Genomic DNA, 57,671 nt, shown 5'->3' with positions numbered 1-57,671 from the left:
GACGGTATAAACGTGCAGCTGCTCTCCGGCGTGAGGCCGGGAGAGCGTGTGGTCACGAAGGGGGCTTACCAGATCAAATTATCCTCGGCATCGGGTGAAGTGCCGGCCCACGGACACGAACATTAACCACGAGGGTGAGCGTTTTTACGAGTCCTGCCCATTCGTTTCAAAAGAGAAAAAATGTTAAATAATATCATAAAATTTTCGCTGCATAACCGGCTGCTGGTTATCGTAGCCTCCTCGCTGCTGCTTGTCTTCGGCGGTATCACGGCCTCCCGCATGGAGGTGGACGTGTTCCCTGACCTGACCGCCCCGACGGTGGTTGTGCTGACCGAGGCTCACGGCATGGCGCCGGAGGAAGCCGAGCGCCTGGTGACCTTTCCCATTGAAACAGCCGTGAACGGGGCCACCGACGTGCGCCGGGTGCGCTCTTCCTCCTCTGCCGGAATTTCCATCGTGTGGGTGGAGTTTGAGTGGGGCACCGATATTTACAAGGCCCGCCAGATTGTGACCGAGAAAGTGGCCACCGTGGCCGAGCGCCTGCCGCAGGGTGTGGGTACTCCCACGCTGGCCCCGCAGTCCTCTATCATGGGCGAAATCATGCTCATCAGCGTGACCGGCGACAGCACCAGTATGATGGAGCTGCGCACGCTTGCCGACTGGAGCATACGTCCGCGGCTATTGGCAACTGGCGGCGTGTCGCAGGTGGTGGTGATTGGGGGAGAGTACAAGCAGTACCAGGTGCTGGCTTCCCCGCAAAAGCTAAAGTACTACAATGTGTCGCTGCATGAGTTGCTGCAGGCCGCCGAGGAGGCCAACCAGAATGCCTCAGGCGGCTTTATGCAGGAGTACGGCAACGAGTACATCGTGCGCGGCATCGGGCGTACCAGCGATCTGGGGGAGCTCGCCAACACGGTGATCAAGGTGAACGGCAATGCGCCCGTTCGGATCGGGGATGTGGCCGACATTAAAGTGGGTGCTGCCGTGAAGATCGGTGACGGTTCGCTGAAAGGCGAGCCAGCCGTGATCATGACCGTGATGAAGCAGCCTAACACCAATACCCTGGAGCTGACCGAAGAGATAGACGCGGCCATGGCCGACCTGAGCCAGAACCTGCCGGAGGACGTGAAGATCAACACGAAAATTTTCCGGCAGGCAGACTTCATCAACGCCTCCATCAATAACATACAGAAGGTGCTGCTGGAAGGCGCTGTGTTTGTGGTGGTGGTCCTGATCCTGTTTTTGATGAACATCCGGGCCACTGTCATCTCTCTGCTCGCTATACCCATCTCGCTCATGGCGGCTATACTTACCTTAAAGTGGCTTGGCTTTTCCATCAATACCATGAGCCTGGGCGGTATGGCCATCGCCATCGGCGACCTGGTGGACGACGCCATCATCGACGTGGAGAATGTGTTTCGTAGGTTGAAGGAGAATGCGCGCAAGCCCGTGGAGGAGCAGCTGAACAAGCTGAAGGTTATCTACGATGCTTCGGTGGAGATACGCTCCTCTGTAATCAACGCCACCTTTATCATCATTGCCGCCTTTGTGCCGCTTTTCTTCCTGTCCGGTATGGAGGGAAGGCTGCTGGCACCGCTGGGCATCGCCTTTATCGTGTCGCTATTCGCTTCCCTGATCGTGGCCATTACCCTGACGCCAGTGCTATGCAGTTACATGCTTACCCGCGATAAAATGCTGCTGAAGCAGCACCGTGAAAGCTGGCTGGTGCACCGCCTGAACATTTTTTACGAACGCACGCTGCGTAGCGCCATGCGGCATAAGAAGGCGATTCTGGGTGCCGCTGCCCTGCTGTTGGTGGTGGCTTTGCTTGCCATGACAACGCTGGGGCGAAGCTTCCTGCCGGAGTTCAACGAGGGTTCCCTGGTGATCAGCACCGTCAGCAAGCCGGGCATCTCGCTGGAGGAAAGCAACAAGGTCGGCAGGCAGGTGGAGAAAGCGCTGCTAACCGTGCCGGAGATACAAATAACGACCCGCAGGACGGGCAGGGCCGAGCTGGACGAGCACGCGCAAGGGGTGAATGCCTCGGAGATCGACGCACCATTTGTGCTGGAGGATCGCAGCCGCGAGGAGTTCATGGCCGAGGTAAGGGAAAAGCTGGCGGGCATTACCGGTGCCAACATCACCATCGGGCAGCCCATCGGCCACCGCATCGACCACATGCTATCGGGCACCCGGGCCAACATCGCCATCAAGATATTTGGGCCCGAGCTATCGAAAATGTTCTCCATCTCCAAGCAGGTGGAGCAGCAGGCCAACGCTGTTGAGGGGCTAGTCGATGTTAGCGTGGAGCAGCAGATTGAGATTCCGCAGATACAGATCAGGGCCAGGCGCGACATGCTGGCTAAGTACGGCATCACCACCGGCGAGTTTGCTGAGTACGTGGACGTGGCCTTTGCAGGGGAGAAAGTGTCGGAAGTATACGAAGGGGCACGTAGCTTCGACCTGGTGGTGCGCTATGACGAAAGCAGCCGCGGGGAGTTCGAGAAGATGAAGAACGCCCTGATCGACACCCATGACGGGCAGAAGATCCCGCTGCACTATGTGGCGGACTTCGTCTCGACCAGCGGACCGAATACCATCAACCGGGAGAACGTGCAGCGCAAAACGGTCGTGTCGGCCAACGTGGTCGGTCGCGACCAGCGCAGTGCCGTGGAGGAGCTACGAGAGAAAATACAAGCGAATGTGGACCTGCCGGAAGGATACCGCATCGAGTACGGTGGCCAGTTTGAGGCGGAGGAGGAAGCGTCCAGCACACTGCTGTTCGCCTCGCTGCTTTCGTTACTGGCCATTTACCTGATACTTTTCCATGAGTTCAAGTCCCTTAAACTGTCGAGCATCATTTTACTAAACCTGCCGCTGGCCCTGATTGGTGGCGTGGGGAGCATCTTCTTCACTTCAGGCATCATCAGCATACCGGCCATCATCGGCTTTATCACGCTTTTTGGTATCGCTACGCGAAACGGTATACTGCTGGTGTCGCATTACCAGTTGCTGTTGCAGCAGGGGCACAGCTTGTATGAGAGCGTGATCCTGGGCTCCAGGGACAGGCTCAGCCCTATCCTGATGACGGCGCTCACGGCAGGACTGGCGCTTATTCCGCTGGCACTGGCCGGCGATCTTCCGGGCAACGAGATCCAGAGCCCGATGGCCCAGGTGATCCTGGGCGGTCTGCTCAGCTCGACCTTGCTGAACCTGTTCATTGTGCCGGCGGTGTTCCTGATGTCCAATCAAAATGAGAAAGACAATGTATAGATATATGATAACCATCCTTTGCCTTTGCCTGCTTGTGGCGGTGCAGGCAAAGGCACAGCAATCCGTTGCCGATGTGCTGCAGCAGGTGGCGGCCAACAACAAAACCCTGCAGGCGGCGGCGCAGTACCGTGAGGCCCGGAAGCTGGAGTATAAAACTGGCCTAAATCCGGAGGACCCTCTTGTAGAGTATGACTACTTTAACGGACAGCCCGCAGAAGCCGGAAACCAGAAGGAGTTTGCCGTGACGCAGCGCATCGACTTCCCGACGGCCTACGGCAGGAAAAGGCGCGTGGCCAACCTGCAGGAGGCTCAGGCGGATTACCAGTATGCCCAGCAGCGGCAGGACATTTTGCTGGAGGCCCAGCAGGCCGCACTCCAACTGATCTACCTGAACAAGCAGGCAAGGGAGTTGGAGAAGCGCTATGAGGATGTGGAGGCGCTGTACCGCAGGTTCCAGAAAAGCACGCGTGCCGGAGAGGGCAACGTGCTGGACGAGAACAAGGCGCGCGTCCGGCTGCTGGACATCCGCACCACGTTACAGGCAAACAAGGCCAGGCGCAGAGTGCTGCAGGAAAAGCTCACGGAGCTAAACGGCGGCAATCCCGTTGCGCTATCCGACACAGCCTTTACCGCCATGCCGGCAGTTCCTGCTTTTGAGGTGCTGGATAGCTTGATCGAAGTATCAGACCCCCGCTTGAAAACGCTGGAGCAGCAAGCAAGGGTGCAGGAGGAGAAAGTGAAAGTGGCCAAGGCACTGGCCCTTCCTAAACTGGAGGGCGGCTACCGCTATCAGAGTATACTTGGGCAGACGTTCCAGGGAGTACACGCCGGCATTTCCATTCCGTTGTGGGAGAGACGCAACACCGTCAGCACACAGCAGGCATATAGCCAATACGCGCAGGCGCAGCTGGAGGCTGAACGGGTTGCGCACCGGCAGGAGGTAAGGCAGGCTTATGAGGAGTACCGGGTGCTGCAGGAGTCGCTGCGCGATTACCAGGAACTGATGGCCAGGCCTGAAAACCTGCGTCTGCTGGAGAAGGCCTTGCGTTTTGGCGAGATCTCGGCCGCCGAGTACTTCATGGAGCTCAGCTTTTACTATGATACGTATGACAAATACCTGGAACTGGAGGCTGAGGCGCAGCAGAAGGCAGCCGAGCTGCTGCGCTATACGCTGTAGCCCTTGAGGATAAAGTATTAGTAACCGGTTTTTACTTTAGGAGGTATAATGATAAAAGAAGGCAAGGGTAATTCCTTGTCTTCTTTGTTTTAGAACAATTTGAACAGTAATGTGTAAGGCAACAGCAGTATGCTTTATCAGTAGTATCTAATGCTTCATCACGTCACGTTTGCCATGCCTGCCCAGCTCATCGAGCGCCGCCCGAAACCCCTGGGCCAGCTGCGGGGCAGGTCCTTGCCCGTAATAGTGCAGAAAGACCATGCGCGGGTCATCGCCCAGCATGTGGTTGTGCACCGCCACCACCTCCAGGTTGTTCTGTCGCAGCGCTTTGATGACGGAATTCACCTCCTGCTCCAGCATCGCGATGTCTCCGGCTATGTGCGCCTTATCCTGTGTCCCTGCGAAAGAGCCCCACGAGTTCAGGCCCATGGCGGTAGTCAACTCAGCACCCATGGCCTTCACGTTTAGATCGTCCCGGCCCACGGTGTACTTGTAGGTTGGGCCGTTTACCGCGCCCTGGTGCTTGAGGATGGCATCCAGTTTGGGTATATCGAACAGCTCTTTCCCTGTTTTCTGCGAGGCACCGTTTGCCTTGGGTTGGTTGGCGGGAAATAGCTTTGTGTCTTTGATGGCCGCGGCGTATCGCTGCGCCAGTTCAGCGGGCTCTCCCATGCCGTGCACGTGCATGTAGAAGATGCGGGGTTCCTCATAAAAGAAGTGGTTATGGATGGCGCTCACCTCCAGTCCGTTGGCATGGACAGCCGAGATCAAGGGGTTGACCTCTTCCTGCAGCAGCACCGTGTCGCTCATAAGCACAGCCGACTTGCCGTCGGTGGTTTTCTTGATGGCTACCCAGCCGCCAAAGCCGAACGGTATAGGCACAGGCTCTCCCTTTACCGTTACCTTCAGGTCGTTGCGGGGAAGGGAGGTGTTGTGCACTTCCTGCTCCTGTATGTAGCTTCCCTTTTTGCCTAAGGCGGCCTCAATGGAAGCTATCTCCTGGGCGCTCAAAGGAGGCGTTTGGCCTTGTGGTCTGGGGGAGGCAAATAGCTGCCTGTAGTCCAGGAGACTGGCGGTGCCTACCAGGGCAGTAGCATAAAGTGCCTGCCTGCGGTTAAGTTTTGCTATGTTCATACCTAATGCGTTTTATGGCTGTACATGAAACGTGTGTTGAGAGAAATACGGATTAGTGCGATTGTTGTCCATGTTCGAAGGCCACTTCGTTTTAGCCAATCATGTACCGGGACAATCCGATCAACCCGGCGCCCAATATCACGAACACCACCGTAAACTTTGATTTGATGCGGTAGAGCACCAGCATGGACAAGGCAAACACCGACAGGGTGAACCAGTCCGTGATGGTTGCTCTGAAGAGCTGCACCGCGGTCATGGCGATCAGCCCTATCACGCCGGCCGTCACGCCGTCCAGGAAGCTGTGCAGGGACTTGTTATCGATCACTTTTTCCATCAGGCTGTGGCCAGCGAGCGTAAAGGAGAAGGCTGGCAGGAAGATGGCAAAGGTCATGATAAGGGTGCCGGGCCATCCGGCCCCGAAGTATCCCACAAACGTGGAGAAGATGATAAGCGGAGCGGGAAGTATACCGGAAAGTGCAATTCCGTCCAGGAACTGCCTGTTGGTGAGCCAGCCGTTGTTGATGACCGCATCCTGCTGGATGAAGGGGATGACTGTATAGGCACCGCCGAACGTTAGCAGCCCGGCTTTCAGCCCTGACCAGAAAACTGCAAGTGGCGACTGGTTGCCAGCGTTTGCGGGTGAATAGGCTTCCGGGGCTACAGCGGTATTTTGGAGCTGCAGCACCTCCGGGTTGAACAGTAGCACACAGGCCGCGGCGAGGGCAGCCGCGCAAAGGGCTAAGTAGGCTGTTTTCCCCTTTATCCAGAACACGTAAGCCAGCCCGGCAAGGGGCAGGACAACAAAAAAGCCGACTCCGCAGAAGTAGGCAACAAAGGCAGCTGCTGCAATTGCAAACAGTCTTTTGTTTACCAGTGCGTGTTTCCCGATCCGGTGGACAGCCGCGAAGATAAGCGCAATAACAGCGGCCTGGAACCCGATGAAAATAGCTTTGAGCGCCGGAGTGTCCATCCCTATGGTGGTGTAAAGCCACGTGAGCAGCAGCATCAGGATAAAGCCGGGAAGCATGAACCCGAGGCCCGCCAGGAAGCCGCCCAGCCTTCCGCCCGCGACCATGCCGAAATACACACACAACTCATGCGCCTCGGGGCCAGGTAGCACCTGGTAAACGGCCAGCACCCGGTTGAACCGCTCTTTGGACACCCACGCTTCCTCTTCCACCAGCTCCCGCCTAAGCATGGCGATCTGGGCCACCGGACCTCCCCAGGCAAGGAAGCCGAACCTCAGGAAACGGAGGAAGATTTGCGTCTTTGTTTGACGCAGGGCTGTAGTTCCTGATGATTCATGCATTTTCTTAGATTAAATTAATGGAGAGGCAAGGCGAGAGCTATGCCAATGCTAATACGGCACTGTTATGAATGTGATACAGTAGAAGTTGTATAACTTTTATAATATCGCATTGAACTTTATGTCACCCCTCATTTTTATAACCGTATATAATGTGTCTAATCCTGCTATAGCCTGTATCATAATTCCCCAATTTTACGGGACAGCCCATCAATAGGCAGGAGCTCGCGCTGGGTCACTATTGCGTTGCGAAACGTTGCTTTTTGTTGGCAACGTATCAGCTGAGCAATGGCGCACGACACGGAGTGAGGCATACAGATTAACACACATGCTTTCCGACAGCCTGAGGCGTTTCCGGGCTGTCTTGAGGTAGCCAGCATTCTGGCTGCCGGAACTTTGCGCGGCGGTTCGGGACACGGCCAGTGTCGGTCTGTCCCACGGTGGCGAAGCGTTGCTTTCTGTTGCCGGTATTTGTTGCTCCCATGCTCCTCTGTCGAATGCCAGAAACAGAGCCGTCCCGCTACAGCGGAGGCTGCCTTCAGGCGTTTCAGCAAATTGGGGAATGCCGAGACAGAATCTTGCAGAATCAAAGAAAGCAAGAAAGGCTGAGGATGCTATATATTTCCTTATATTGAGTAGGGCAAACTCTGAATCAGGCACCATGAAATTCAGCGCATTGCTGGAAATGAGGGTCTGTGTGTCTCGCGCATCATTAAATCAGCGGGATTCAGGCTTAACCCTTGCTGCTCCTCGGATTTCTGAACCACGCGGTCTCTATGACTGCTAAATGCAACATCATGGGAACAAAACTGCTTGTAGTAATCATACTGCTTTTCACATCGGCCCTGGGCCCCGCGCAGGAACCGGAATGGAAGAGGATCTTTAACGGGAAGAACCTAAAGGGCTGGGTGGAGCCGGAAAACAACATCTGGTGGCGTGCCGGCAAGGGCGTGCTCTCGGTAAAAAGCGGCCCCGCTAAAAAGGGCTCTATTCTTTGGACAGAGAAAGAATACCGCGATTTCACCCTGCAGGCAGACTTTAGAATGGGGGCGGGCACGGTAGATTCGGGCATCTTCTTGCGAAACGAAAAGGAGCAGATTCAGATCGGTATATCCGGATCGCTGAAGCGAGACATGACCGGCTCTCCGTACATCCCCGGGAAAGGCTATCCGGTAGAGGCGGAAGGCGTTGAGGGCCTGCTGAGAGGCGATGATTGGAACACCATGAGGATACAGGCCCAGGGCAAGGAGTATGTCGTGTGGCTCAACGGGCAAGAGGTGATGACCTACACTTCAGAACATGTCCCCGATAAAGGGCCGATCGGCCTGCAACTGCATCCCGGCAATGAGATGAGCATTGACTTCCGCAACATCATGGTGGCAGAGCTATAGTAAAGGCGCTCTCCCTGTCACCTGACCCAGGAAATCAAAACCATCCTCAAGAATGGCAAAGCATGAGCCGAGCCGGCAACGCCTACGACAATGCCTTCATGGAGTCCTGCTTCAGTAGGTTTAAAGCAGAGCTGCTGGAGGGAGGGGCCTTTGAAAACAGGCAGGATGCCCAGACGGAAATCTTCGAGTACATCGAGATGTACCACAACACCAGAAGAAGGCATTCCGCTTTAGGCTACCTGAGCCCGATGAACTATGAAAAGAACAGTTAACTTTACAACCACTAAGCAAGTTTACTGTCCGTCAGTTTCGACACACCTCAAGGGCCTATAATGTCAGATGAATAGTTGAAAACGGTGCTTGTGTCGGCTCAGAAGAAGCCAACTCTTAACCTTTCCATAAACTGCCAGTAACCCGGGCTTAACTTCTTGAGAGTAGCTTTGCAGAGAACAAAAAGCAAAGCTTATGTACTCTACATTTACGAAAGATACTGGCAAATATGTGGCAGCAACTCTTGTCTGGCTATTATGTTGCTACAGCGCATTTGCGCAGTCGAACGCCGTGCAGGGCACAGTGACTGATAGCGGGGGGGCACCTCTGCCAGGTGTCACGGTGCTTCTGAAAGGCACCACCCTCGGCACATCCACCAACGTCGACGGGACATACAGCTTTACTTCACCAAAAGCACTGACGCCACAGGATGTGCTGGTCTTCCGATTTATAGGCTTCAAGCCAACAGAAGTGCCGTACAGCGGCAACTCAACGATTGATGTGGAGCTGCAGGAGGATGACAAAATGCTGCAGGAGGTGGTGGTCACGGCCCTGGGGATTGAGCGGGAGCAGAAGGCCCTCGGCTATGCCACCCAAACCGTTTCCGGAGAGAGCCTGAACAGGGCCCGCTCCAACAACTTTGTGCAGGCCCTGTCGGGCAAGGTGGCCGGCCTGAGCCTTGTCTCGCCTGGCTCCGGTCCGATAAACTCGACAAGGGTTTCGCTCCGGGGCGATAACTCCCTAAACCCTGATGGAAACAACGCGCTGATCGTGCTGGACGGCGTGCCTATGAACAGCGACATGACCAGCTCGGGCGTAGGCAGCGCTTATGGAGCAGGCACCGGAAACGATGTACCGATAGACTTCGGGAACGGTATTGCCGACATCAACCCCGATGACATTGAAAGCATCACTGTGCTAAAGGGACCAGGCGCGGCTGCCCTCTACGGGAGCCGTGCCGCCAACGGTGCCTTGATTATCACCACGAAGTCAGGCGCGCGCAAGACGAAAGGAATTGGTGTAACTGTGAACACCAGCATCAGCTTCAACGATGTGCTGAAGTGGCCTGATTTCCAGCATGAGTACGGACAGGGCACTGAGAACAAAAACAAGGCAGGAGAACCTTATTACTCTTACAGGGCCTCAGAAGACGGCGGTAACACAGGCAGTACCAGTAGTGCCTATGGCCCCAAGTTCGAAGGCCAGTACTACCACCAGTACGACCCGGCCCTCGAAGGCCAATCAGCAGAGCGGCGTCTGTGGAGGCCTTATAAAGATAATGTGAAAGGCTTCTTCAGAACCGGCTCCACCATCACCAATAATGTAGCCGTGGAAGGAGGGAACGAAAAGGGTTCCGCCCGTGCCTCTGTCACCCACTCTAAAAACGAGTGGATCATGCCCAACACCGGCTACGAGCGTATCACGGCTGCACTCAGCCTGAACTATACAGCTTCGGATAAGCTCCGGCTCAACTCAAAAGTAAACTTCACCAACAAGAAAAGCGACAACCTGCCGGCTACAGGTTACAACAACCAGTCGATCTCTTACTTTATGATCTTCCAGAACCCTAACGTGGATCTGGCCTGGTACGAGCCAAGGTGGAAAGCAGGGCAGGAGCAAATTGACCAGATACACCCGTTCAGCTCCTACATCGATAACCCTTATGTCATCGCTTATGAAATGACAAACGCGCTGAACAGCTACGCGACCGTCGGTAACCTCTCGGCAACGTATGAGTTTTCCCCAAAGCTGGACCTGATGGTGCGCTCAGGAATAGACCTGAGCAGCGAAGACAGGGAGCAGCGCCGCCCGTTCAGTACCGCTAACTTCCAATACGGATACTACAAGGAGCAAGGCATTTTCGATTTCGAAACGAACACGGACGCCCTGCTGACCTACCGGGATAAAATCGGAAGTAAGGTAGACGTGAGGGCCTCGGTTGGAGGTAACAGGATGAGCCGCAAGTACAGGGGCACCAACGGTGTGATAGATGGTCTGGTGATTCCTGGAGTATACAAGCTCTCGAACGGTATCAGCAACCCCATGATGACCACCCGACACAGCAACAAGAGAGTCAACAGCCTGTATGCTTTAGCGTCCTTCTCTTACGAAGACAAAATCTTTGTTGACCTGACTGGCCGTAACGACTGGTCGAGTACGCTACCGGCGCAGAATAACGCTTTCTTCTATCCCTCTATCAGCTCGAGTTTCATCCTGACAGACCTGATAAAATTGCCGCGGCAAATCTCTTTTGCTAAGCTAAGGCTGTCGGCAGCGCAGGTGGGTAACGACACAGACCCCTACAAGACCAGGAAATACTACGGGCAGAGTGAGTTCGCAGGTTCCGGCTCGGTGCCCACCACCTTGCACAACGTCGACTTTAAGCCGGAGATTACCACCAGCTACGAGGCAGGGCTGGAGTACATGCTCTCCAAGGGCCGAATCGGGATGGATGTAACGCTGTACAGGAGCTTTACCCGCAACCAGATACTGGACGTGCCGCTTGACCAGACCACGGGGTACAGCAGGGCTGTGCTGAACGCTGGGGAGGTCCGCAACCAGGGCGTTGAGCTGGTGCTCAATGCCAGACCTATCGATAACACAAACTTTAGGTGGAGCACTACTCTAACTTGGGCCAAGAATGACAACGAGGTACTGGAGCTGGCAGGAGGCATAGAGGACGAGCAGGTAATTGCCTCCGGCGGCCAGGCAACCATTATAGCCAAAGTCGGCGGCACGACAGGCGATATATACGGCTATGGCTTTGTCAGGAGCCCTGACGGCCAGATTGTGTACGACAAGAGCGGCCTTCCTGCCTACCCTGATGAGGTACAGTACATCGGCAATGCCTATGCCGACTGGAAAGGCGGGCTCTCGAATGCGTTCACCTACAAAAACATCCGGTTCAGCTTTCTGGTAGACGGTCAGTACGGGGGTATCGTGTACTCGCAGACCCACCACAAAATGTCGGAGCAGGGCAAGCTGAAGCACACGCTGGAAGGCCGTGAAGAAGGATATATCGTGGGTGGGGGTGTCGTAGAAAACAGTGATGGCACCTACTCCCCCAACACCACCCAGGTAAGCCCGCTCCAATACTACAGGCGCTACTACCGCCGCGCCAACGTGGAGTCTAACTCTTTCGACGCCTCTTTCATGAAGCTGAGGGAAGTGCGCCTGGAGTATAGCCTTCCTGCATCGCTGCTGTCGAGGGCCAACTTCCTGAACGGTGCAAGTGTCGCGCTTTACGGGCGTGACCTGGCTATGCTCACCAATTTCCCGATGTTCGACCCGGAGACAGCAGCGCTGAACGGCTCTTCCATTATGCCTGGTGTCGAGATTGGCCAGATGCCTTCCACCAGAACCTATGGGGTAAACGTGACTCTGAAACTTTAACTTAACCAGCACCAGGTAACAGCCATCCTTTACAGGGCTGCCAGTAGCGGAGTTCTTTTACTGGCGGTTCCTTCTAACAGAAAGATCATGATGAACATAAAGAAAACATTCGTTTTATTTTTAGCGCTTAGCTGCGCCGGCGTTTCGTGTACCGACGACTTTGAAAAGATTAACTTAGATCCGAACAGGATTGAGAAAATCAGCCCCGGTACGCTGCTCAATCCCATCATCTATGAAATGGCCAGCTTCAACACCTCCAGGAGCGCTGCGTTTACCTTCGAGATCATGCAGGTGTCGCTTCCCTTCCCAAGCCCGTCAGGGGGGGAGCACCGCTACGACATCGGCGACAATGCCGGCAGTTCTACCTGGAGCACCTACTACCGCTGGCTCACCAACATCAGGGAGATGCGTGCCGCGGCAGTTGAGGCCCAGGACCCCAACTACGAGGCGATTGCACTGACCCTGAACGCCTGGGTTTACTCCCTGCTGACCGACAGCTTCGGAGATGTGCCGATGGTGGAGGCAGGCCGAGGGGATGAGGGAATTTTCTACCCGGCCTTCGACACGCAACAGGAAATCTACATGACCATCCTCAGCGACTTGGAAACCGCCAATGGCTTGTTTGACACCTCCAGGGATATGATTTACGGCACGGATATCCTGTACGGGAACAAGGTGGAGAACTGGCAGCGCTTCTGTAATTCGCTGCGCCTGAGGTTGCTGCTAAGGGTCTCGAAACGTGAAGAGATGGATTCTTTTAACAAAATGGCGCAGATTATTAATAACCCGGCAGAATACCCCGTGTTCACCAAAAACGAAGAGGCCGCGATACTGCAGGTTTCTGGCGTTCCGCCGCTTGTGTCGCCATGGGGCCGCGCCGTCGACTTCCGGACAGGGCGAGCCGCAGCTGCGTTCTTCCTGGATAACCTGAATGACTTGAGCGACCCCCGCCGGGAAAGATTTGTAGGAGAGGCCAGGATGACAGACGGCGTGACTTCCATCGGCTACAAGGGTATTCCGAGCGGTTACGCCGGGAACGATGCGCAGTTTGATTTTATCCCGTCCGACCTTAACATCGAGCTGGTGACGGCTCCTATGATTGCTGTGATAATGGGTTATGCAGAGGTCGAGTTCATCAAGGCCGAGCTGGCGCAGAAAAGCATTCTCAGCGCAGATGCGCAGACGCATTATGAGAATGGGGTGAAGGCGGCTATCAGGCAGTGGGGTATTGAGGTGCCTGCTGATTACTTTGAGAACCCTGCGGCGGCCTATGATGGTACCCTGGAGCGCATCATGCTGCAGAAATACTATGCCCTCTACTTTACCGATTACCAGCAGTGGTTTGAGTACCGCCGCACAGGCTTGCCTGTTTTACCGAAAACAGAGGCAATGCTGAATGACAAGATGGTGCCCGTGCGCTTCAAATACCCGTCTTCAGTGCAGGTTAGCAACAGCGCCAATTACCGGAAAGCAGTGGAAGCCATGGGTGGAGACGCCATCAACACAAAAGTGTGGTGGGAAAAGTAGACCTGCTATTCATTTAATAATGAAAGCATCGCAAGGCCTTCCAAAGCCTTGCGATGCTGCTTCAGAATCAAAGTCCTTTCAAACATATCACTATGTCACAGAAAAGAAGAACTTTCCTGAAATCGCTGGGGCTTGCGGGCATGGCAGGCTTGACGTTTGATGTCAGCGCCCTGCAGGCGGCTCCTACGGTGCCTGCTAAAGGCAAAGACCTCTCTGTTATAAGCCTCTCTGGAAAAGTGCTGGCCCAGGGCAAAGGCGTTTCGGGTGTTGCCGTAACCGACGGCACCAACGTCACGCTGACAGACGCAAAAGGTAATTACGAGCTGGCAAGCAACGCCAGCGCAGATTTTGTGTACCTCTCCGTGCCACGGGGATATGAGTTTGCGAACGAAAATGGCGTGGCCCGTTTTTACAAGCGTATAGCGCCTGCACGGGGCCGCTTTAAGGCAGATTTTGAACTGAAGAAACTTGGGCAGGAGGATGCGAAGCACAACTTTGTCGTGTGGGCCGATCCGCAGATGATCTCCAAGGCCGATGCGGAAGTGTTTAAGGCTACCTCTGCCCCGGATACCCGGAAGTTAATAGACAGCTACGGCAAGAATGCCCTGTTCCATGGTATCGGCTGCGGTGATTTGGTGTGGGATAAATTCGAATTGTTTGATGATTACAAAGCAGGTGTTGCTGCGACGGGTGTTCCTTTTTTTCAGGTAATCGGCAACCACGACATGGACCTTGATGCCCGCACCGATGACTTGTCCACAGAGACGTTTAAAAGCCTGTTCGGCCCTACCTATTACTCTTTTAACCGTGGCCAGGTGCACTATGTCGTGCTGGACGATGTGTTCTTCATCGGCACAGCTAAAAAATACATCGGCTACATCACAGAGCGCCAGCTGGCGTGGCTGGAGCAGGACCTTGCGCATGTAAAGCCGGGTGCCACCGTGGTGGTGAGCCTGCACATTCCGGCCTATGCGCAGCAGCATGTACGTAACCAGGAGAAGGAGGAGCCAATAGGAGGCGTGGTGTCCAACCGCCGCGAGTTATACCGCCTGCTACAGCCTTACAAAGCGCACATTATGTCGGGGCACACGCACTTCAATGAGAAGCTCATAACCGGGGAAAATCTTGTGGAGCACGTGCACGGAACGGTGTGCGGCGCCTGGTGGACGGGCCCTATTTGTTTCGACGGCACTCCGAGCGGCTATGGCGTGTATGAGGTGAATGGGAGTGACCTGCAGTGGTACTACAAAACAGTGGGCAAGGAGAAAACACACCAGATGCGTGTTTATCCGGTGGGTGCCGTGAAAGAAAAACCAGAGCACCTGGCGGTTAACATATGGAACTGGGACCCGGAGTGGAAAGTGGAGTGGCTGGAGGACGGCAAGCCAATGGGAGAAATGCAGCGCGAAACGGCCCTGGACCCGCTGTCGGTGAAGCTACACTTAGGCATGGACAAGCCAGCCAAGCACAAGTGGGTAGAGCCGCAGCTTACAGACCATATGTTCTTCGCCAAATTATCAGACGCTGTCCAGCGTGTGACGGTGCAGGCGACGGACAGGTTTAAGAATGTGTACAGGGAAGAGGTGGATGTAAAAGAGCTTAGCCGCTCTTAGAAAGCGACCCGTTGTGGCAAGACAAGGTCTTTAGAACCCGCGTCGAAGCCGGAATCACCATTTGAATGAAGTGCCTGTTTTATCAGGAGGGAGGCTGTAAGATAAACTGTGTCAAAGGGATTCGAGTACTACCTTTAACGCAGCTAAAATGGAAAACAAAACCCAACTGGATCTGGAGAAGATCAAGCGCCGGTTCCTGGAAGAGTTCCGGAGCGGCAAACCCACCTTCGGCAAAGACGGCGCCCTGGGGCCCCTGCTGAAACACTTCCTGGAGGCCGCCCTGGACGCGGAGATGGAAGTCCATCTGGACGCTGAGCAGCGGGCCAAAGGCAACCGCCGCAACGGCAAAGTCATCAAACAGGTGCGTACCTCAGACGGCGTGATCGAGGTGGAGTCATCCCGCGACCGCTCCGCTGGCTTCGAGCCGCAGATCATCCGAAAGCGGGAGACGGTGCTGGCCGAGAACCTGGAGCCCCGCATTTTGAGCATGTACGGGCTGGGCATGAGCCTGCGGGACATCTCCTCGCACCTCAAGGAGATGTACGACATGGACATCTCGCACGACACGCTCTCGGCCCTAACAGAGAAGATCGTGCCCCAGGTGAAGGAGTGGCAGGCACGGCCGCTGGACGCGCTCTACTGCATCGTCTGGCTGGACGCCATGCACTACAAGGTGCGCCAGGAGGGGGGCGTGGTCAGCCGGGCCGTCTATAACATCCTGGGCATCGACCGCCACGGCCACAAGGAGCTCTTGGGCGTGTACGTCTCCGAGAGCGAGGGGGCTGCCTTCTGGCTCTCAGTCTTGACAGACTTGCAGCAACGGGGCGTTCGGGACATGCTCATTGCCTGCATCGATAACCTGAAGGGCTTTGCTGAGGCCATTGCCACAGTCTTTCCCCAAGCCGAGGTGCAGAGCTGCATTGTCCACCAGATTCGTAACAGCCTCAAGTACGTGGCCTCCAAAGACCAGAAGGAGTTCGTCCGGGATCTAAAGCCCGTGTACCGGGCAGAGACAAAGGAACTGGCCGAGCTAAGGTTGTTGGAGCTGGAAGAGAAGTGGGGCAGAAAGTACCCGAAGGTCATCGAGAGCTGGCAACGGAACTGGGACAAGCTGAGCACGTACTTTAAGTATACTGAGCCGATACGAAGGTTGATCTATACCACCAACACCATCGAGGGCTTTCACCGTCAGGTCCGTAAGGTGACCAAGACAAAGGGGGCTTTCCCCTCGGACATGGCCCTGCTGAAGCTCATTTACCTGGCCCACCAGAACATCAGCCGAAAGTGGGTCATGCCGCTTGCCAACTGGAGCCAGACGGCCCAGCAACTGGCCATCTGGTTCGGGGAGCGCATGCAGCTGGACTTGAAGTGAGACGCGCTTCAAAAGTTTGGCCCTTTTGCTGTAAGGACTCACGCCAGAACAGCAAAAGGGCCAGTAAATTGAAATATGGAGGTGACACAGTTTAATTTACACTCCCTCAGGAGGAGCTTTTCAATCTAATCCGCCCATTCTGCGAGGGGGTGGCCTGCTTGAGACGGCCAGGGTAAAATCGAAAGACTCCATGATATGTAGAAACCTGGTAACGCTTGAAAGCTTGAGCGGCACGCCACACCCCAATAGCATTACGGCTTTTGCTATTATACGGGAATGAGAATACGGTCTCCAAGCCCGCACCGGCTAGGGTTCAAGAAAACTTAATTACCCTTTATACCATTCATCAGTCTGATATTTACTAGGAATATTCTAACTCCAAGGATCGTTTATTCCCAAGCTTTCAAGTTCATCAAACCATTGGTCTCTTTTTGATTCAGGTAGTCGTTCTCCACACCAAGGACAATATTGAATTTTAATTGATGAATTTCCCCCATCCATAATTTTGATTCCATATTCGTTAAATTTATTAACGTAGAGAATTGGCGTATCGATGTTTTCAAAGTCTTCCGAAGCAAATTCTTTCAATTTATCACACATAATTTAGAGATTTTTATATGCCTTTTAATATTTCAATTAGGTGTATTTGATTATTTTACAACTACTTAGCTAAAGCTGCTCCTATCATCTGTACACCTATGAGACCTTCTCCTGAAGGTACTGTAAGTATATCAAATACTATAATCCCTACTCCTACTGCCACAGTTCCATATATTAAAGTTTTTTCTATTGTCTTAGCACTAGGTTTATACCAAGGGTCAGGGCTCACAATAGGCTCTATACTTCTATCATCTACTGGATCCTTTATCATTTCTCCGTCAGGATTCCAAACCCCAATGTGCTTACCTCTTTTATTATATCTTTCTAACTCTCGGTGCTGCCCATCCCATTCTATAATATCTCCGTTTGGCAGCTTCCATCTTGGACGACCACCTTTAGGTTTTACTCTCTCTGCATCAGGGAATCCAGGAAGCCCATTCTTGGGAGGTGGCGTATAAGAAGGTGGCGCGCCAGCCTGCGCCCCCTTTTTCTTTTTAGGATCATCTCCATTTCCTGCTATATAGCGTGGCCCATCTTCCCTCAGATCAAATTTTTGACTGCTACTACCGTCATCAAACTTATCAGTACCATCAAACCTACTTCGGTCATGCGGCGAACTACCTTTAGGAAAGTCCATAGGCTCCTCTTTATTAAAGCTGCTTGGCCACATGCCATCTGGATCAATAAAACGGATCGGATTATTAAGGGCGTAGTTGTAAGGTGAATGCCTTCTCCCCAATTCACCCAGCGGATCCACCACGTGCCACCTGCCGATCTGGGCATCATACATCCTGGCCCCGTAGTCCATCCAGTTCAGGCCAAGCTCTTGTTGCCTCTCTTTCCCGTTGTACTGGAAGAGGTGGTCGGGCGTATTCTGCCGCTCGATGCCGGTTAAGTTGAGTCCCCAAGGGTCGTAGTGCTCCAAAGTGCAAAAATGTCCCTGTCTGGCGCACGTGCAGTACTATCAATATAGCTATTTCTCTATCGAATAAACAAGACCCATTCTGCTTTAGAAGACAGAGCGGCTAACTTCTGCCCAACCCAAGCAGCATGTTTTGTATCTTTGGGAAGTAAAGAATGAGACTACACCTTTCCCGATGCCCGAACAACACAACATCGAGTACAAGCAGAGCTGGCACGACGACTACCTGAAAGGCATCTGCGGCTTTGCCAACGCGCAGGGCGGCACCATCTTCATCGGCAAGGATGACAATGGCAAGGTGATGCACCTGCCGGACTTCAAGAGCCTGATGGACAGCATCCCGCAGAAGGTAAAGAACCAGCTGGGCATCCTGGTGGAGGTGAACCTTCGCCAGGAGGACGGAAGCCATTACATTGAAATAGTCACACCGCCTTACTCGGTCGCCGTCTCCCTGCGCGGAAGGTACTACTACCGCAGCGGCACCACCACCACAGAGCTGACGGGCCACTCCCTGACGGAGTTCCTGCTTAGGAAGTCCGGCAAGACCTGGGACGATGTGATGGATCCCTCCGCCACGCCCGAAGACATAGATCCAGCCAGCGTGAACAAGTTCCTGGGTGACGCTGTGAAAGCGGGCCGCATGCCGGATGTGTCTGGCTTAAGCCTCGGGGAGCTGCTTGAGAAGCTGCGCCTCTCTAAAGATGGCCAGCTCAAGCGGGCGGCTATCATCCTGTTCGGCAAGGACCCGGGCCGGTTCTACCCGAACATGGCCGTGAAGATGGGGCGCTTCGGGAAAGACGACGCGGACCTGAGGTTTCAGGAGGTGGCAGAGGGGAACCTCATCCAGCTGCTCGCTGAGGTGACGGCCCAGCTGAACCAGAAGTTCCTGACCAAGCCCATTGACTTTGAGGGGCTGCAGCGCGTCGAAAAGGACGAGTACCCGGTTGCCGCCATCCGGGAGATGCTGCTCAACGCCCTGGTGCACCGAAACTACATGGGCAGCACAGTGCAGATCAGAGTGTATGACGACAAGATCAGCATCTGGAACGAGGGGTTTCTGCCGGAGGGCCTCTCGCTGGAGGCGCTGAAAAGGCAGCACCCCTCCCGCCCCCGCAACCCCGTCATCGCGGATGTCTGCTTCAAGGGGGGCTACATCGATTCTTGGGGGAGGGGTACTCTCAAGATACTGGAGGCCTGCAGGGAGGCCGGGCTTCCTGAGCCGGAGATGCGGGAGCAGGATGGTGGCTTCCTGATCACGCTCTACAAGGACCAACTGAGCGAGGAGCAACTGGCAAAGGCAGGCCTCAATGACAGGCAGCTGAAAGCCGTTGCCCATACCAGGGAGCACGGCACCATTAACAACTCCCAGTACCAGCGCATCAACGGCGTTGGCAAGACCACGGCCACCGAGGAGCTGCAGCAGTTGGTGGACCTGGCCATCTTCACCCACACGGGCCATGGCCGTGGCTCTAAATATGAAATGGCCAGGTAATTGGCCGTTAATTGGCCGAATTGGCCACTAATTGGCCAGCTAATGGTTTTAGGGCCTAATGGCTATTGTTTCCCAACCGCACCTGTGCAGTTGGGAAACCGGCGTAGCACCGGCAAAAGCAATCACAAGACCTCCAAATTCGAGAGCTCACCAGTCCCCACAGCTCTTTTAATCGGCTACTTTCATAAGTTGGTAGTGCTTTAAAAAGTATGATGGTTAAAATAGCTGATAGTTATGTTCATAGCGTACATATGATTTGCTTCCTGCTTTGAGAAGCAGGTTGTCTTCCGGTTCATTCTTCTGTTTCTGAGCCTAAGGGCCGTGTTCACACCTTCAATAGCCTTGGTGAACCTCTTGCCTATCAGGTGCTTTTCGTAAGGCAGCACCTTGGCGAACGCCCTCCATTTGTCGGTGCAGAACCAGTTGACCTGCAGGCCCTCGAGCTTTCGGCAGAGCTTTCTGACGGTTGCAGCGCTCCTCGAGCCGCAAACCATGGCCACAATTTCCTTGCCCTCGGGGCAGTAGGCGTACACAAACCAGCGCTTGCGCTTCTTGTTGCCCACATAGCTCCATAGCTCATCTATTTGCAGCCTGTCATAAGGCCCCTTACTGACCGCCGCGCCTGCCTGCCCGGCCAGCCGCTGCAGGTGCCGCAGCACACAAACCTGGCTCACACCCAGGACATGGGCAATGTCACTCACGCCTGAGCCCCGCACCAGCATGCGGCTCATCAGCCGCTTGTTGGCCGGGTCGGCTCCCCAGTACAGATACTCGTGCAGGAACTGCTTACCGCATTGCTTGCACTTAAAGTTCTGCTGGCCTGTAACCTTTTTACCGTTTTTGACTACGCTATAACTGTAGCAGTGGGGACAATAGATCTGGATTTCCAACACACACATCCTTTTCTAACAACTCCGCTGCTATCTCTTTCTCAATCCATCATACTTTTTAAAGCACAACCCATAAGTTGCTTATCAAGTAGCCTATCTAATCTCGTTATTCCGGGGTATTTTGAGACATAAACCCGCGCGCGCACCTCGTCCTGAGATAAGTTTACACATTCTCGATTCATATGAAAGCAAGAGGATAAAGGTAAAGTAGGCTGGCGGCTGCCTATCCCCCACATCAAGACCGGCAAAAGAGGGGCAGGATGAGGTGTATGGTGTAAACTCTAGGAAAAGGGTTTAGCATCAAAAACTGTCAACCTATAGTAGGACAAGACACTACTCTATTTCGAAAGTCACCTTTACACTCCCAGAACCAACTGCCTGGGCAAGACCAGCAGGATCGTTTATGCGCCCTATGCGGGTGTAGCTGTAGGAAGTAGGAAATGCCTCATAAAAGAGCACCAGCGTATTAGAACCCCAGAGCATCAAATCACCCGCCTGGATAGTGCCTGGATTGGAGGCTTTTTCAGGCAGGTTTTTCTGTAAACGGAATAATTTCTCATTGCCGTTCAGCTCGCTCATATCCAACGTGAGTGGCAGCATCCCTTTTAGTGCTGTTACCGCCTCGTTATCGACAAGTGTTGCTTCAAATGTCTTTGATCCAATAATGATTTTCATCTGATTTCCTGTCGTGTTTTTCACTGGATCATCGGGAATATCACCAGTTACCGTGTTGACAATTTTGTCTTCCTTACAAGCTCCCGGAACGTTTAGTGATACCACGGAAATGAGAAGAATGAGCAAATGTTTCATTTTAATCAGCGTTTCGATATTGAATATCTGTCACGGGCTCCATCCACTCCACAATACCTTTCTCTGTATTGGGTATGATGTATAGCTGCTGCAGGCCTGTATCCGGGCTGGCTCCATGCCAATGAACCGTATTGGGCGGACACTGAATAACATCTCCCTTTCTCATGGTTTGCCGCGCCTGCCCCTTTATCTGATGGTACCCCACCCCATCTGTGATGATCAGGATTTGTCCGGCCGGATGCCTGTGCCAGTTGCTTCTGGCACCAGGCTCGAAATAAACGTTGCCTACCAGCGTAGCATAGGTGGAATCCGCAGGAACCAGCGCGTTTGCATAAGCGTTGCCCGTGAAATACTCCGAAGAACCTTTTTCACCTTTTGGAAAGATGCTTTGCACTTCTACTCCTGCAGTTGTCTGCTTATCTGTTTGCGCTGTAGTCTGCTCATTACAGCCTGTGGTTAGCATGCTGTAAAGAGCAATGCCTGTCATCATTGATAGTCTCATGCTGTTCATTTTAAGTGTTTGCCTATTTTCCATTTGCAGCACCAATTCCCTTTGCCCTCTCTGCCTGGGCTGCCTTCTCCGTTTTCAGGTGTTCGTTGAAGAATGATGTTAGTTTATCAAATGGAATTATATCTGTCTTGTCGTATAAATCAACGTGAGTGGCATTTGGAATAATCATTAGCTCCTTCTGCCCGGCTGCTGCCTTGTAAGCATCTTCACTGAAATAACGGGAGTGTGCTTTTTCACCGGCAATCAGCAAAACCGGACGGGGGGAGATTTCCTTTATGTAGGTCAGCAGCGGCATATTCATGAACGACAGCGGACTGGTCGCCGTCCAGGCACCGTTTGAATTGATCGAATTGGGATGAAAACCGCGCGGGGTTTTGTAATAATTGAAATAATCAACCACGAACTGGGGTTCGTTGCCCTGCAGCTTTTCGGGTAGGTTATTGGTGGATGGAGCGGGTGTGCCCTTCTCTGCATCGGCCCAACGCTGCTGGCCCATTTGCTCCAGCGCTTTGGTGCGCTGCTCAAGGGTCACTGCATCATTATAGCCCTTTGCCATCACCCGCGACATATCATACATACTGGTGGTGGCGACGGCTTTGACGCGTTTGTCCACGGCGACAGCGTTCAGCGCCATGCCGGCCCAACCACAGATTCCGATGATGCCGATGCGGTTCCGGTCAACCGAAGGCTGCAGCCCCAGAAAGTCCACGGCCGCGCTGAAATCCTCCGTGTTGATGTCCGGAGAGGCCACATGGCGGGGTTCCCCTCCGCTCTCGCCGGTATAAGACGGGTCAAAGGCGAGCGCGGCAAAACCACGCTCGGCCATAGCTTGGGCATACAGCCCGGAAGACTGTTCTTTCACCGCACCAAACGGGCCGCTAATGGCAAGGGCCGCCAAAGGCGCACTGCCAATGTTTTTAGGCAGGTATAAATCGGCTGCGATCGTGATTCCATACCGGTTTTTGAACGTTACCTCCTGGCGGGTCACCTTGTCGCTCAATGGAAATGTATAATGCTCTGTTGTAGCTTTCTCTTTCACTGTCTTGGTCTCTTCTGTTTTTACCCTTGGCTTTGCTTGGGCATAAGCCTGCCCCAAAATCATGAGGGAGGCAACCACTAATACTGCTGTTTTTTTCATGTCTCTTTAAGTTTGACGGTCCGACCATGGGGCCGAACGGAATGTGACTACTCGATTGATTTGATAAATTTGGCGGGAATCCCGCTCACAACTGCATTGGCGGGCACATCCTTTGACACAACCGCACCGGCCGCGACGACAGCGTTTTCCCCGACCGTGACCCCTTGAAGAATCGTCGCGTTTGCACCAATCCAGGCGTTTCGCTTGACGTGAATGGGTTTCGGTACAAGCGACTGCCTGTCTTCGGGGGAAAGCGGATGGCTCTCTGAGAGCAATTTCACACCGGGCGCCAGCAGCACATTATCCTCGATGGTGATGCCGCCCAGGTCCAGGAAAGTGCAGCCAAAGTTGATGAACACGTTTTTCCCGATCTTGGTGTTCTTGCCGTAGTTGATGTACAGGGGTGGAAACACGGCCGTTGACGCATCGATCTCACTTTCCGTGATCTGACCCAGAATGCTTCTGATCTCCTCCGGGTTGCTGGAATTGTTCATTCTCTGAACCAATTCCATCGTAGCATAGGATGCTTCAAGCATTCTGCCACTCTGCGGATCATTCGGGCTTATTGTTTCCCTCTTTCTCAATCGTTCGAAAATGTCTTTGTCGGATGCTTTCATACTGTATCATATTGACATTTACAAAGTTAAAGAATAACCGATTTCAAATTGTTACGCATTATTCTTCAATAGTGTCAAATATCACTTATATTAGCAGAAAGACGGAATCCGATGTCAAGTAAAGAACAACCGATAGTTATTTTATTGGAAACATTGAGTATCAATGACTTCCCCGGTCATTTTGAAAAGCTTTATCATACCCATTTATTTTGTCACCGCGGGAGCATCAGGTTTACCTTCAATGACCTGCAGATGGAATGCAAGAGAGGGGAATTCCTGTTCTGGTTTGCCGGAAGCAGACTTTCAGATTTGCAGCCTTCAAAAGGCTTCAAGGCAACAGTGTTGCTGGTGGAAAAAGATTTTTTGAACAATAACATGCCCGACCAAAGCTGGAGTATCAATGCCCTTCTGCACTCCAGGGTCTATCCGGTCAAAACGTTGCATGGCAAGAATGACAGGCAGAGAATCCTTTCGAACTTCAAGTGGCTGCATGACCGCTTTTCGGAAACCGATCACCGCTTTTACGAGGAAGCCCTGAGCTTGCAGATGCAACTGTTTATCCTCGACATGTGGCACATCTTCGCCAACGAGTACGAAAGACGGAGACACAGTCTGCAAACCGGAACCTTGTACGAGCGGTTCATGCAGTTGGCACAGGAGCACTGCATGACGGAGCGCGAAGTGCAGTTTTACAGCAATCAATTGAACATCACCCCCAAGTACCTCAACCTGGTTTGCAAGAACTCATCCGGTGTCACGGCTTCCGGATGGATCCAGCGCTTCGCCAGGGAGCGTATCCTCCTCCTTCTGCAAAACAAGAACCTCAACATCTCCGAGATTGCCCATGAGATGGAATTTAGCAGCCGCTCGTTTTTTACCCGCTATGTGAAAAAGCTGTTGGGCGCTACACCGAGCGAGTACCGAAGCAGATTGGGGTAGATAAGATACGTTTGCGGTAGGCAGGCGAAAACGCAGTGACAAGGGCATCAACCGCACCTCTGATACCGGCAACGAACGTCAACTACGTCAGAGCAACGATTAGCAACAGCCAGGCAGCAAGGAACTACTAACAGATTCTGGTGAACATAACTTCCGTTATCGGGCCAAAAGATTAGCATCACAGCCCCTATTCAGGGATAAAGCTGTATGCCTGTAAGACTGGCTTCCCTTTTCCTATCTTACGTATAGGTGTCATGAACCTCTCCCTCTTCAACAGCCATTCCTTAGCCGGAAGATTGGAAATCGTTTGGGCGCACGGCGCTTTGCTGGCCCACCGCGGCAGAAGGGGGTATCATATTGAGATATATGACATGGGAAGCTTCTTCGCTGGGGTATGGTCTAACCCACAGACTGATTTTATAAGTCTGGTACGGGGCCTGGACAGCAGAAGGGCGCTTGAGCCCTATGTAACCTCTATCAATCTATTAGAAATGACACAAAGCATTTTCTGAGTAGCAATACAGCGTCCCATAAGCTTCGTTACGATAAACAGGGCCTTTTAGAGGTACTCCCAATTTATGGACATGATACAGTAATGAGATAGGCAGGCGCAAGCGGCGGCCCTTTGTTCATCGCTCTTCTATATGGGACAAAAGCAGTGCCGCCACTTTTTCAGCTAATCGTAGCGGCTGATACTTTGACACCCGGGATAGCAACTCCGGAAATTCAAAGTGATGTACCCAGCCAGCGAAAGCCAAGAAGCGATAGATAAGTGCATACAGAAGCATATCCACTGAAGCATGTTGTGCAACCCTTGTTTTAGCTCTCACCTGAGAGCTTGTTTCTGCTTGGTAATTAAGCTATCCAAGCAGCTCATACACCTCCCGCATGTAGAGCGCCTCCTCAACTACTTCCTTGAGGCGCTCCCACTCCTCTTCCATAAAGGCCATACTTATATCCTTGCTCGGCATGCGCACCATGATGCGCTCCGCCCCGTCCGGGAAAGGCACGGCACCCTCGTCAAAGTCATAGCCGCTGATAAGGTTTCTGAAGGAATGGAACTGCTCCGGGGTAAAGTTCATGATCAGGTTATTATGCCACAGGTAAATGAACTTACAGCCCACGCAGTGGCTGACACAGACACTGTTTCTACTGCTCAGGGTTCGGGTATCGCACATAAAGCTTTTTTGTTGAGGACGCTACTGTCCTGTCAGATGAATTAATTGTCAGAAACTACAGCTTGCCTGTCTCCGCAGCTTGCCCGGAAAGAGCTTCAGGAGGGAGCCAACAAACCGCGGCCTAAGTACATTTAGTGCCCATATTCTGGTAAAGTAAGCAGAGCCCTTCAATGACAGGACTCTGCTTTCTCACTAACGAACACTTACTATAACTCTACAACCATAGAGACATTGAAGGCAGCCCCCTTGCCCTTCGTGTACAGGTTCGTTCCCGTGAACCACTGGGAGCGGGCGGGGAAGTAGTCCTCGTTGAGCAGGTTCTCCACCCCCACGTTGAAGGAAGTGCTCTTGGTGAGCCTGTAACTGGCCGACAGGTTCACCAGCCGGTAAGGCTCCACCGGCCCCTGGTAGAAGCTGTAGGTGCCTTTCTCGTTCAATTCGAACCTTTCCCTTGCGCCAATACCCGTGTACTGCAGGTTGAACAACAGCCTGTTTTCCAGCAGCGCGTAGCGCAGGTAAGCCGTGTATTTGGGAGGGGATATCCGCTCACCGCCCAGGTACACGTCCTCTTCATCCTTGAAACTGCCGTTTTCATTTGCATCTATCTTTCCCTCCACATAGGAGAAAGTCGCCCCTATGGAGAGGTTCTCCAGCACCGCCGCGTCGGCCGTCGCCTCGAAGCCGTGGATCCGCTCCGGCGTGCGTATCACCACGAACACGCCGTCCTTGTAGAGGCCGCTCGCCCCCAACTCGGAGGTGCTCACAAAACCGACTCCCTCCAGCCGCAGCTTGCCGAGCTTGCTCACAAAGCCCGCCTCGTAGTTGTTGATCACGATGGCCTCGGTGCTGATCTTGCCGATGTCGTCCACCCTCGCCGAACGCAGCAGCACACCGATGTCGGCCACAGAGAAACCCTGCGAGAAGCTGGCGTAGGGGGTGAAGTACGCGCTCCTGTTGTAGCGCAGGCCGGTGTTGAACAGGTAGGCGTTGTAGCCGAGTTCGCCGCCCTTCACGGCAAAGCCCGGGTTGTCAATTTCCCCGGTCTTCGTGTTCACCGTTCGCAGGGTGGTATAGTCATCCACGGAGATGCTCACTTTCTCCACTCTGAAGCCACCCTTGAATATGAGGTCCTCTGCGATTGTGGTTTTAAGCTGCACGAAAGGGGCCAGGTTGAGCATGTCCATCTCCGGCACCCACGTCCTGCCGTCTACCAGCGGCTGAGAGGTGATGTCGTTGAGCACGTCCAAGCCGTAGGTGACGTCTCCGTCCAGGCTGCCGCTTATTTTGTAGGGCGTGCTGAACAGGATCCGGGCGCCTTTCTTCTCTGAGGAGATCATCGACTGGCCGCCGTTCTCGAAGACGGGGGACCAGAAGAACACGTTGTCCACTGCTTGGTAATAGGCATCCGCCTCGTAGCGGCTGTTCAGGAAGGCGTGCTCGCCGGAGAGGCGCAGGCTCAGGTTGTGGTTACCCCTGACGCCCTGCGGAACGCCCTGCGTCTCGCCCAGCACGGCTCTTGTCTTCTGCCTGGTCTCGTAATTGCCGTACTCGGGGAGGTAGTTCGTCTTCTGCTCGCTGCTGTAGTAGTTGTAGGTCAGCTGCAGGCGGTTGAAAGGCGTGAAATCGTAGCCCAGCTTCACAAAGCCGTTGTAGGAGTCTGTCTCCCCCAGGCCGTAATCCGGCGGGAGCACATCGCCCTCGGCGTCCTTCCACTCCCCCGTCTGCTCATAGGCACCGCTCACCACGTAGTCGAACTTGCCGGTCTTGCCATAGAACATCTGGCTCACCCTGGCCCCGATGCTGTTGTCTGCCTCCACCAGGGAGCCGCCCGTGCCGACAGTGGTTCTGGAAGAGAGCGCCTTCTGCTGGCGCGGCGTCCTGGTGATGTAGTTGATGAGCCCTCCGGCGGCTCCGTTGCCGTAAATGGCGGTGGCCCCCTTGATCACCTCGATCCGCTCGACGGCGTCCGGGTCCAGGGCGCGCAGGTCCACCGCGCCATTACGAAGCGGCGTGGACTGCGGCACCCCGTCGATCATCACCAGCATGGCCCTGCCCCGCAGGGTCTGGCCCCAGTTGCTGCTGGTGCCCGTGCTGGGCGCGAGGCCCGGCACTCTGTTGCTCAGGATGTCGGTCAGGTTGCTGCTCACCAGCATGTCCTCCTCTATCGCCTTCCTGGAGAGCACGGTGATGGAGGAGGGAACCTGGTCGATGGTCTCGGGCGTGCGGCTGGCCGAGACCACCACCTCGCTCAGCCCCTGCTGGGCCTGCTCCAGGCTCACCCGCACCCCGGATGCTTCTCCTTCTGTTACCCGCACGGTGACTGACTCCCGCTGGAAACCCACGGCCGAGACCACCAGGCGGTGCTCGCCGGGCTTCACCCCCTCCAGGACAAAGGCCCCCTCTTCGTCGGTGGTGGCACCGGTGTTCGTGCCTTGCAGAAACACGCTGCTGAATGGAACAGGCTCCCTGTTTGTGTCGAATACTGTTCCCCTGATGCTACCCGTCTGCGCAATGGCGCTGACCGAAAGGCAGATGCAAGCGATCAGTAGCGATAAAATTCTCTTCATAATTTTGTTATTTAGAATAATTATAAATAATCGATATGGGCAAAAGTAAGAACGAATTGCAAAAACCCAAACCTTTATTTAGATTAATTCTAAACAACCTTTGTCTTGTTTTGATTTCCCCTTAGTTTTGTTGCGAGCCTTCCCCCTGTGGTGGTCAGTTGACGGCAGGTGATTAAAATCAGCTCAAGAAGATGAATAAGCGGCAAAAGAATCAGAGGAACACTGTTCAAAGGGCATTCTCCCTCCATCACTGGCTGGGGCTGGCGGCGGGGGTGTTTCTCCTTGTCTCAAGCCTCACGGGCTCGGTGCTGGTGTTCCACCACGACATTGACCACGCGCAGTTCGCGCACCTGTCCACTCTGGAGGAGCCTGCCTCCGGGCTGAGGATAGACAGTTCCCTTGGGCGCATCAGGGAGGAGAACCCCGGCGCTGACATCCGGGTGCCTGGCCTGCCGGAGGGGCCGCTGGAGGCCCTGAAGTATGAGCTGCGCGAGGGTGGCTCCCGGCGGTGGGTCTTTGTGCACCCGGAGACAGGCCAGACGATGGCGACGGTGCGGCACGCAGAAAAGCGCCTGGTGCACGTGTTGCTGGACATCCACTATAACCTGCTGTCAGGGACGGCAGGTAAGATAATCGTGCTTCTGGGCGGCATCGCCCTCATCCTGCTGACCCTCACCGGCTTCCTTCTCTACCGCAGGTCTATCCTGAGGGTGCTTTCCTTCAGGCAGCGCGTGTCCTTTAAGAGCAGGCGCTCTTTTTTCTCCGGCCTGCACCGGGTGGTGGGGGTGTGGAGCCTGGTGTTCAACCTGATAATCAGCGTCACCGGCACCTACATCGCCTTCACCATTGTGCAGAGCGCCCTTGCCCCGAGCAGCACGGTAGAGGATGATTCCCCAGCCACGGTCTCTGTGGATGCTGTGCTCAGGCAGGTAAAGGAGGACTACCCGAGCTTCGAGGTCAACTACCTGCGCTTCTCCGGCGGAACCCTCTCCGTGCTTGGGAGGCTGAACTCAGACCCTGCCTACTACGGCGCCACCTACAGCAGCCTGCAGGTGGATTTAAGCACAGGCAAGGTGAAGGGGACAAGCTTCGTGCGGGACACGCCCTGGCACAGGAGGTGGGTGACGGTACTCAAGCCGCTGCACTTTGGCGATTATGCAGGGCTGTGGGTGAAGCTGCTTTACAGTTCCTTTGGCATGCTGCCAGGCATTCTGGCTGTTTCCGGCTTCCTTGTGTGGAGGCTGCGCGGCAGAAGGCCTGACCGAGGGACACCGCAAAGAAGAGCAGTCCCGGCCCACCCGGCCCCTGTCAGGCCTTTGTCATAATAAAGCCGTTTCATGCACATTGTATGGGGCAGCGGCTCCGAAACCTGTTGCTTTGTGTACGGCACGCTTGCTGCCCTGCCCCACCCGCGTGGCCCCCTGGCATATGAACCTGTGAAAAAGGAGAGAGCGGCCCATGTAGCCGCTCTCTCCTTTTCCCTGTTTTTACTTTTACCTGCAGCAATCAGGCACTTCCGCCGTTTTCTCTGTTAACGGGCAGTCCGGCGTCCCCTTCAACGGGCACTCCGCCTCGCCCCCGCCAAAGGCGAAAGCCGCACCGCCTGCAAAAATCGCCGCGGCGGTCACAAGTCCAAATAGTCTACGTTTCATAATATCAATCATTAAGCGCTCTGTCGGGCAGGCAACAAAGCTGGTTATACAAAGCAACCGTACCTTGCCTGTGGATTTAAGCAGCCATCGCCTCGCATTTGTCGGCACACTCCCTACAAATTTGAGCGCACTCCCGGCACACTTCGCTATTGAACTTGGCGCACTCATCTGCGCAATCCCTGCATACCTGGGCGCACACCCTGCTTACCTGCCCCACATAGTCTGACTTGGCTGCGCACATGCCTGCACAGGCGGTGGCAATGGCAATCGTGTCCAGACACAACTTGTGGCATCTCTTCATGTCAGGCTCTCCCAGGTGCTCGTCTAAGCAAACTCTGCTGGCTGTAACTGCACTGTAACAGGAATCTATGCAGGACTGCATTTCTTGGCTGATTTTTTTCATGGCTTATGGTTTTGGGTTTATTGATCCAAACGGTTTAAGCGGGGTTGCCAATCCCGGCGGCTTCTAATTGCTCTCGGCTTACCCCCCTGCCTGCGCAGCAGGAGAGCAGCTCTCCGTTCACTACCACCGCTGGAAGGGAGGTAATGTTATACTCTTTCACTTTGCTGACGCACTCTTTCGTGTCGCACTGTTCCGCGAGGTTGTAAATTGTTACGTCACAGGATTCACAGGCCATTGACTGTACCATTTCCACTACTGGCTCACAAACAGGGCAGCCTGCGGTGAACAACTCTATTTTTCTCTTTGCCATAGTCGTAAATTCTAATTTTAAACAAAGCTACAGTCGGGGCGGGGGTGGGCTCCAAACAATTGCAGCTAACTTTTTTGCTGGTTTTCCTTTATCTGGTCATATACCGCCTGAATCTCCTTCATTTTGGCTGTCAGCTCATCATGGTTCAGGTCGGGAAACTGCTTCCGTAGCAGCTCTATGGTGTTTTCCTGCCCGCAGTCTCCTGGGCAGGCTTCCATTGTCTCTGACAACTTAGCGGCCAGGGACTTTCTGAAAGTCTCGTCCAGCAGCAGGAATTGAGCGGTGCTAAGTGCTTTGCCAGCCGCCTTGAACTGCACCAGCACCTCTTCAGGGGCTCTGTCATTGTCAAGCATTTTGATAATACCGTCCAGTTGTCCCTTGATGGTGTTCAACCTGGTTTTAATATCCCTAGTCAAGTCCTTTTGTAGCATGTTTTTCAATTTTGTGAAATATAATTGGGGTAGGGGGGTGGCCTGCAAATTATTTGTTTAAAATTTTGTGGCGGAGAGCCTTCGCAAAGGAGTGGGCTTGAATCTGAAGAGTACTCACACTGTGAGTACAATAGCCATTTCGACCAACTACACCAGAAATAGAGCCCGGAGCGGAGGGGCGGTGAACCGGTAATGACCTGAGCAGGTAGATAAAAGGCCTATACCCACTTTCCTTAAACAACTTTTCCCTAGCTGCGCTTTAGCGAGCTGAGCCACCATTTGCGCGAGGGCGCATGTTTTAGCTGCTTCTATTAAACATAATTGCGCCTATCAGCTGACATTAGATTATCTGTCTGTTATATATTAATGTGTAACAAACAGACGGTAAAAAATGAATAAAGAGAACATTTTTTACCGTCTGCCATGGGCCCGCTTTATTTGTTCAAAAAGCAACCATGGAAATAAACCAAACTATCAAAAGGATCCGCAAAAGCAAGAAGATCACGCAAAGTAGCATGGCAGACAAACTGTAGATGGCCAGGTCCACTTATAGCAAGCTGGAGTCCGGCAGCACCGGCCTTCCTTACGAGAAGCTGATCAGCATCTCTCGGCTATTGGATATCCCTGTTTACGAGATCATCCATGAGAATGAAGAGCTGTTCTTCAAGTCCCTCGTTGACAGATTCTCACTCATGCTGCTGCTCGCCGAGCACATCATAGTTGAAGCCATGTATAGGATGGTTCCCTACGAAGATTTGCAGGCCAAGCACTTAGAGTTACTTTTACCCAAGGGCTTTTCCACCAGAGAAGCGTATGAGGCTACGCCTCTGGGCGGACGGGTCTATGAATTCGGCCCTAAGGAAGCGTTTGAGCGGATGATGCAGCACCTTGGCATGCAGATACTCTTCGAGGAGAAGATGATCAAAGATGACTATTGGCTCAAAAGGTGGAAAGCCTACAAAGACAAATCAAATCCAGAGTTTGAAATAGATGACAGGGAATATTTTAGGATGCACATAATCATGCTGTCGATGTCAAACAGAGAGGAAAGGCTGGTTCAGATAGCCGAAAGAGATCTCCCCGAAGGAGCAGACGAGTGGGACGTCCTAAACTATGTGGTTGAGAAGACAGGTGCCTAACGCGGAGTTCATGGCTGTGTGCTATGAAGGCTATAATCCTCTTACCTTCAGGTAAACACGACCCTGTTAACTTGCTAGTTATGCTCAATAGCGAATCGAGGGCAGTCTATGTTTAAATAATTAGATATAAAATAATATATATAATTAGACAAAATTGTGTTATTCTGCTTTCCAGATCCCAACCTTAGCTGTGAGAGCAAATGCGATAGGTCATTGACCTGATTCCAGACCACACAAAGGTACTGCCCGACTATTTCAAGGGCAACCCTTATGCATCAAAGCGCGGCAAACTGCTCCTGCTGGCCCTTTCCAACATAGGCACCGCCTGGGGGCCTGGCATTACTAAAGCAACCCGTCGTCACCTTGCTGCTGGGAGACATCGGCTTCATGCTGCTTCCCCAGAGGCAGGTTCCGGTTGGGCGCAAAGGTGAAAGCAATCGCGGGAGTAGACTTTTTCCTTGTGGCCACCCCTTTTATCAACCACTACCCGGAGGCTGACGCACGCGAGGCCCAGGAGCTATGAGGTGTATCGAAAATTCCTGCGTACGATAAGCAAGCTTTCACATATTTCAAATCTACTTGCTGGTCATGCGTAGACTTATATGATAGGAGAGGATAGGCAGCACCATCAGCTGAGCAAGCGGGGATAGGCCTACCTCCAGGCCCGGAACTACCGGCATCAATGCGGTATAATTCCACTCACCGGTTGCCAGTGCCCACAGCTCAAAGCCCACAGCGAGTGCCCCTCCGACCAGCGCTACAAGAGCATACCGTACAAACATGTTGTGCCTGGGCCAGTAAATGTCCTTATACAAGAGGGCAAGAACGAGGTAAACCAGTAGTATCACCAAGCCGTCTATGATAGAGGCGATAAAGCAGACCCAGAAGTGCTTCCAAAAGCCGCCGTAGCTGACATAAAGAAAGGCTTGCGCGTTTTCCCAAACTAGGTTCACCAAAAAGCCAACTGCAAAGATCCAGGCAGAAAAGACAATCACTCCTCTCCCTTTTGTATTGCCACTATACTGCTCACCCATGGTCATTGATGGTTTAGTAAAAGGTAAGATAGAGGGACTGCATATCATCCAAAGAATAAACCTGTGATTCTTTTTGCTTTGCTGCATGACCCGTCACCGCCAATAGCTAACTTTCAGGCAAAATGGCATTGAAAAGTTTGTTGCCACTGTCCTTGCACACGCGAACATCCACTCCTTCTAAAGTTAATCCTTTACTACCCTCCGGGTTCGTGCAAAGTTTTACCACAGGGAGTCAAGATTTAAATACAGCTGAATTTATCACTAAAAGGTGCCAGGAAAGCTATTACACAGCTTAGAGGCAAACCAAGCTGATCTATAGCTCTGATTCATCGCACAAATAGGTTTACCTTTGTTATGTCTTTGTTTTGTACAAGGTATTTGGATAAAATCCTTTTTTGGGGTACCTTTGCATATTGTTCACCATTACCTCTTCCAAAAGAAGATAACAGAAACCATTTCCAGACGTATCGCGTTGGACATGAAAAAAACAAGAAGTGCGTCATCTTTTACATATCGTCTTAGTCATCTCCTTGCTCCTTAGCACGGCGGGGTATGCTGTGACGAAGCATTTTTGTGGAGAGGTCCTGGCAAGTGTTTCGGTAGGAGCAGCAGATACAAAGCCATGCTGCGACCCAGGTAGCATGCCTGCTGACTGCGACTGTCACAGCGACACTGATCACGTCTCGGTTGAGGATGATTTTCAGCTCGATCAGCAGGTCATCAAGTTTACCCCCCCACTGCAGTTCGTATTCGTTAGCCTCATCAATGAATTGCGGCTTGCTCTGCTTCTGGACGAGCCGTCCAAAAAACTTTTATTTCACTCCAAACAGCCTCCTTTAGCTGAATCTGATATCTTCATCAAGGTTCAGTCTTTCCTTATTTAAAGCATAGTTATACTCTTGTAGGCACATCCTTGCGAAGTTCTGTAGGCACAGTCTTCATAAGGGGTTGGTAGCCTATGGCTTTGTCTTTACAGAGCCATGTTGTCTGTTCCTTTACAACAAGAAACAACTATGCTTAACAAAATAATTAGGTTTTTTTTAGAAAATAAGCTGGTGACAGCCTTACTGACTGTCGCTTTTGTAATCTGGGGTATCTCTACTGCTCCCTTTAACTGGGAGAGTGATTTGGTTCCCAGGGACCCCGTGCCGGTCGATGCAATCCCGGACATTGGGGAAAACCAGCAGATTGTTTATACAGAGTGGATGGGGAAGTCCCCGCAGGACATCGAAGACCAGGTAACCTATCCGCTTACCACAGCCCTTTTAGGGGTTCCAGGCGTAAAAACCATCCGTAGCAGCTCTATTTTTGGTGTTTCCAGCATCTACATCATTTTTGAGGAGGATGTGGAGTTTTACTGGAGCCGTTCCAGGATTCTGGAGAAACTCAACTCTTTGCCTTCCGGCACCTTGCCCGAAGGCGTACAGCCAGCACTCGGGCCTGACGCCACGGCGCTGGGCCAGGTATACTGGTACACCTTGGAGGGCAGAAACCCAGAGACAGGGGAGCCCACGGGCGGTTGGGACCCGCAGGAACTGCGTTCCATCCAGGACTTTTACGTAAAGTACTCTCTTGCATCCGCTGAGGGTGTGTCCGAGGTGGCCTCTATCGGAGGGTACATCAAGGAGTATCAGGTCGACATCGACCCCATCGCCATGAAGAGCCACAATGTGAACGTGAGCCAGATCATGCAGGCTGTGCAGGAGAGCAACCAGGATGTGGGAGCCCGAACCATCGAGTTCAACAAAGCAGAGTACCTGGTGCGTGGCCTTGGTTACATCGAGAGCATTGATGACCTGGAAGAGGCGGTAGTGGCCGTGAACGATAATACGCCGATCCGGCTGAAGGATGTCGCCCACGCACACATGGGGCCCGCCACCCGGCGCGGTGGCCTGGACAAAGGCGGTGCCGAAGCCACGGGAGGCGTTGTGGTGGCACGTTATGGCTCCAACCCGCTTGCGGTGATCAATAACGTGAAGGAACAGATTGAGGAGATGGCGCCTGGCCTGCCGAGCAAGGTGCTGCCGGACGGCACCGTCTCCAAGGTAACGGTGGTTCCCTTTTATGACCGCACGGGCCTTATCTACGAAACGCTGGGCACGCTGGAGGAGGCACTCACGCTGGAGATACTCATCAGTATCATTGTGGTGGTTATTCTGGTGCTGAACTTGCGCGCCTCTATCCTCATCTCGAGTCTGCTCCCCATCGGGGTGCTTATGACCTTTATCGTGATGCGCTACGCCGGGGTCGATGCTAACATTGTGGCCCTTTCCGGTATCGCCATTGCTATTGGGGTGATGCTGGATGTGGGTGTCATTTTCACCGAAAATATCATCCGCCACCTGGAGATGCCTGAAAACGAGGGCCGGCCTAAACTGGAGGTCATATACGAAGGCACAATCGAGATAGCCTCTGCCGTGCTGACGGCCCTTGCCACAACCGTTATCAGCTTCATTCCTGTTTTCGCCATGACGGGGCAGGAAGGGAAACTGTTCGGCCCCCTTGCCTTCACTAAGACCTTTGCGCTTTTAGCGGCCTTGTTTGTGGGCATAGTGGTGATTCCTGCGCTCGCGCATGCGCTGTTCTCCCTGGAGTTTGGCAAACGCAGAGCAAGGAGAATCTGGAACTTCAGCCTCCTCGCTTTAGGCGTGCTAGTGCTATTCTATGTACCCTGGGCTGGCATTGTGCTTCTTGCCCTAGGAGTGAACAACCTGCTGGAGCCTTCCTGGCCTGAAGGCAAAAAGCAATACGCCAATTACATAAACATTGGTATCGTGCTCGTGGGAGTGCTTTACTTCCTGACAAGGGAGTGGCTGCCGCTGGGCGCCGGCCATAGCTATGGCACCAATCTCATTTTCGTGGCAGGTGTCATAGCGCTTGTGCTGGGCATCCTGCTTTCTATGGTGAAATATTACCAACCTATTCTTTCCTGGTGTCTGGATAACAAGTGGAAGTTCCTCTCTATCCCGATTTTCATTGTCATGTTCGGCCTGTTCGCCTGGCAGGGATTTGATAAGGTCTTTAGCTTTGCGGCCGCCGGGTCGGAGAAGCTGGGGTGGAATGTGCGGGAGACAGGCGCCTGGGTGGCTGTCAGCGAGACCTTTCCAGGGGCAGGAGAGGAGTTTATGCCTCCGTTAAACGAGGGCACCTTCCTGCTGATGCCTTCCACCATGCCGCATTCCGGCGTGGAGGAGAACATCGAGACCATCCGCCAGCTCGACATGCTGGTGACGGCCATTCCCGAGGTGGACGTTACGGTCGGGAAATGGGGCCGCGCGGCCACGGCCCTCGACCCTGCGCCAATCTCCATGTACGAGAACGTCATCAATTATAAGTCAGAGTATGTGCGGGACCAGGATGGATACCGCGTCGCCTTCCAGGTGAATGACGAGGGCAAGTACGTGCTCCAGAACGGGGAGGTTTTCGATCCCGAGACCATGGAACGCGCGGACCTAGACGTTTCCCTGCTGGTTCCGGACCGCAGCGGAGAGTACTTCCGCCAGTGGCGCGACCATATCCAGTCCCCGGACGACATCTGGGAGGAGATCGTGGCCGCCTCTAACCTGCCGGGTATGACCTCGGCCCCGAAGTTGCAGCCTATTGCCACACGCCTGATTATGCTCTCAACCGGTATGCGGGCGCCCATGGGCCTGAAAGTATTCGGCCCTGACCTGAAGACCATCGAAAAGGTGGGCCTGCAGATGGAGAACATCCTCAAGGAAGTGCCCGGGGTGAAGGACGCCTCCGTTTTTGCGGACCGCGTGGTGGGCAAGCCCTACATGGAGATCGACATCAACCGGCAGGTCATTGCCCGTTACGGCCTCTCCATCGCGGATGTGCAGCGAATCATCAGTGCGGCCATCGGTGGCATGGAAATGACCACCACCGTGGAGGACCGCGAGCGCTACGCCGTTCGGGTGCGCTACGCCCGGGAGTTCAGGGATAACCCGGAGGATGTAAAAGGCCTGCTAGTGCCTACCCCAACGGGAGCGCAGGTGCCCCTGGGGCAGCTGGCGGATATAAACTATGTGCAGGGCCCGCAGAACATCAAAAGCGAGGACACCTACCTGCTCGGATACGTCATTTTCGACAAAGAGGAAGGCTTTGCTGAGGTAGAGGTCGTGGAGAAAGCACAGGAAGTCATCAACGAGAAAATCGCCTCCGGTGCGTTCGAGGTTCCGGCGGGCGTAAGCTACAAGTTCGCAGGCAACTACGAAAACCAGCTCAGGGCGGCAAAGACCCTGTCTATAGTCATCCCGATCAGCCTGCTGGCTATCTTTCTGCTGCTCTACTTCCAGTTCGGGGAGGTGCAGCCCACCCTCATGGCTTTCTCCGGCGTTTTTGTCGCCTTCTCCGGCGGGTTTATCCTGCTGTGGCTCTACAACCAGGGCTGGTTCCTGGACTTCAATCTTTTCGGGGAGAACATGCGGGAGGTGTTCCAGATACGCCCTGTCAACCTGAGCGTGGCCGTTTGGGTAGGCTTTATCGCCCTCTTCGGGGTAGCCACCGACGACGGCGTGCTGATGGGCACTTATCTCAAACAGGTGTTCGCAAGGGAGGACACCACCGACCGGGACTCCATCCGAAGAGCCGTTGTCATGGCCGGAAGCCAGCGTGTGCGGCCTGCCGTGATGACCACCGCCACCACCATTATTGCCTTGCTGCCGGTGCTGACCTCTACCGGTAAAGGCTCTGACATTATGATTCCGATGGCCATCCCGACGTTCGGGGGTATGTTTATTCAGTCCATCACCATGTTTGTGGTGCCGGTGCTCTACAGCATGTGGCAGGAGAGAAAGTGGGCAAAACCAAAAGCATTAGTAAAAGCATCATGAAAAATAAAGGATATAAAAATATAACGCATTGGCTTCTCACCTTCAGTATGGTTTTCTCTCCCCTGCTTTTGCAGGCGCAGGAAGAAAGGCCGCTTGACAAGTACCTGGTACAGGGGGCAGGGAACAACCCAATGCTCAAAGCGCTGTTCACAGAGTATCTGGCGGCGCTGGAACAGGTGCCACAGGCAGGGGCGCTGCCCGACCCACAGGTAAGTTTTGCCTATTTCCTTCAGCCTGTCGAGACACGCGTGGGCGCGCAACGCGCCTCTTTCGCAGCAAGCCAATTGTTTCCTTGGTTCGGAACGCTGGAGGCGCAAGAGCGGGTGGCCGCCCAGCGAGCCAAAGTGAGGCTACAGGCCTTTGAAGAGGCTAAACTGGAGCTATACCGGGATATAAGGGTTACTTATAATGACCTGAACTACCTGCAGGTAGCCACCCGCATCACAGAGGAGAACCTGGAGATACTCAACTCCTTCAAGGAGCTGGCGCAGGTATACTTTGAGACAGACCAGGCGGGACTTTCTTCCGTGCTGCAGGTGGAGATAGAGGAGGAGGAGCTGCGCAGCAGGCTGGAATACCTGGAGGATAGCAGAAAGCCATTGGTGACAAGGTTCGAGCAACTGCTGAATACGGACCTGCAGGAACCAATCAGCTTCCCGGACTCCCTGTGGGAAGAGGAGCTGCTGCTGGAAAAGGAGACGATTTACAGCACCCTGCTGGCGCAGAACCCACGGCTCGAGCAGCTCCGGCAGGAGGCTCAGGTGTATGAGAACCAGGTGGAGGTGGCCAAGAAAATGGGACTACCATCCTTTACGGTAGGAGGGAGTTACACTAGCATCGCAGCCAGAAGCGGCATAGAACTGCCCGACAACGGGCAGGATGCAGTCATTTTTCCGCAGGTAGGTGTTAGGGTGCCCATCTACCGGAAGAAGTACAAGGCTATGCAAAAGGAGGCTCAACTGGAGAAAGAGGCTGTGGGGCTTCGCAGGGAGAACCTGGAGAACCAACTGCTGACTGAGCTGGAGGAAGAATACAGGGACCTGCTGAACGCCAGAAGGCAGGTGGCGCTGTATAAAAGGCTCTCCAGCCTGGCTGAGGAGGCCTTCTCTCTCCTGCAAACGGAGTTCTCCACGGGCAGGAACAGTTTCGAGGAAGTGCTGCGCATGGAGCGGCAACTGCTCAATTACCGTCTGGAGCTGGCTGAGGCCCGAACATCCCTGAACAATCAGGTTTATACTATCAACTACTTAATGGGAAGCGATTATGAGACAGAAAATAGATAAAAGAACATGGTATTTTGGGCTGGGCTTTTTGGTGCTCGGTCTTCTGCTGGGGTGGATGTTCTTCGGCGGAGCGTCGGGGGCCCCTGAAACAGGGGAGGGAACAGACCTCGCCCATACGCACGGGGAGGAGGGCGAAGATACCATCTGGACCTGCGCCATGCACCCGCAGATTCGGATGAACGAACCAGGGCAATGCCCGATCTGCGGCATGGACCTCATCCCCCTGAAGGAGGGGGGAGGAGCCACTGTCTCAATCAAAGAGATCCAAATGACGGAAGCGGCCATCCAACTGGCGAACGTGCAAACCACAGTTGTACAGCGGGCGGAACCTACGAAAGAAATACACCTACCCGGAAAGGTAAAGGCCGAAGAGACTGCCGTTGGCGACATCACAGCCCGTTTTCCCGGCCGTGTTGAGCGGCTCTACGTGAACTTCACGGGGCAGGAGGTAAAGAAGGGGCAGCTCCTTGCCAGCATCTACTCCCCTGACCTGATCACGGCACAGAAGGAGTTGCAGGTAGCTGGGCGACTCCGGGAGACCAATCCCTCGTTCTATGAGTCCGCTGTACGGAAGCTTAAGCTCTGGAATATTTCCGATGCGCAGATCCGCCGCATTGCAAGCGGCGGAAAGCTACAGGACAATCTGAACATCTATGCAACGCAGTCCGGCACCGTCGTGGCCAAAAACGTGAATGTGGGGGAATACGTGAGCGAAGGGCAGCCCCTCTTTCAGGTGACAGGCCTGGGCAACCTGTGGGTGCTGTTTGACGCCTATGAAAGTGACCTGCCCTGGATAGAAGTGGGCGATGAGGTGCGCTTCACGGTCCCGTCCATCCCTGAGGAAACATTTCTCAGCAGGGTCACTTTCATTGACCCGGTTATTAACCCCGGCACACGCGCGGCCTCTGTACGGACGGAGGTGAAGAATGCGAACGGGAAGCTAAAGCCCGACATGTTTGCACAGGGCGTGCTTCAGAGCGAACTGGACGTATCTGCCAGTGCCCTTATGATCCCGAGGACGGCTGTGCTGTGGACGGGGAAAAGAGCCGTCGTGTACGTGAAAAACCCTGCTTTTGAGCAGCCGACTTTCGAGTTCCGTGAAGTGGAACTGGGCCCTGAGGCGGGAGGGGTGTATGTGGTGAACAGCGGTCTCAAAGCAGGGGAGGAAGTCGTCACTAACGGCGTGTTCCAGGTGGACGCCGCAGCCCAGCTGCAGGGCAAGGTGAGCATGATGAACCCGAACGCTGATCCTGGGGCCGCAGGTGGTGCCATGGCCGGAATGCCGGGAATGGATATGCCGGGAACCGAGGCGAATCTATCGCAGACCTCAACATCGAAATTCGTGGAGGGGGATGCGGTTGACCTGCGGAATCAGGTTCCGGCTGCTTTCAAGAAGCAATTGAACGAGGTGGTGGACGCCTACCTTATGCTGAAAGAAGCCCTGGTGGAAGCAGATGAAAAAGAGACCGCCAAGTATAGCACAGCCCTTCTGGCTGCCCTCAACAAGGTGGATGATAAACTGCTGAAGGGAGACGCGAAGGCCTTCTGGGAGGAGAAGAAAAGCTTCTTGTTCCAGCATACCAAGCTTTGCAAGGAGGCAAACACCATCGAGGGGAAACGCGAGAACTTCATCTTCCTGTCCCAGCCGCTCATCAAGATAGTGGAGGCGTTCGGGGCACGGCAAACGCTGTACGTGGACTTTTGCCCGATGGCCAAAGGTGGCGAGGGAGCCTACTGGCTGAGTGAGGCAAAAGAGATCCAAAACCCGTTCATGGCAGCGAAGATGCGCACGTGCGGAGAGGTAAAAGACGTAATAAAACCATAAATTATTTTACACAACTTAAATTTCAAAAGATGAATAAGTACAATTTAAAAAGGGGATCAATGAGCGTAGCGATCATATTGCTGGCCTTTATGACAGCCTGTGGTAATGGGCAGCAGGAAACTGCTGAGAAAACCGAAAACATGGGCATGGCTGACGGCATGGAAAGCATGGGTAACATGGATGGCATAGATATGATGCAGCAGGAAAACGGGGTAGCGGCTGTAAGTACAGCAGGTGAGCCGGCGTTTGTGGTGGCGTACATCGGCATCAAGAACGCCTTGGTAACCGATAATTATGAGCAGGTAAAACAGGCGGCATCTGATATGCAGAAAGGGCTGGAGGGCAGCGAGCTAACCGAAGCGCAGCGCAACCAGCTAAGGGAAAGCGCCAGCCAGATAGCCGATGCGCAAGACATCGCGGCTCAGCGGCAGGCTTTTGCCCAGCTGTCACGGCAGCTATATGAGGTAGTGAAGAGCAACGAGGTAAGTGGCAAGACCCTTTACTGGCAGCACTGCCCGATGGCACTGGGGGGACAGGGCGCTAACTGGCTAAGTTTTGAGGAGAAGGTAAGCAACCCCTTCATGGGGCAGAAAATGCCTGGCTGCGGATCAGTTGAAGAAACCTTATAGTAGGTTTAGTGAATTTTAACGAGCAATTAACCTATAGCATGAGAAAGAATATTTTGATTACCGCCCTTATGTTCGGCTCCTTTGCCTCTGTTTCAGCACAGGCGCAGGATACCCAAAACACAAAGCAGAACGCAACGGCCCAGGCCGCGGAAAGCGCTACGTTTAACGTGAACGGCAAGTGCGGGATGTGCAAGAAGCGCATCGAAAAAGCCGCTCTAGGCCTGGAAGGGGTTCAATCAGCAGTGTGGGACGTGGAGTCAACAGCCCTTTCCGTGAAGTACGACCCGGCCAAAGTATCGGAGGCCGACATACAGAAGCAGGTCGCCAGCGTGGGGCATGACACAGCGCAGGTAAAGGCCACAGATGAGGCCTACGACAGCCTGCCCGGCTGCTGCCAGTACGAAAGAAAATAAACCTGAGAAGGCAGGGGCAGCAAAGCCCCTGCCTTTTCTTATATCCCACGAGAAAGCTTAAGATGAAAAGGAAAGACTTTAAGTACCTGTACCCATTTCTGATAATGCTCCTTCCTGCTTTTTCCCTGTTGTCCTGCAATCAGCAGCAGACATCTGCTGCGGAGAATAGGGAGACGGCACAGGATGAGGTGGAGACCTTAAAACAGGAGGTAATGGCCGTGCACGATGAGACCATGTCCTGGCTCGGAACATTGATGCACCTAAAAAAGCAGCTGAAGGAAAAGGCGGTACAGCTGGATACGGCAGATGCCGACAGCAAAGAGAACGCAATGGCTTTACAACTCACCATAAAGCAGCTGGAGGAGGCTGACGAGGCCATGATGGAGTGGATGCACACCTACCAGGACCCGGACCAGACAATGGAAAAAGTCAAGGCCCTGGGGTACCTGGAGCTGAAGAAAAAAGAGATACTCCAGGTAAAAGAAAAAATAGAGGCCAGTGAGGCCGCTGCCAAATCCAAGCTTTAATCAGTTGAACTTACCTATAGATAATGCAACCAATGAATATTAAACACAGCCTCTCCCTCAGTCTGTTTTTTGTGCTGGTGACGCTTTTTTCGTGCCAGGAAAATAAAGAGGAAAAGTCCCTTCCTATCCTGGGAAATAAAGAAGTACAGGCGGGGGACACGCTTTATCATACGATTCCAGACTTCGCCTTTGTTGACCAGGACAGCTCTCTGGTAACGCCGCAGACCTTTGAAGGCGGTATCTACGTGGCTGACTTCTTTTTCACCACCTGCCCCACCATCTGCCCTAAAATGAAAAGCCAGATGCTCCGCGTGTATGACAAGTACGAGGGCAACCCGCATGTAAAGTTCCTGTCCCATTCCATTGACCCGGCGCACGATACCGTGGCTGTGTTGAGGGAATATGCCAACCGGCTCGGCGTTGACGCTGACAGGTGGCACTTTATAACCGGTGACAGGGACGCCATCTTTGACATTGCCCAAAACAGTTACATGGTGAGTGCCATGGAAGATGAGGCCGCACCCGGCGGTGCGGTGCATAGCGGCGCTTTTCTCCTGGTTGACTCTCTACGCAGGGTGAGGGGCCACTACGACGGCACTAAGGCCGAGGAAGTGGATCAGCTGATGCACGACATGGATGTACTGCTTAAGGGGGAGAATTCTTTTGGAGAACAATAATTAGAAACTTATGCAAGGAACCACTTTTCAAGTTAAAAATATGGTATGCCCCCGCTGCATCACCGTGATCAGCAGCGAGATGGAGGCGCTAGGCGTTGTGTTCGAGATTGACAGGCTCGGGGAGATCACGATATTCGGCCACGGACAGGTGGATATGGCCGCTGTGAAGCAGGTGTTGGCAAAGCATGGCTTTGAGTTGATCCAGGACAAGGACGAGTTACTGGCAGAGCAGGTGAAGCTTGCCGTGCTGGACCTTGTGCAGGGTAACGTGACCACCAACCTCCGCAACTCGGACTACATCGCCCAGCGGGTCGGCCAGTCCTATAGTAGCCTGAGCAAGACGTTCTCCAAACGGGAGGGCGTAACGATTGAGAAGTACCTTATCCTCCAGAAAATAGAAAAGGTGAAGGAACTGCTGGAGTACGGGGAAATGAACCTGAGCGAGATAGCCCGCAAGCTCGGTTACAGCAGCGTACACCACCTTTCCAACCAATTCAAGTCCGTGACGGGTCTGACGGTGAACCAGTATAAGGATTCCGGGAACAGGGAGAGAAGTTCTTTAGATAAAGTGTGAGGCAAAATCTTGTACATTTCATCCGGAATCCTGTACAACGATTAGGCCTTTTTCGGGGTTTACCATATAAGAACGCCAAGGTAGACGTTCGGATAATCAACTTTAAAAATTTATATAAAGATTATGAAGACTAAGATGAAGATTGTACTTACCGCCCTTTCCGTGGCTTTCCTGATGGTGTTCTCATTCAACGTGTTTTCGCAAGGGAACAAACCGCAACAGGAAGACAAAGGCAAGAAGTCCTGTTGCATGGCCATGATGGAGAGCAAAGACATGCAGGCCATGTGCGCCAAGATGATGGGCGACATGAAAGACGGAGACATGAAGATGGACGGGAATATGAAGATGGACGGGAAGAAGGGCAAAGCCGTTGAGCCGAAGAGCCAAAAACTTTAGTCGGAACCGAAGACTATCGGGCTCGCCAAAAAACAGGGCATTTCGGAATTACCTTAAATAGGAAGATCTAAAGAAGTGAAAATAGTGGGAGGTGCTGGCTTGCTTTAGCTGTTTGTCTGGCCGCCTTCCACTGCCTTCCCTAAACACACCGAGTGCTACAGGCAGACAAATTAAAATAATAGGTGTTAAACCAAAATAACTATAAAAATGGAATTTTTCGGATATAGTTTCCTTTGTACGCTTCTTTTCGCGGGCATTGTGTTTATCCTCCTTTATGAGCTCTTCTCTCCGTTTAAGGACGGAGGAAAAGAAAGCCCGCTAGACGTGCTGCGCAAGAAATACGCCTCTGTGGAGATGAGCACCGAAGCTTATGAAGAGCGCAGAGAAATACTCCAGCGGGATTTAAAAAAGTAAGTATGTATAAACCTGAAAAGTCTGCCTGTATGGGCAGGCTTTTTAATTTTTCAGGGTAAGCTATGTAAGTTCTTCTCCCAATTATGTAAGCCCATGTCCGTAGCCGATGAGGTTAAATTAGAACAGCTTCTAAGAATCAAAAGGACAGACAACAATTCACTGAAGCAATACAGCAGAATGGGAAAGATACTGATAAAGCCATTCTCTATAGCGGTTACTGCCTTGATGCTAGTGTTTCTAACAGCGTGTGACAGTAAAAAAAAGGTGGCAGGGAATGAAGCCGATCCAATGGAAGCTCATGAGAACAAGGGTATGCACTATGAGACCATCCATGACTCTATGAGGAACAACCAGATTCCGATCACCGAATTTGTAGAAGGGGATACCTTGGACTTTGACCAGGAAGCCCTGGCAGCGTTTAAGCAGCAGCTCAACAGGGTTGTAGATGCTTACCTCGCTCTAAATGAAAGCCTGGTGGCACAAGATCAAAAGGAGGTGGAGCGTGCCAGTACAAATATGATGGCAGCACTACTTGATGTAAACGACGGGTTACTTACGGGAAGCGCCCATGATTTCGGGAAGGAAAAGCAGTTTTTCCTGATGGACCATGTGGAGCTTTGTAAAGAGGCCAAAAGTATAAAGGAGAGAAGAGAAAATTTAGTGTTTATCTCCCAGGCCATGGTAAGGCGGCGGAGGCCTACGGCACAGGCCGGCAGACACTGTACGTGCAGTACTGCCCGGTGGCAAACGACAGCAAAGGGGCCTATTGGCTAAGTGAGGCAAAGGGAATCAGTAACCCTTATATGGGGCAGCAAATGCTGGCGTGTGGGGAAGTAAAGGGGATTTTTAATTGACTTCCTGCTATAAATACCGTAGCCACGGAAACCTTTTATAAACTGGTTTATATATGGAAGATGTACTAGGAAAACCAACAGTTAAAGACAGATACGAAATCGAGGGTATGACCTGCGCCTCCTGCGCCAGCAGCGTCGAGAGCATACTGTCTCATGTGGAGGGTGTGAGGTCTGCCAGCGTGAACTTCGCGGATGCCAGCGTGCTGGTGGAGCATGAGCCGGAGTTGGCCACGCCCGAGAAGATGCAGGCGGCCGTCGCAGAAATCGGCTACAGCCTGGTAGTGCCCGATAAGGCAGGTGAGGAAAGCCGGGAAGAGAGAGAAGAAGCGAAGTTACGTAAGGCCATGCTTAAATTAGTTGTGGCCACGGTGCTTTCCATCCCTGTGCTTCTGATCGCCATGCTTTTTCCCGGAATTCCTTATGCGGAATGGATCATGCTAGCCTTAAGCATCCCCGTTATCTTCTGGAGCGGCAAAGATTTTTTCGTTATTGCCTATAAGCGGGCCAGGCACCTTACTGCCAACATGGACACGCTGATTGCACTAGGCACGGGGGCTGCCTTTCTGTTCAGTGCCTTCAACACCTTTTTCCCGGGTTACCTGCGAAGCAGAGGGCTGGAGCCGCACGTGTACTATGAGGTAGCCGCCGTCATCGTTGCCCTGATACTGCTGGGTAGGTATTTTGAGGAAAGGGCCAAGTCACGCACCTCCGCCGCTATCAAGAAACTCATCAACCTGGGGGTGAAAACCGCCAGGGTCATCCGCGGGGGCACGGAGCTGGAGATTCCGATAGGGGAGGTACAGAAAGGGGACACCATCTTGATCAGGCCCGGAGAGAAGGTGCCGGTAGACGGAAAAATTACGGAGGGGAAATCAGTCCTTGACGAGAGTATGATTACGGGAGAGTCCATTCCAGTCGAAAAAGAAGCCGGTGACGGGGTCATTGGAGCAACCATCAACAAGACAGGCAGCTTTAAGATGGTGGCCGAGCGGGTGGGCAGCGAGACTATGCTGGCCCAAATCATCAAGCTGGTGCAGGAGGCGCAGGGAAGCAAGGCGCCTATACAAAAGCTTGCCGACAGTATATCGGCCGTGTTCGTTCCGATTGTGATTGTGATCGCTATCCTGAGCTTCATCGTTTGGAGCGTGTGGGGGCCGGAGCCCCAGATTACCTACGCCATCATCGCCGCGGTCACTGTGCTTATCATTGCCTGCCCCTGCGCCCTGGGGCTGGCGACCCCCACCGCCATCATGGTGGGCATCGGCAAGGGGGCGGAGAACGGCATCCTGATCAAGAATGCCGAGAGCCTGGAGCTGGCGCACAAGCTCAATGCCATCGTCTTAGACAAAACAGGCACCATCACGCAGGGCAAGCCAGAGGTGACCGACGTGCTCTGGGATCTTCCGCCGGAAGGAAGGCAAGAGGTCTCCCACGTTGTATATGCCATGGAAACCCGGTCGGAGCACCCGCTTGCACTGGCCGTCGTCAACCACCTGAAGACGGAAAGCCCTGAAGCCGTTTCCCTGGACAGCTTTGACAGCGTCACAGGGAAAGGCGTAAAGGCAAGTTACAACGGCAAGCGGTACCTGGTCGGCAACAGGAGGCTTCTGGATGAAAACCTAGTAGCGGTCCCTCCCTTTCTGCAAATGAAGGTGGAGAAGCTGAGCCGAGAGGCCAAGACCATCATCTACGTGGGGCAGGACCAAGAAGCCGTCGCCGTCATCGCCATAGCGGACACCATCAAGGAAACCTCCAAGGCGGCCATCGCCGCCCTGCAGCAGATGGGGCTGGCGGTGCATATGCTCACGGGTGATAACCGCCAGACAGCGGAGGCCATCGGTCGGCAGGCCCGGGTGGACCATATTCAGGCGGAGGTGTTACCTGCCGATAAAGCTGCCTATATCAAAGACCTTCAGGCCAGTGGCCTGAAGGTGGCCATGGTGGGGGACGGCATCAACGACTCCCCGGCCTTGGCGCAGGCAGATGTGGGCATTGCCATGGGAACGGGGACGGATATTGCCATAGAGAGCGCCGAGATTACGCTTATCAAAGGAGATTTGGAGGATATCGTGACTGCGATAAGGCTCTCCAAAGAGACGGTGAAAACGATCCGGCAAAATCTGTTCTGGGCCTTCATCTACAACCTGGTCGGTATCCCAATCGCAGCAGGGGTGCTGTACCCTTTCACGGGTTTTCTGCTGAACCCGATGTTCGCCGCTGCCGCCATGGCCTTTAGCTCGGTATCGGTGGTGACCAACAGCCTGCGGCTGAAGGCAAAGACTTTTAAGTATCCATCAAGTGGTCATAGATAAACTGCCATGCATCTGCGAATGAAGCTTCCCGGAAAAACAGGAACAAGGGAGGCAAAGGCAATAGAATAAGCCTGGTATTAAACTTATAAAGTAAGTAGACATGGATAATGAATATCATGTGATGGGAATGAACATGGTCTGGTGGATCATATGGATCGTTTTGATCTTTGCCATCTTCTTCTTCCCTACGTCACGGACAAGGGTGTACAGAGAAACCCCTTTGGACATTCTTCGAAAGAAATACGCCGGTGGGAAGATGACAACCCAGGAATACGAGGAGCGGAAAGCCATACTGCAAAGAGACAAAGACAAGTAGCAGTAGAGAATGAAGTGCTTTACCCTAAGTTAGACAAAACAATGCGTATTCAAAGATTTTATGACGAGGGCCTGGCGCATGCCTCCTATGCGGTGCTAAGCGACAAGCAGGTTGCGCTGGTGGATCCTGCCCGGGACCCGCAGCCATACCTGGACTTTGCTGAAAAGCACGGGGCAAGGATCATGGCAGTCGTGGAGACGCATCTGCACGAGGATTTCGTAAGTGGCCACCTTGAGATTCACCACAGAGCAAGCGCTCCCATCTGTGTCAGTAAACTGGCAGAAGCCACCTACCCATACATAGCGTTTGATCAGGGCGACCAAATCGCCGTGGGAAAGTTACGGCTCATGGCCCTCAACACGCCCGGCCACTCGCCGGACAGCATCAGCGTTCTTTTGACGGATGAGCAGGGAAAGGCTCAGGCCGTATTCACGGGGGATACCCTGTTCGTGGGAGACGTGGGCAGGCCGGACCTGCGTGAGGACAACGGTAATGCTCACACAAAGCGGGTGGAAATGGCAAGGCAGCTCTACCGCTCCACCCGCCAGGTGCTCATGCGGCTAGACAGGGACGTGAAGGTCTATCCGGCGCACGGTCCAGGCTCCCTCTGCGGGAAAAGCATCAGCAGCGACCTTTACAGCACAATAGGGCAGGAGGCCGCGCACAATTACGCACTTCAGCCCATGTCGGAGGAAGCCTTTGTCCGAGTGCTCCTGGAGGAACAGCCTTACATCCCCAGGTACTTCAGCCATGCCATGGCTTTGAACCAAAAGGGTGCCGGAGCCCTCTGTTCCGGCGTGGAGGCCGTGCCCCGGCTAAATAAGTATGCTTCACTGCAGAAGGAGGTCTTACTGGTGGATGCGCGCCCGCAGCGGCAGTTCAAGATGGGGCACCTCCCCGGCGCCATCAATATAATGGACGGGGAAAAGTTCGAAGCATGGCTGGGTTCCCTCGTCGGACCGGAGGAGGAGTTTTACCTGCTGGCGGAAAGTGAGCAGGCCCAGGAAGACCTGATTCGGAAGGCGGCTAAGATCGGCTACGAACAGAACATCAAAGGGACCCTGCAGGCACCCACCTACGGGCAGCAGCGCAGCCCAGAGATAGACCTCGATAAGTTCCTGGAGCACCCGCAGGGTTTCCTTATCGTGGATCTCCGAAACGCCTCTGAAGTAAAGGAGGAAAGTATCTTCAACCAGGCTACTCACATCCCCTTGCCGGAGCTGCGTGACAGGGCAGCCGAGATCGGCTCAGACAAGCCCGCAGTAGTCCACTGCGCGAGTGGCTATCGGTCAGCCATCGGGGCCAGTATCTTGGAGAAGTCTATCGGCGCCCCCGTCTATGACCTGGGGGAGGCTGTGAGGGATTTTAAACGCCCGGCTGCTAAGGCAGTTAAATATTTCAAAAAGTTAAACCTAAACATAACAATCATGGAAAATGAAAAGCTAAAAGATAATGGAGGCCAAAATGGCAGTTTAGTAAAAGAAACTTTTCCCGTGGAGGGCATGACCTGCGGCGGGTGCGCCAACGGCGTGCAGCTCTCTCTGACGAAGCTAGAGGGCGTGAAGTCGGCGGAGGTAAGCCTTGCCGACGCATCGGTCGCCGTGGCCTATGACCCAAATGCGGTAACGCCTGAGCAGATGCAGCAGGCGGTGGAGAAGGCCGGCTTCAAGTTAGGAAGCCGCGAAGACACAGAGTCGGACAAGCCGAAGCGTTCCGGCGGTTGCTGTTAAAAGCTAAAAGCGAGGGACTGTGATGGGAATACACCCCATAGCCCCTCTGCTGGCTTTTGAAGGCCAAAGCGGATTCAAAGCTTTTATAAGCCTGTCCCTGAAAAGGTGGGCTTAAGAACAGAACAAAAAGGAAAGAACATTCCCCGAGGCAGTACTTTATACTTTAACCATACATGCTATAAACTATGAAAAACACAATTCAAAAATCGGTTCTCTCCTTAATAGTGGTATTCATAACTATCGGCACCGCTCTGGCGCAGAAAACGGCTGATGCCACCAAGATGCTTAAAGATGAACAGAGGAAAGAACAGATCTTCTCTGCCATCTTAAATGACCGGGAAATGCGGGCTGAGCTTATGAAGCGGATGATGGCAGAGGGCGATGGCTCATCCATGATGATGCAGCACATGATGCAGGCGACGGAAAGTGACACGGCCACCTGCAATATGATGAGTTCTATGATGATGAAGAATCCCCACATGATGGATATGATGATGAGCTCCATGATGGACAAGGCGGAAGGTGACAACGCTGTGTGCAAGAAGATGTGCATGATGATGATGGGTAGCGACAAGATGAAGGGCATGATGCAGGAGATGAAAGGGCAGGGACAACCGACCGGGACCGGCAAAGCCAAGGAGAGTAGTAACATGAAAGCTCACCTGGATTACAAACATCCCAAAACCAATAAAAACAAATAGGCATGGTGAGTATGATGAAGTGGGTATTGATAGGGTGCCTGGTGGCAGTGGCGCTGGTCTTCGGGCTGCCACTGTTAGGCATAAAGGGATACGGGAACTGGGGCACCTGACTGCTGCTCCTGCTGGTACTGGCCTGCGTCCTGCCCATGCTGCTGATGAACCGGGAAAAAGGCAACTAGGGTTTAGGGTGGAGATAATACCGCTAAGGTATGGGGGTACCGGTGTGGCTTTATAAAGTCAGCGAAGCAGCGGTTTGAAAATTTTATTTAGGTCAAATTCCAGTTAGTTGTTGTTTCTCACCGGCCCTAAACATTTTGTTTTTTGTAAGTACAGAAGCTGAGCCTTCTGAATTTTCTGTTTATTCTTCTTTAATCATAGGATATTATGAATCAAATCAATAATTCAGGCGCACGAAACTCAGGAAAAGAGACTATTATAGTCACAGGAAGCAGCGGTCTCATAGGGACTAGTATTATCAAACGGTTGGCAGAGAAATATCGCGTCATAGGTTTGGACAACACGGGCTACCCTTTTCCGCCCAGGGAGGCGGAGTGCGTGTGTTACGACATTACCTCTGAAGACAGTATCAGGGCGGCCATGGAACGTGTTCGTTATGGCTACGGAAATAAGATAGCGGCTGTCATTCACCTGGCGGCCTATTACGATTTCTCAGGAAAGCCGAGCCCGCTGTACGAGAAGATCACAGTAAAGGGCACGGAAAATCTGCTGCGCGTACTGCAGGATTTTGAAGTAGAACAGTTCATTTTCTCCAGCACCAACCTGATTTACAAGCCCACCTCTCCAGGGCAAAAGATAAGCGAAGACTGCCCTTTAGAGCCGAAGTGGGACTACCCCGAATCAAAGGTTGACACTGAAAATGTGATTCGAGAGTACAGGGGCTGCATGAAAGCAGCGCTGTTGCGTATTGCCGGTGTTTATGACAATGAGGGGCATTCTATTCCTATTGCCCATCAGATACAACGCATCTACGAGAAACAGTTTACAAGCCACTTCTATTCCGGGGATACTTCCCATGGTAACGTGTTTCTGCACCTGGAGGACCTGGTGGACGCCCTGGAGAAGACAGTAGAGCGAAGAAGCGTCCTTCCAGATGAAGTAGCCATCAACATCGGGGAGCCGGAGACGCCAAGCTATCAGGACCTGCAGGAGAAGATTGGGTATCTTGTTCACGGGGAGGAGTGGGAAACCTATGAAGTCCCGGCCCCGCTTGCCAAAGCAGGTGCGTACGGCATGAACCTCTTCGGGGATGCCTTCATTAAGCCCTGGATGATTGACCGGGCCGACGACCATTACGAACTGGACATTTCTCGGGCCCGCGACCTGCTGGGCTGGGAGCCCCGGCACCGGCTGCTCGATACCCTGCCCGCCATCATTGCCAGACTCAAGGTAGACCCTATAGGATGGTACGAGGAAAACAACCTGGACCTGCCAGCTTCTTTAGAGCAAAAGAAGGATTAGAAAGTAGGTTAAAGATATCATCCCCTTACTTTTAAATAGAAAACTATGGAAGAAATGTACAATGGTAATGGCAATGATGGAATGAAAGGCGGTGGCATGGGCAAGAGGGGTGTTACGCGCCCTATGGCCGAAATGCAAATGCAGCACGGGGGGCAGCAGCATGACAAGGGCGGGGACAACAGCATGATGATGTCGGATGACATGCGGAGCAAGATGCTCCACATGCACCACATGCAGACGCTTTGGGTGTACTGGGCGCTTGTTATCTTCGGCATCTGGATGGTGATATCCCCACTGACCTTCGACTATGGGAGGGCGGTGGCCGAGCCCAGCGGCGGACGCGAAGTGTGGCTGAGCCTTGAGCAGCGGATCAGCTTCATGAAGTGGAGCGACATCATCAGCGGCCTTGGGTTGATCTTCTTCGGTTGGCGCTCCCTGACCCCCAACCGTCCCTACAGTCTCTGGATCTGCTGCTTTATCGGTATCTGGCTGAGCATGGCGCCCCTGCTCTTCTGGTCCCCCTCTGAGTTGGCGTATTTAAATGGTACGCTAGTAGGTGCCCTGGTCATTGCCCTGACCGTTCTCATTCCCGGCATGCCCAACATGATCATGTTTATGAAGATGGGCTCGGAGAAGCCGCCGGGCTGGAGCTACAACCCCTCCAGCTGGCCGCAGCGCTGGATCATGATCGTGCTGGCCTTCGTCGGCTGGCTGGCATCCCGCTACATGGGCGCCTTTCAACTGGGCTACATTGACCATGCCTGGGACCCTTTCTTCGGCAGCAGCACACGGGAGGTGCTCAACTCTGACATGTCGCACGCCTGGCCTGTTTCCGATGCGGCACTTGGCTCACTGGCCTACACCCTGGAGTTTTTGATGGGCTATATGGGTGGTCCCTCCCGCTGGCGCACCATGCCCTGGATGGTGCTCTTCTTTAGCATCCTGGTTATTCCTTTAGGATTTGTAAGCATTTTCCTGGTTATCTCGCAGCCTTTGGCCGTGGGCGCCTGGTGCACCCTTTGTTTGGTAACCGCCGCTGTCATGCTTCCCATGATTCCGCTGCAGCTGGATGAAGTGACGGCCATGGGGCAGCACATGGTGCAGGCAAAGCGCCGGGGAGACAACCTGTGGGAGGTGTTCTGGAAGGGGGGCAAGCCTTTTGAGCAGAACCAGGATGAACGCTCCCCAGAGATCATGGAGTTTCCGCAAAAGCCAGGCAAGGTGTTCCGGGCCTCCATCTGGGGGATGAGCTTTCCCTGGGCTTTGGTGCTGGCCACGGCCGTAGGTCTTTGGCTGATGTTTGCCCCGGGTGTCCTGGGGATACCTATCAAGGCCACGGCAGCTGACATCAACCACATGGGCGGTGCGCTAATTGTGGTGGTAGCCGTGACCTGCATGGGAGAAGTGATACGGGCGGGGCGCTACCTGAATGTGCCGCTCGGCCTAGCGGTAGCCGTTTGGCCCTGGTTTGTGGAGGACAGCACACTGGCCCTGAATATCAGCAGCGCTGTTGCGGGGCTTTTAGTCGCGGTGCTTTCCTTCCCGCGTGGCGTTATAACGGAAAAATATGGCTTGTGGGATAAGTATGTGAAATAGAAAAGCAGGAGTCTATTATGACCGACCAGCAAATTCGGCAGCAGGCAAAAGAGCTGCTGGAGAGAAATACGATAAGCGGCTACTCGAAAGAGTACGGTACTGAATACCACTACATGAAGCCCGGCAAGTCCAGGTATCCTTTCCAGTACTTCTGGGACACCTGCTTCCATGTGTACACCATGACGGCGCTGGGAGACCACCAGATGGCAAAGAGGTGCATGCAGAGCCTTTTTGCCATGCAGCGGGAAAATGGCTTTGTGGGGCACATGCTGTTCTGGAGCCGGTTCACCCCAACAAGGGTGACGGACATTTTCCAGAGCGAGCCCAGTATGCGCGACTTCTTGCGCCCGCACATGAGCGCCCCCGATCGCAGCCCCCGATCGCAGCTCAGGCCGTGCTCCACATCTATGCCTTAGGAGGCTGGAAGATTGTTTTTCTTCTGGAGCCCACTCAACTGGCGGCATAGTCAGGAAGGCGTGGCTGTGCCAGGAATATTGGTGGCCCTGAAAAGGCAATTCGCTATGGTTCCTTATATGATAGCCAGAGATTTCATCAGAAAGCAACTGTCGGCTACCATGGGACAGATCGGCACTGGCCATGCCCCAAGCCGCTGCGCAGAAAACGTCAGCGGGTATCAGTGCAGTGCCGGTGACAGGATGCGGCTCAGACGACAGAAAACAGGTATATTGACGCTTTCTCGGCGGCCGGAGTGTATCGGCACCCGCGTCGCGCCTGTTGGAAGCCATCGCTCAGCTAGCAAAAAGATAGCGAGATGGCATCTAAAAGCAACTGTCTGCAATCCGGAAATAACATTTTGCAACCGTGTCCCAGCCTGACGGCGGCGAGTTTCCCACAGGCCACTGTCCCGGAAAGGGGAGCGGGATTTACTGCAAACGGCAGCAACCAAGCCGTTGCGCTTTGTTGCTGCCATTGACTCCCCTATTAAAGCCGTGGTATCGAATGGTAGCCAAAAGACTACGATAGTTTACTTCTTAGTGCTCCTAAAGCCATTAAGGCAAATCATAACAATCACAAAACATCAAATTATTTGATCATATAGAATTACCATCGTATTATTGCAATAATACGATGGTAATTATGGGTCTGACCAAAACAGAGTTTTTTACAGAGAGCCAGAATAAGACAGCCCTGCTGTTGAAGGCCCTGGGACACCCGGCCAGGGTGGCCATCATCGAGCACCTGCTCAAAGTGAGGGCATGCATTTGCGGGGACCTAGTGAACGAACTGCCCCTGGCGCAGGCAACGGTCTCGCAGCACCTGAAAGAACTCAAAAACGCTGGTATCATCAAGGGCACGGTGGAGGGGGCGGCTGTCTGCTACTGCCTGGACGAAAGTGCCTTCGAGACCTTCGCAGCCTATTTCTCAAACGTCCTTGCTGGCGTCAAAAGCCAGCAGTCAAACTGTTGTTAAATATCAATACCATGAAACTATCAGAAGTAAAAAACATCCTGCAATCTGCCGAGACAGTGCGTTTCGAATTGGAGAACGGAACAAAGGTTCCGGAGAACTTCCACGTTACCGAGGTGGGTATTATCACCAAGCGCTTCATCGACTGCGGGGCCACCGTGCGAAACGAGAAGGCCGTCAACTTCCAGCTTTGGAACGCCAACGACTTCGACCACCGGTTGAAGCCGCAGAAGCTGCTGGACATCATCGCCCTGTCCGAGAAGGCCCCTGGGCATGGAGGACTTGGAAATTGAAGTAGAGTACCAGAGCCAGACCATCGGCAGGTACGACCTCGGCTTTGACGGCAAAAGCTTCGTGCTGTTGGCCAAGACGACCAACTGCCTTGCGCTAGACAAGTGCGGTATTCCACTGGAACAACTTCACGTAATTTCAACCGGCAACGCCTGCACGCCTGGTGGCGGCTACTGCTAAATAACGCTTCATATCAACTACATAAGACACTATGAGTAAGATAGCGCTGTTCAGCGACATACACGCCAACCTCCCTGCCTTGGAGGCTTTCTTTGCCGATGTGGATTCCCGGAAGCCCGATTTCATTTACTGCCTCGGGGACCTAGTGGGCTACAACATCTGGGCAAACGAGGTAGTGGACGAAATCAAGAAACGCAACATCCCCGCCATTGCTGGAAACTACGATTTTGGCATCGGGAGAATGAGCAACGAGTGCGGCTGCGCCTACAAGACCGATCAGGACAAGTCCAACGGCTCCGTCTCCATCTCCTTCACCAACGAAATCATCAAGGCTGAGCAGCGCCAGTACCTGCGCACGCTGCCCGCCCACATCCGGGTGGAGTACCAGTTGAACGAAGACAAGCTGAACCTGCTGCTCGTGCACGGAAGCCCGAGGAAGATAAACGAGTACCTCTTTGAGGACAGGGACGAGAAGAGCCTGCTGCGCATCATGAAAGATGCGGATGCCGACATCATGTGCTTCGGGCACACGCACAAGCCCTACCACCGGATACTGGATTCAGGAGAGGAAGGGCAAAGCCATTTCCGCCACGCCATCAATATCGGCTCGGTGGGTAAGCCCAAGGACGGGGACAACCGTGGGGGCTATGTGATGCTCACAATAAAAGACAACAGTTCCGTGCTTGACAAGGAAAGCGTGCAGGTGGAGTTCATCCGCTTCAAATACGACTTTGAGAAGGCGGCAAGAGCCGTTGAGGAAAGCATTCTGCCCAACGAGTATGCAGAGAACTTGAGAAAAGGTTGTTAAAAGAGATAAGATATGAGTGCTCCTAACTGTGCCCCCACCCACCAGCGGAAAAAACTACGGTTCTTTGACCGCTATCTGACCCTCTGGATATTCCTGGCCATGTTCCTTGGCGTGGGTATCGGGTACTTCCTGCCCGAGTCTTCCGGGTTCATCAACTCCCTTTCCAGCGGGACCACCAACGTGCCGCTGGCAATCGGGCTGATCCTGATGATGTACCCGCCGCTGGCGAAGGTGCGCTATGAGAAGATGGGGGAGGTGTTCCGAAACGTGAAGATTCTGAGCATCTCGCTGCTGCTCAATTGGGTCATTGGGCCACTGCTGATGTTCTTTCTGGCGATACTCTTCTTCCATGACCAGCCGGAGTATATGGTGGGGCTGATACTCATTGGCATTGCCCGGTGCATCGCCATGGTCATGGTATGGAATGAGTTGGCGGGGGGCAACAGGGAGTATGCCGCAGGGCTGGTGGCGCTTAACAGCGTCTTCCAGATTTTCTTTTACAGCCTGTATGCCTACCTGTTCATCTCGGTCCTGCCGCCATACTTCGGGGTCGAGAGCAGTGAGATTAACATCACCATCGGGCAGATTACGGAGAGCGTGCTCATATATCTGGGCATCCCTTTTTTTGCGGGCGTGCTGAGCCGCTACGGGTTGATTCGGCTCAAGGGGCTGGAATGGTTCAACAACAAGTACATCCCCCTCATTTCACCGATCACGCTCATTGCCCTTTTGTTCACTATCGCACTGATGTTCAGCCTGAAGGGGGAGTTGATCGTGCAGATTCCGTTTGATGTAGTGAAGATAGCCATTCCGCTGGTGCTGTACTTCACCATTATGTTCGTCATCAGCTTCATCCTTGCTAAGAAGCTTGGCGCTGACTACTCCAGAAACACCGCCATCTCCTTCACCGCCACGGGCAACAATTTTGAGCTGGCTATAGCCGTTGCTATCGGCATTTTCGGGATCAACTCCGGGCAGGCCTTCGCTGGCGTAATCGGTCCGCTGGTGGAGGTGCCTGCGCTGATTCTGCTGGTCAATGTTGCCTTCTGGTTCAAGAGGAAGTGGTACGGGAAGGAGGATGGGCTGGCGGAATTCAAACCGATGCATAGTGAACCGTGAAAAGGTCACTGCCGCAAATTCTATAGGACTAAACAACAAGAAAAGAGCGACCGGTGAAATCTCTTAGAAGCTGTTTTAAAATAGACATCTTTCCAAATAAACGTTTTTAGTAGTTTATGGAGGAAAAGCGATGAAAACAGCGACGGAATTAGCAAAAAGGCCAGCGGAGTTTCTCCGCACCACCGGTGTCAACTA

52 protein-coding genes and 1 pseudogene (1 of these 53 running past the window's edge) are annotated in these 57,671 nt (G+C 53.4%); 36 read left to right on the top strand and 17 right to left on the bottom strand.

Annotated elements, in window-relative coordinates:
• The 3 genes in view from MKJ04_RS20125 to MKJ04_RS20115 are tightly spaced (at most 54 nt apart) and all read left to right on the top strand, a layout consistent with a single transcriptional unit that may run on beyond the window.
• Nucleotides 1–126, top strand: the end of a protein-coding gene (locus tag MKJ04_RS20125; protein WP_241643593.1) for an efflux RND transporter periplasmic adaptor subunit. 1,392 nt of this gene lie to the left of the window's left edge; the window shows 126 of its 1,518 coding nt (coding positions 1,393–1,518); its start codon lies off the left edge, out of view; it ends in the stop codon at nt 124–126.
• Between the two features lie 54 nt (nt 127–180).
• Nucleotides 181–3,273 (top strand): efflux RND transporter permease subunit, encoded by a 3,093-nt coding sequence (locus MKJ04_RS20120; RefSeq protein ID WP_241643591.1) that lies wholly within the window; start codon nt 181–183, stop codon nt 3,271–3,273.
• A 4-nt stretch (nt 3,274–3,277) separates the two neighbouring features.
• Nucleotides 3,278–4,450 carry a TolC family protein gene (locus tag MKJ04_RS20115; RefSeq protein WP_241643589.1) on the top strand — a complete coding sequence of 391 codons (1,173 nt, stop codon included), beginning with the start codon at nt 3,278–3,280 and terminating at the stop codon, nt 4,448–4,450.
• A 147-nt stretch (nt 4,451–4,597) separates the two neighbouring features.
• Here MKJ04_RS20115 and MKJ04_RS20110 read toward each other — a convergent pair whose 3' ends face one another.
• The 3 genes from MKJ04_RS20110 to MKJ04_RS20100 all read right to left on the bottom strand — a co-directional run bounded on the left by MKJ04_RS20110 (nt 4,598) and on the right by MKJ04_RS20100 (nt 7,374).
• A complete protein-coding gene (locus tag MKJ04_RS20110) occupies nt 4,598–5,584 on the bottom strand; it encodes a DUF1259 domain-containing protein (RefSeq protein ID WP_241643587.1) in 987 nt (328 codons plus the stop codon).
• Nucleotides 5,585–5,675: 91 nt separating this feature from the next.
• A complete protein-coding gene (gene chrA, locus MKJ04_RS20105) occupies nt 5,676–6,893 on the bottom strand; it encodes a chromate efflux transporter (RefSeq protein WP_241643586.1) in 1,218 nt (405 codons plus the stop codon).
• A gap of 316 nt (nt 6,894–7,209) precedes the next feature.
• On the bottom strand, nt 7,210–7,374 hold the full coding sequence (locus tag MKJ04_RS20100; protein ID WP_241643585.1) for a hypothetical protein: 165 nt from the start codon (nt 7,372–7,374) through the stop codon (nt 7,210–7,212).
• Between the two features lie 313 nt (nt 7,375–7,687).
• On the opposite strand from MKJ04_RS20100, the gene MKJ04_RS20095 reads away from it, so the two are divergent.
• From MKJ04_RS20095 to MKJ04_RS20070, 6 genes are all read left to right on the top strand, one after another.
• Nucleotides 7,688–8,281: a DUF1080 domain-containing protein gene (locus MKJ04_RS20095; protein ID WP_241643584.1), complete on the top strand. Its 594-nt coding sequence runs from the start codon at nt 7,688–7,690 to the stop codon at nt 8,279–8,281.
• Between the two features lie 62 nt (nt 8,282–8,343).
• Nucleotides 8,344–8,553, top strand: coding sequence for an IS3 family transposase (locus tag MKJ04_RS20090; protein WP_241643583.1), 210 nt, complete (start codon nt 8,344–8,346; stop codon nt 8,551–8,553).
• Between the two features lie 193 nt (nt 8,554–8,746).
• Nucleotides 8,747–11,944 carry a SusC/RagA family TonB-linked outer membrane protein gene (locus MKJ04_RS20085; protein WP_241643582.1) on the top strand — a complete coding sequence of 1,066 codons (3,198 nt, stop codon included), beginning with the start codon at nt 8,747–8,749 and terminating at the stop codon, nt 11,942–11,944.
• A gap of 87 nt (nt 11,945–12,031) precedes the next feature.
• Nucleotides 12,032–13,471 (top strand): SusD/RagB family nutrient-binding outer membrane lipoprotein, encoded by a 1,440-nt coding sequence (locus MKJ04_RS20080; RefSeq protein ID WP_241643581.1) that lies wholly within the window; start codon nt 12,032–12,034, stop codon nt 13,469–13,471.
• 92 nt (nt 13,472–13,563) lie between these two features.
• Entirely contained in the window at nt 13,564–15,084 is a 1,521-nt protein-coding gene (locus MKJ04_RS20075) for a calcineurin-like phosphoesterase C-terminal domain-containing protein (RefSeq protein WP_241643580.1), read from the top strand.
• Nucleotides 15,085–15,232: 148 nt separating this feature from the next.
• Nucleotides 15,233–16,456: an IS256 family transposase gene (locus tag MKJ04_RS20070; protein ID WP_241643578.1), complete on the top strand. Its 1,224-nt coding sequence runs from the start codon at nt 15,233–15,235 to the stop codon at nt 16,454–16,456.
• A 372-nt stretch (nt 16,457–16,828) separates the two neighbouring features.
• Here the strand turns inward: MKJ04_RS20070 and MKJ04_RS20065 are convergent, their stop codons facing one another.
• The gene (locus MKJ04_RS20065) at nt 16,829–17,056 is read right to left on the bottom strand and encodes a DUF6980 family protein (protein ID WP_241643576.1); all 228 of its coding nucleotides are present in this window, start codon (nt 17,054–17,056) and stop codon (nt 16,829–16,831) included.
• A gap of 61 nt (nt 17,057–17,117) precedes the next feature.
• Nucleotides 17,118–17,981, bottom strand: coding sequence for an RHS repeat-associated core domain-containing protein (locus tag MKJ04_RS20060; RefSeq protein WP_241643574.1), 864 nt, complete (start codon nt 17,979–17,981; stop codon nt 17,118–17,120).
• A gap of 172 nt (nt 17,982–18,153) precedes the next feature.
• Between MKJ04_RS20060 and MKJ04_RS20055 the strand changes: the two genes are divergently transcribed.
• Nucleotides 18,154–19,470 carry an ATP-binding protein gene (locus tag MKJ04_RS20055; RefSeq protein WP_241643572.1) on the top strand — a complete coding sequence of 439 codons (1,317 nt, stop codon included), beginning with the start codon at nt 18,154–18,156 and terminating at the stop codon, nt 19,468–19,470.
• A 200-nt stretch (nt 19,471–19,670) separates the two neighbouring features.
• Here the strand turns inward: MKJ04_RS20055 and MKJ04_RS20050 are convergent, their stop codons facing one another.
• The 5 genes from MKJ04_RS20050 to MKJ04_RS20030 form a co-directional block, all read right to left on the bottom strand.
• On the bottom strand, nt 19,671–20,363 hold the full coding sequence (locus MKJ04_RS20050; RefSeq protein ID WP_241643570.1) for an IS1 family transposase: 693 nt from the start codon (nt 20,361–20,363) through the stop codon (nt 19,671–19,673).
• A 330-nt stretch (nt 20,364–20,693) separates the two neighbouring features.
• Nucleotides 20,694–21,170 (bottom strand): cyclophilin-like fold protein, encoded by a 477-nt coding sequence (locus tag MKJ04_RS20045; protein ID WP_241643568.1) that lies wholly within the window; start codon nt 21,168–21,170, stop codon nt 20,694–20,696.
• 1 nt (nt 21,171) lies between these two features.
• Nucleotides 21,172–21,672 (bottom strand): cupin domain-containing protein, encoded by a 501-nt coding sequence (locus MKJ04_RS20040; RefSeq protein ID WP_241643566.1) that lies wholly within the window; start codon nt 21,670–21,672, stop codon nt 21,172–21,174.
• Between the two features lie 22 nt (nt 21,673–21,694).
• Complete coding sequence (locus MKJ04_RS20035) at nt 21,695–22,819, bottom strand: alpha/beta hydrolase (protein WP_241643564.1); 1,125 nt, start codon at nt 22,817–22,819, stop codon at nt 21,695–21,697.
• 47 nt (nt 22,820–22,866) lie between these two features.
• A complete protein-coding gene (locus MKJ04_RS20030) occupies nt 22,867–23,313 on the bottom strand; it encodes a DapH/DapD/GlmU-related protein (protein ID WP_317246735.1) in 447 nt (148 codons plus the stop codon).
• Nucleotides 23,314–23,688: 375 nt separating this feature from the next.
• Here MKJ04_RS20030 and MKJ04_RS20025 point away from each other — a divergent pair, with 375 nt between their 5' ends.
• Complete coding sequence (locus MKJ04_RS20025) at nt 23,689–24,375, top strand: helix-turn-helix domain-containing protein (RefSeq protein WP_241643560.1); 687 nt, start codon at nt 23,689–23,691, stop codon at nt 24,373–24,375.
• A gap of 254 nt (nt 24,376–24,629) precedes the next feature.
• The gene (locus MKJ04_RS20020; RefSeq protein ID WP_241643558.1) at nt 24,630–24,887 is read left to right on the top strand and encodes a hypothetical protein; all 258 of its coding nucleotides are present in this window, start codon (nt 24,630–24,632) and stop codon (nt 24,885–24,887) included.
• A 348-nt stretch (nt 24,888–25,235) separates the two neighbouring features.
• On the opposite strand, the gene MKJ04_RS20015 is transcribed toward MKJ04_RS20020, so the two are convergent.
• On the bottom strand, nt 25,236–25,553 hold the full coding sequence (locus MKJ04_RS20015; protein ID WP_241643556.1) for a DUF6686 family protein: 318 nt from the start codon (nt 25,551–25,553) through the stop codon (nt 25,236–25,238).
• A gap of 206 nt (nt 25,554–25,759) precedes the next feature.
• Entirely contained in the window at nt 25,760–28,120 is a 2,361-nt protein-coding gene (locus MKJ04_RS20010) for a TonB-dependent receptor (protein WP_241643554.1), read from the bottom strand.
• A 191-nt stretch (nt 28,121–28,311) separates the two neighbouring features.
• Here MKJ04_RS20010 and MKJ04_RS20005 point away from each other — a divergent pair, with 191 nt between their 5' ends.
• Nucleotides 28,312–29,445 carry a PepSY-associated TM helix domain-containing protein gene (locus MKJ04_RS20005; protein WP_241643552.1) on the top strand — a complete coding sequence of 378 codons (1,134 nt, stop codon included), beginning with the start codon at nt 28,312–28,314 and terminating at the stop codon, nt 29,443–29,445.
• A gap of 168 nt (nt 29,446–29,613) precedes the next feature.
• Here MKJ04_RS20005 and MKJ04_RS20000 read toward each other — a convergent pair whose 3' ends face one another.
• From MKJ04_RS20000 to MKJ04_RS19985, 4 genes are all read right to left on the bottom strand, one after another.
• Nucleotides 29,614–29,772, bottom strand: coding sequence for a hypothetical protein (locus tag MKJ04_RS20000; protein ID WP_241643550.1), 159 nt, complete (start codon nt 29,770–29,772; stop codon nt 29,614–29,616).
• Between the two features lie 76 nt (nt 29,773–29,848).
• Nucleotides 29,849–30,013 carry a four-helix bundle copper-binding protein gene (locus tag MKJ04_RS19995; RefSeq protein ID WP_241643607.1) on the bottom strand — a complete coding sequence of 55 codons (165 nt, stop codon included), beginning with the start codon at nt 30,011–30,013 and terminating at the stop codon, nt 29,849–29,851.
• Nucleotides 30,014–30,209: 196 nt separating this feature from the next.
• Nucleotides 30,210–30,485 carry a thioredoxin family protein gene (locus MKJ04_RS19990; protein WP_241643548.1) on the bottom strand — a complete coding sequence of 92 codons (276 nt, stop codon included), beginning with the start codon at nt 30,483–30,485 and terminating at the stop codon, nt 30,210–30,212.
• 65 nt (nt 30,486–30,550) lie between these two features.
• Nucleotides 30,551–30,916, bottom strand: coding sequence for a metal-sensing transcriptional repressor (locus MKJ04_RS19985; RefSeq protein WP_241643546.1), 366 nt, complete (start codon nt 30,914–30,916; stop codon nt 30,551–30,553).
• Between the two features lie 533 nt (nt 30,917–31,449).
• Between MKJ04_RS19985 and MKJ04_RS19980 the strand changes: the two genes are divergently transcribed.
• Entirely contained in the window at nt 31,450–32,055 is a 606-nt protein-coding gene (locus MKJ04_RS19980) for a helix-turn-helix domain-containing protein (protein ID WP_241643544.1), read from the top strand.
• Between the two features lie 575 nt (nt 32,056–32,630).
• On the opposite strand, the gene MKJ04_RS19975 is transcribed toward MKJ04_RS19980, so the two are convergent.
• On the bottom strand, nt 32,631–33,089 hold the full coding sequence (locus tag MKJ04_RS19975) for a hypothetical protein (RefSeq protein WP_241643542.1): 459 nt from the start codon (nt 33,087–33,089) through the stop codon (nt 32,631–32,633).
• 494 nt (nt 33,090–33,583) lie between these two features.
• Between MKJ04_RS19975 and MKJ04_RS19970 the strand changes: the two genes are divergently transcribed.
• The 22 genes and pseudogenes from MKJ04_RS19970 (at nt 33,584) to arsB (ending at nt 57,476) form a co-directional block, all read left to right on the top strand.
• Nucleotides 33,584–33,973 carry an HYC_CC_PP family protein gene (locus MKJ04_RS19970; RefSeq protein WP_241643540.1) on the top strand — a complete coding sequence of 130 codons (390 nt, stop codon included), beginning with the start codon at nt 33,584–33,586 and terminating at the stop codon, nt 33,971–33,973.
• 129 nt (nt 33,974–34,102) lie between these two features.
• Complete coding sequence (locus MKJ04_RS19965; RefSeq protein ID WP_241643538.1) at nt 34,103–37,924, top strand: efflux RND transporter permease subunit; 3,822 nt, start codon at nt 34,103–34,105, stop codon at nt 37,922–37,924.
• Nucleotides 37,921–39,207, top strand: coding sequence for a TolC family protein (locus MKJ04_RS19960; protein ID WP_241643536.1), 1,287 nt, complete (start codon nt 37,921–37,923; stop codon nt 39,205–39,207). Before MKJ04_RS19965 ends, MKJ04_RS19960 begins: the two co-directional genes overlap by 4 nt.
• Complete coding sequence (locus MKJ04_RS19955) at nt 39,188–41,032, top strand: efflux RND transporter periplasmic adaptor subunit (protein WP_241643534.1); 1,845 nt, start codon at nt 39,188–39,190, stop codon at nt 41,030–41,032. Before MKJ04_RS19960 ends, MKJ04_RS19955 begins: the two co-directional genes overlap by 20 nt.
• Before the next feature lie 59 nt (nt 41,033–41,091).
• Nucleotides 41,092–41,661 (top strand): DUF3347 domain-containing protein, encoded by a 570-nt coding sequence (locus tag MKJ04_RS19950; RefSeq protein WP_241643532.1) that lies wholly within the window; start codon nt 41,092–41,094, stop codon nt 41,659–41,661.
• Between the two features lie 38 nt (nt 41,662–41,699).
• A complete protein-coding gene (locus MKJ04_RS19945; protein WP_241643530.1) occupies nt 41,700–42,074 on the top strand; it encodes a heavy-metal-associated domain-containing protein in 375 nt (124 codons plus the stop codon).
• Nucleotides 42,075–42,136: 62 nt separating this feature from the next.
• Nucleotides 42,137–42,601 carry a hypothetical protein gene (locus tag MKJ04_RS19940; RefSeq protein ID WP_241643528.1) on the top strand — a complete coding sequence of 155 codons (465 nt, stop codon included), beginning with the start codon at nt 42,137–42,139 and terminating at the stop codon, nt 42,599–42,601.
• A gap of 32 nt (nt 42,602–42,633) precedes the next feature.
• Nucleotides 42,634–43,278 (top strand): SCO family protein, encoded by a 645-nt coding sequence (locus tag MKJ04_RS19935; protein ID WP_241643526.1) that lies wholly within the window; start codon nt 42,634–42,636, stop codon nt 43,276–43,278.
• Between the two features lie 40 nt (nt 43,279–43,318).
• A complete protein-coding gene (locus MKJ04_RS19930; RefSeq protein WP_241643524.1) occupies nt 43,319–43,852 on the top strand; it encodes a helix-turn-helix domain-containing protein in 534 nt (177 codons plus the stop codon).
• Nucleotides 43,853–43,987: 135 nt separating this feature from the next.
• A complete protein-coding gene (locus tag MKJ04_RS19925; protein WP_241643522.1) occupies nt 43,988–44,248 on the top strand; it encodes a hypothetical protein in 261 nt (86 codons plus the stop codon).
• Between the two features lie 207 nt (nt 44,249–44,455).
• The gene (locus MKJ04_RS19920; protein WP_241643520.1) at nt 44,456–44,662 is read left to right on the top strand and encodes a hypothetical protein; all 207 of its coding nucleotides are present in this window, start codon (nt 44,456–44,458) and stop codon (nt 44,660–44,662) included.
• A gap of 93 nt (nt 44,663–44,755) precedes the next feature.
• Nucleotides 44,756–45,436 carry a DUF3347 domain-containing protein gene (locus MKJ04_RS19915; RefSeq protein ID WP_241643517.1) on the top strand — a complete coding sequence of 227 codons (681 nt, stop codon included), beginning with the start codon at nt 44,756–44,758 and terminating at the stop codon, nt 45,434–45,436.
• Nucleotides 45,437–45,569: 133 nt separating this feature from the next.
• Nucleotides 45,570–47,828 (top strand): heavy metal translocating P-type ATPase, encoded by a 2,259-nt coding sequence (locus MKJ04_RS19910; RefSeq protein ID WP_241643515.1) that lies wholly within the window; start codon nt 45,570–45,572, stop codon nt 47,826–47,828.
• Nucleotides 47,829–48,185: 357 nt separating this feature from the next.
• On the top strand, nt 48,186–49,874 hold the full coding sequence (locus tag MKJ04_RS19905) for a rhodanese-like domain-containing protein (protein ID WP_317246734.1): 1,689 nt from the start codon (nt 48,186–48,188) through the stop codon (nt 49,872–49,874).
• A gap of 185 nt (nt 49,875–50,059) precedes the next feature.
• Nucleotides 50,060–50,575, top strand: coding sequence for a hypothetical protein (locus MKJ04_RS19895; protein WP_241643514.1), 516 nt, complete (start codon nt 50,060–50,062; stop codon nt 50,573–50,575).
• A 384-nt stretch (nt 50,576–50,959) separates the two neighbouring features.
• Nucleotides 50,960–52,054 (top strand): NAD-dependent epimerase/dehydratase family protein, encoded by a 1,095-nt coding sequence (locus MKJ04_RS19890; RefSeq protein ID WP_262918107.1) that lies wholly within the window; start codon nt 50,960–50,962, stop codon nt 52,052–52,054.
• Nucleotides 52,055–52,099: 45 nt separating this feature from the next.
• Nucleotides 52,100–53,650 carry a vitamin K epoxide reductase family protein gene (locus MKJ04_RS19885; protein WP_241643510.1) on the top strand — a complete coding sequence of 517 codons (1,551 nt, stop codon included), beginning with the start codon at nt 52,100–52,102 and terminating at the stop codon, nt 53,648–53,650.
• A 17-nt stretch (nt 53,651–53,667) separates the two neighbouring features.
• Nucleotides 53,668–54,066 carry an MGH1-like glycoside hydrolase domain-containing protein gene (locus tag MKJ04_RS19880; RefSeq protein ID WP_241643508.1) on the top strand — a complete coding sequence of 133 codons (399 nt, stop codon included), beginning with the start codon at nt 53,668–53,670 and terminating at the stop codon, nt 54,064–54,066.
• Between the two features lie 682 nt (nt 54,067–54,748).
• Nucleotides 54,749–55,081 (top strand): ArsR/SmtB family transcription factor, encoded by a 333-nt coding sequence (locus MKJ04_RS19875; RefSeq protein ID WP_241643506.1) that lies wholly within the window; start codon nt 54,749–54,751, stop codon nt 55,079–55,081.
• 11 nt (nt 55,082–55,092) lie between these two features.
• Nucleotides 55,093–55,549: pseudogene (locus MKJ04_RS19870) on the top strand (DUF6428 family protein).
• A 31-nt stretch (nt 55,550–55,580) separates the two neighbouring features.
• Nucleotides 55,581–56,357, top strand: a complete 777-nt coding sequence (locus MKJ04_RS19865; protein WP_241643504.1) for a metallophosphoesterase family protein — start codon at nt 55,581–55,583, stop codon at nt 56,355–56,357.
• Between the two features lie 12 nt (nt 56,358–56,369).
• Nucleotides 56,370–57,476, top strand: coding sequence for an ACR3 family arsenite efflux transporter (gene arsB, locus MKJ04_RS19860; protein ID WP_241643503.1), 1,107 nt, complete (start codon nt 56,370–56,372; stop codon nt 57,474–57,476).
• The last annotated feature ends 195 nt before the right edge of the window (nt 57,477–57,671 follow it).

It is taken from the genome of Pontibacter sp. E15-1, from assembly GCF_022601975.1.
Classification (GTDB): domain Bacteria; phylum Bacteroidota; class Bacteroidia; order Cytophagales; family Hymenobacteraceae; genus Pontibacter.
Note: the sequence above shows the minus strand (reverse complement) of the source record. Positions and strands in the feature narration are given on the sequence as shown.

Coding starts and splice junctions, on each gene's coding strand:
- MKJ04_RS20100 (WP_241643585.1), bottom strand. CDS start 7,374: ATGGGAGCAACAAATACCGGCAACAGAAAGCAACGCTTCGCCACCGTG.
- MKJ04_RS19945 (WP_241643530.1), top strand. CDS start 41,700: ATGAGAAAGAATATTTTGATTACCGCCCTTATGTTCGGCTCCTTTGCC.
- MKJ04_RS20020 (WP_241643558.1), top strand. CDS start 24,630: ATGAACCTCTCCCTCTTCAACAGCCATTCCTTAGCCGGAAGATTGGAA.
- MKJ04_RS19990 (WP_241643548.1), bottom strand. CDS start 30,485: ATGGCAAAGAGAAAAATAGAGTTGTTCACCGCAGGCTGCCCTGTTTGT.
- arsB (WP_241643503.1), top strand. CDS start 56,370: ATGAGTGCTCCTAACTGTGCCCCCACCCACCAGCGGAAAAAACTACGG.
- MKJ04_RS19995 (WP_241643607.1), bottom strand. CDS start 30,013: ATGTGCGCAGCCAAGTCAGACTATGTGGGGCAGGTAAGCAGGGTGTGC.
- MKJ04_RS19875 (WP_241643506.1), top strand. CDS start 54,749: ATGGGTCTGACCAAAACAGAGTTTTTTACAGAGAGCCAGAATAAGACA.
- MKJ04_RS19985 (WP_241643546.1), bottom strand. CDS start 30,916: ATGCTACAAAAGGACTTGACTAGGGATATTAAAACCAGGTTGAACACC.
- MKJ04_RS19980 (WP_241643544.1), top strand. CDS start 31,450: ATGGCCAGGTCCACTTATAGCAAGCTGGAGTCCGGCAGCACCGGCCTT.
- MKJ04_RS19885 (WP_241643510.1), top strand. CDS start 52,100: ATGGAAGAAATGTACAATGGTAATGGCAATGATGGAATGAAAGGCGGT.
- chrA (WP_241643586.1), bottom strand. CDS start 6,893: ATGCATGAATCATCAGGAACTACAGCCCTGCGTCAAACAAAGACGCAA.
- MKJ04_RS20090 (WP_241643583.1), top strand. CDS start 8,344: ATGAGCCGAGCCGGCAACGCCTACGACAATGCCTTCATGGAGTCCTGC.
- MKJ04_RS19910 (WP_241643515.1), top strand. CDS start 45,570: ATGGAAGATGTACTAGGAAAACCAACAGTTAAAGACAGATACGAAATC.
- MKJ04_RS19905 (WP_317246734.1), top strand. CDS start 48,186: ATGCGTATTCAAAGATTTTATGACGAGGGCCTGGCGCATGCCTCCTAT.
- MKJ04_RS20015 (WP_241643556.1), bottom strand. CDS start 25,553: ATGTGCGATACCCGAACCCTGAGCAGTAGAAACAGTGTCTGTGTCAGC.
- MKJ04_RS20115 (WP_241643589.1), top strand. CDS start 3,278: ATGATAACCATCCTTTGCCTTTGCCTGCTTGTGGCGGTGCAGGCAAAG.
- MKJ04_RS20120 (WP_241643591.1), top strand. CDS start 181: ATGTTAAATAATATCATAAAATTTTCGCTGCATAACCGGCTGCTGGTT.
- MKJ04_RS20005 (WP_241643552.1), top strand. CDS start 28,312: ATGAATAAGCGGCAAAAGAATCAGAGGAACACTGTTCAAAGGGCATTC.
- MKJ04_RS19880 (WP_241643508.1), top strand. CDS start 53,668: ATGACCGACCAGCAAATTCGGCAGCAGGCAAAAGAGCTGCTGGAGAGA.
- MKJ04_RS20025 (WP_241643560.1), top strand. CDS start 23,689: ATGGAATGCAAGAGAGGGGAATTCCTGTTCTGGTTTGCCGGAAGCAGA.
- MKJ04_RS20000 (WP_241643550.1), bottom strand. CDS start 29,772: ATGAAACGTAGACTATTTGGACTTGTGACCGCCGCGGCGATTTTTGCA.
- MKJ04_RS20075 (WP_241643580.1), top strand. CDS start 13,564: ATGTCACAGAAAAGAAGAACTTTCCTGAAATCGCTGGGGCTTGCGGGC.
- MKJ04_RS20065 (WP_241643576.1), bottom strand. CDS start 17,056: ATGTGTGATAAATTGAAAGAATTTGCTTCGGAAGACTTTGAAAACATC.
- MKJ04_RS20035 (WP_241643564.1), bottom strand. CDS start 22,819: ATGAAAAAAACAGCAGTATTAGTGGTTGCCTCCCTCATGATTTTGGGG.
- MKJ04_RS20040 (WP_241643566.1), bottom strand. CDS start 21,672: ATGAGACTATCAATGATGACAGGCATTGCTCTTTACAGCATGCTAACC.
- MKJ04_RS19915 (WP_241643517.1), top strand. CDS start 44,756: ATGTCCGTAGCCGATGAGGTTAAATTAGAACAGCTTCTAAGAATCAAA.
- MKJ04_RS20010 (WP_241643554.1), bottom strand. CDS start 28,120: ATGAAGAGAATTTTATCGCTACTGATCGCTTGCATCTGCCTTTCGGTC.
- MKJ04_RS19925 (WP_241643522.1), top strand. CDS start 43,988: ATGAAGATTGTACTTACCGCCCTTTCCGTGGCTTTCCTGATGGTGTTC.
- MKJ04_RS19865 (WP_241643504.1), top strand. CDS start 55,581: ATGAGTAAGATAGCGCTGTTCAGCGACATACACGCCAACCTCCCTGCC.
- MKJ04_RS19920 (WP_241643520.1), top strand. CDS start 44,456: ATGGAATTTTTCGGATATAGTTTCCTTTGTACGCTTCTTTTCGCGGGC.
- MKJ04_RS20095 (WP_241643584.1), top strand. CDS start 7,688: ATGGGAACAAAACTGCTTGTAGTAATCATACTGCTTTTCACATCGGCC.
- MKJ04_RS19940 (WP_241643528.1), top strand. CDS start 42,137: ATGAAAAGGAAAGACTTTAAGTACCTGTACCCATTTCTGATAATGCTC.
- MKJ04_RS20045 (WP_241643568.1), bottom strand. CDS start 21,170: ATGAAACATTTGCTCATTCTTCTCATTTCCGTGGTATCACTAAACGTT.
- MKJ04_RS20110 (WP_241643587.1), bottom strand. CDS start 5,584: ATGAACATAGCAAAACTTAACCGCAGGCAGGCACTTTATGCTACTGCC.
- MKJ04_RS20055 (WP_241643572.1), top strand. CDS start 18,154: ATGCCCGAACAACACAACATCGAGTACAAGCAGAGCTGGCACGACGAC.
- MKJ04_RS19935 (WP_241643526.1), top strand. CDS start 42,634: ATGAATATTAAACACAGCCTCTCCCTCAGTCTGTTTTTTGTGCTGGTG.
- MKJ04_RS20070 (WP_241643578.1), top strand. CDS start 15,233: ATGGAAAACAAAACCCAACTGGATCTGGAGAAGATCAAGCGCCGGTTC.
- MKJ04_RS20080 (WP_241643581.1), top strand. CDS start 12,032: ATGATGAACATAAAGAAAACATTCGTTTTATTTTTAGCGCTTAGCTGC.
- MKJ04_RS19890 (WP_262918107.1), top strand. CDS start 50,960: ATGAATCAAATCAATAATTCAGGCGCACGAAACTCAGGAAAAGAGACT.
- MKJ04_RS20030 (WP_317246735.1), bottom strand. CDS start 23,313: ATGAACAATTCCAGCAACCCGGAGGAGATCAGAAGCATTCTGGGTCAG.
- MKJ04_RS19950 (WP_241643532.1), top strand. CDS start 41,092: ATGAGCGTAGCGATCATATTGCTGGCCTTTATGACAGCCTGTGGTAAT.
- MKJ04_RS19965 (WP_241643538.1), top strand. CDS start 34,103: ATGCTTAACAAAATAATTAGGTTTTTTTTAGAAAATAAGCTGGTGACA.
- MKJ04_RS19955 (WP_241643534.1), top strand. CDS start 39,188: ATGAGACAGAAAATAGATAAAAGAACATGGTATTTTGGGCTGGGCTTT.
- MKJ04_RS19975 (WP_241643542.1), bottom strand. CDS start 33,089: ATGGGTGAGCAGTATAGTGGCAATACAAAAGGGAGAGGAGTGATTGTC.
- MKJ04_RS19895 (WP_241643514.1), top strand. CDS start 50,060: ATGAAAAACACAATTCAAAAATCGGTTCTCTCCTTAATAGTGGTATTC.
- MKJ04_RS19930 (WP_241643524.1), top strand. CDS start 43,319: ATGGTATGCCCCCGCTGCATCACCGTGATCAGCAGCGAGATGGAGGCG.
- MKJ04_RS20085 (WP_241643582.1), top strand. CDS start 8,747: ATGTACTCTACATTTACGAAAGATACTGGCAAATATGTGGCAGCAACT.
- MKJ04_RS19960 (WP_241643536.1), top strand. CDS start 37,921: ATGAAAAATAAAGGATATAAAAATATAACGCATTGGCTTCTCACCTTC.